Genomic DNA, 57,671 nt, shown 5'->3' with positions numbered 1-57,671 from the left:
AAAAACCCACACAGATGAATAACCATACATTTAAAGGCATTATTGCCTATCCCATTACTCCTTTTAATGCTCAGGAACAGGTAGACCTGCCCCTATTCAAAAAACTTGTTGAACGTTTGGTAACATCAGGCTCCCATGGTATCGCACCTCTTGGCAGCACAGGGGTGATGCCTTACCTCAACGACGAAGAAAAGGAAGCCATCACTGAAGCCACCATTCAACAGGTTGCAGGCCGGCTTCCTGTAGTAACAGGAGTATCTAACCTGACCACAGAAAGGACCATTTACCATGCTAAATTTGCCGAAAAAGCAGGAAGCACCGCAGTGATGATCATTCCGATGAGTTACTGGAAGCTTACAGACCATGAGATTTTCAGTCATTATGAAGCCGTGGCCAAATCCATTTCTATCCCTATCATGGCCTATAACAACCCTGCAACAGGAGGAATCGACATGTCTCCAAGCCTCCTGAAAAAGTTACTCGAGATTCCAAATGTCACGATGATCAAGGAAAGCTCCGGCGACCTTCAGCGGATGCATACCCTTCGCAGAGATTTAGGAGAAGACGTGGCCTTTTTCAATGGTTCGAACCCTCTTGCCCTGGGTGCTTTCGCAGCAGGTGCTTTGGGTTGGTGTACCGCAGCGGCCAACCTGATTCCGGAGTTGAACGTTGGATTGTATGAAGCCATTCAAAAGAACGACTTACATGCTGCTCAGGATATATTTTATAAACAGCTTAATTTGTTGAAGTACATTTTGGCAAAAGGCCTTCCAAGAGCTATAAAATCAGGACTGGAAATACTAGGTGAAGATGGTGGTGAACTCAGAGGTCCGTTAAAACCATTGAACAGTCAGGAAGTAACTGAACTGGCTACACTGTTAAATGCGATAAGCGCATAGGGTCAATTATTCCTAACCCGGGTATTTAATGATTTACCTGGGTTGGGATTTGATATTTTTTTAAAACAAAAAGCCAACGATGATGAAAAGAATAACAAACCCGGGAAACAATCCGGCAACAATATAGGTTAGCATTTCACCTTTTACTGTTGATAGTCTGACCATCGAATTCACATCCTTAGGGTCATAAATAATATCAAACTCATAACCAACTTTCAACATAGAATCCTCTGCAAACCTCGGAATAAAAAACTCAGATTTCATCTGTTTCATGATCCCATAATGGGATTTGAATTCTATGACCGGCACATAGCCTAACTCCTGATCATAAGAACTGGTATGGCTAACGACCTGACACACTCTCGCCCTTGTCCGGAATCCGCTTTTTAAAAAGCGATAGGTTTTCCTGATGTGTTTTACGATAAAATACATTCCAACTATTGAAGCGGTTAAAAAAACAATTAGATACAGGTGATTGACTTTCATTCTACATTGTTGATTTAATGCATTAGTCTGTTACCACTCAAATTTCTTAAGACTTACTGTGCCGCTCATGTTAATGCTCGCCAGCTTTGTATAGGAGCAATCCAATGATCCCAGCTTTCTCAGTCCGGTTACATTCAATGAAACCAGTGGATTTTCCCTCAAAGTGACCTCCTCCATTTTTTTAAACTGTGTTAAATTCAGTACTGATAACAGGTTTTCATCCAATCGCAGCATCCTGAGTTCAGGACATCCTTCCAATTTTAAATCCGACATCATATTTCTTTGAAACTCTAAAGCCACCAGTTTCGGCATATTACTGATCGCCAGCTTCCACAGAGAATTGTCATGCATCTTAATCTCTTCTAAGTTCGTTAAGCCGGTTACATCCAGCATCTTGATTTTATTCTGATGCAGGTACAATAATTTTAAATTCGTTAACCCTTTCACATTAAGGTTTTCAATGAGGTTATTATAGCCAAAAATCTGGGTTAATTTTTTCATGCCCTCTACATCCAGTGCCCTTACTTTATTATTCCAAAAGCTCAGGATCTGTAAATTTGTAAAGCTCTTAATGCCAATCAAAGATCCGATTTCAGCCTGATCTACTTTTAGCTCCGTCACCTTCTGGGCTTCTGAAACCTGGATTTCACCATCACCATTAAGGTCCAGACCAAGCTGGATTAAAGTTTTTTTAAAGTTCGGATCAGGAATTTTAACCGTTTGAGCAAAAACAGGCAGAGATAAGCTCAGGGCCGAAAAAAGTATGGTCAGGTATAAATAGGTTGTTTTCATTTTTATCAGTTTAATTGCTCACCACTACATTTGTGACCGCTCCGGCTTCTTTGACTTCTACAAAGGCTCCCAGTTCATTCTCAACATCCACATTATACAGGTAGTCTTCATAAATTGGCGAGGAGCCCAGGGCATAGCCATAAACATTATAGGAAGTCACCGTTCCAGTTTGTACGGGCTTAGACTTGGTCTTTTGGTAACCAATCCAGGTCAGGATATAATATTTTCCGGGTTTGATGTTGGCGAATTCAAAATGGCCCTGATCGTCTATATACCTTCCCTGTACGCGATAGGTAAAAGCATCATTGCTCATGGTCGCTTCTTTCTTCGAACCACGATGTTTTTTCTTTAGCTCCAGAAACTCTGTAAAATAAGGCGTCACCGGAAACAGAATGATCTGACCACCTCTTCCATTGAAGTTGTCTCTTCCTTTCTTTTTAAGCACCCCAACTCCACGAATCGTGGCCGTACCAGGCTCCATTAATTTTGCCGTTTCTGTTTCATTGAAGGGAGTAGTGGGTAAAATCCACTCTTTCGGTTTTTGAGCCTGAGCGCAAAGGAATGCGGAAGCCATGAAAATGACGCAAACCGATACTTTTAGTATTTTATTGACCATAAAATTCTTTCTAGCTCCAAATAAAGCGAATAAGCTACAGAAATACAATACCGGGAAACTGGTATTCCCATCGAAAATCAAGAATTTTCTGATCGGCTTAGGCGGGATCATCCCTCCTGGTCACATGCTCTGCAAGCTCATAACCACCGGACTCTCCTTTGTCGTCCAGAAACAGCAATACAATCAGGGAAATGATTGGAATCAGAAAAGAGATAAAAAACCAGAAAAAGAAGTTTCTGCCCATGCTTTTAGCAAGAATGCCAGCCACTGTCTGGGGAATCAATAAGACACATATTAAGAGTAACTCAGGCATACTTGAATAAACAAAGAGATGCTTTGGGGCAATCAAAGATAATAAAAAACCAGAAGCCCTGATGAAAAATGCGGGAAACAAAAAATCCCGGCTTGTTGTTGCCGGGATTTTGCTGATCCGGGAATAATTAATTCCTGATTAACATTCTACTATTGATAACCCGGATTTTGCTGATCTTTTAAAATTGGATTCGCATCCGTTTCTACCTGAGGAATCGGAAAAACCAGTCTGTTATCCCCTGGCTGGAAATTCACGATCTTCCAATGACTAACCCCTGATCTTGTAATCGGTGTTTTCGTTCTCAGCAGATCAAAAAACTTATGTCCCTCGCCGTATAGCTCTTTATCTCTTTCTACTAAAATCTCATCAATCAATGCCTGGCCGGTATTTAATGAAAGGACGGTAGCCGTTCCAGCTCTGGATTGAATTGGCAGCAGTGCAGCTTTCGCTGCAGCCTCATGTGACACACCTTGTCTTGCTTCAGCTTCAGCCTCAATAAGGTACATTTCTGAAGAGCGAAGCAGCACCTGATTATTGGCAGGGGTAGTTGTAAAGTCAAACTTATTGATTAGATACCCTTCAGCTCCTCTTCTCCGGTAGATTCCGGTACTTGCAGGTGCACCTGGGCTCGACTTCACTAAAAACTGTTGCTTGCGAACATCCACATTACTAAATGAATTTAAAAATTCGTCCGTTACCCTAAAGCTGGAATAACCAACATCATAGGGATCATAAAAAGAACTTACCGCAATAAAGCCCTGATTATCATCTGTTCTGTAGTTGATGGCATAGATCCATTCTGAAGTTGGTGTATTAAAACCGGTAAGCAAAGATGCTGCAGTTCCCAATGGTCTGCTTGCCCTGGCCAGTTTTGCATATTTACTGGCTTCCGGATAATTTCCCATATTCAGGTATACCTTTGCCAGGATCCCCTGAATGGCTGCGTTATTTATTCTGTAAACATTTGTTCTTGCAGGAAGATTAGCTTCAGCATACTTCAGATCACTTAGAATAAAATCATAAACCTCTTTTACTTTAGACCTTCCCGGAGGCGTCTCATTAGGACCCAAAGGGAGCTTTACAATTGGAACCCCAGGTGCTTCAGGGTCAAGCGTATAAGGTTTACCATACCACCTGACAAGCCAGAAATAGGTTTCTGCCCTGATTGCTCTCGCTTCAGCCAGATAAGCTGATTTTTCTGCATCTGTTAAAGAAGAGGAAGGAATTTTATCATCAAACTGATTTGCATTTGCGATGATGCGATAGCCCAGAGTCCAGTAGTTGGACGGTTCAACTGAAGTAACCGTTTCAATAAACTGATATCCATTCACAAAACGCCCATAGTTACCAGCCCCGCTTACCACCATGACATTACCACCTTTAACATCGGAATTTAAGATCATGTTGTTCTTGAAGCTTCCGTCGGACGACAAATCGTAGAGCCCGTTCATTGCTACAGCAATCTTTTCCGGAGTAGAAAAAGCATCGCCGGCACTAATTTTATCATTTGGTGTTACTTCCAAAAACTCCTTTTTACATCCACCCAGCCCTACCAGACAGATGACCGCACTGTATACCGCGATTCTATATATATTTTTCATATCTTTTGCTCTATAAAATTAAAATCCCACACTTAAACCAACAGAAAATGTCTTAATGTTAGGAATATCATTATTACTCAATCCACCCATATCTACTTCAGGATCCAGGCCTTTATGCGCTGCAAACGTAAATGGATTCTCAGCCATAACATAAATACGAAGTGAAGACAGCTGCAGAGGATTTATTAATTTTTTATTTAAGGAATATCCTAAAGTGATGTTCTTCACCCTCAGATAAGACCCATTAAATAAGAATCTGCTGGATTGAGTGTTGGAATTATCGGAGTTGGCTGTAGGGATAAACCTTGGAACACCGTCCTGATCTCCCGGGTTTTTCCATGCGTTGAGAACATCTCTGCTCATTTGCTGTCCAGGGTTCATTCCATTATGCATCAGGGTCGCATACAGGTTATCATAAATCTTATTACCCAGAGAAAAATAGGTATAGATACTCATGTCAAATTCCTTATACCTTAAGGTATTTGATAAACCTCCCGTAAATTTAGGAAGCGCCGATCCTAAGTTATTATACCTTGTGGCCAGACCCTGGTTTTTGGTAGTTACCCTGTTTCCATTAGGCTTTCCATCTGCTCCGAGCTCATCCATATACCACATCGCTGCCCCATCAGCAGGATCAAGACCTGCATACTCTTTCAAATACCACTCGTACCTGCTGCTACCCACTTTCCACCGTTTGGTCGCATCATTTACATCAGTCACCTCATCCTGAGTCATGTTCTTGATCTTATTCTTGTTAGAAGTAATGTTAAAAGAGACATTCCAGCTAAAATCTTCTTTTTGAATGGGACTTCCATTTAACAGGATCTCTACCCCTGAATTGTCCATAGAAGCCAGATTGGTGATCAGGCTATTGAAACCGGTGAGCCTTGACAATGGCCTGTCAAACAGTAAACCAGTTGATCCTCTTTTGTAATAGGAAACCTCACCACTGATTCTGTTATTCAACACTGCAAATTCCAACCCGATATCGGTAGTTGCATTTTGTTCCCATTTCAGATTCTTATTTTCCAGTTGTGTATATACCATACCAGATTTACCTTCGTAATTCCTTCCCAGCGTATATAAGCCCTGAGCACCATAACGGTCAATACGGTCATTACCGGATGTTCCATAGCTGGCGCGCAATTTCAGCTCATTCACGAAAGAATCATTGCCAAAGAAATCTTCCTTACTGATTCTCCATGCACCACCTATTGAATAGAAATTACCATACTTGTTATCCGGTCCGAAAACGGAAGAACCATCTCTTCTGAAACTCCCTGACAAGAAATACTTTTTATCGTAATCATAAGTTAATCTCGAGAAGTAAGAGGAAAGTCTTTTTTCCGTGAAAGAAGATGTGGCCGTATTCGGAATAGAAGCGGCAACCAGCTCTTCTGCATCAGGGAACGCAAAACCTGTGGCCTGGGCATAAATATTATCCAGTTTGGTTCTATAAGCTTCCTGGCCCAACAATACATTCAGACTGTGTAAACCTAAGGTTTTATCATAGGTCAGTGTATTGACATACGTTACGGTAATATCCTCTCTTGTATAACGGTATCCTCTACCTGTTACGCTCACTCCATTTCCATGAAGAGGGTTATAAAACTGACGTTCCCTGTTGTTGATATAATCAATACCGATAGATGATTTAGCCGTAAAGTCTTTTAAAAATTTAACCTGAATATACGGACTGGTGATGATCCTGGTTGTTTTTGTATTGTACTCATCCAAGGTTGATAAACCTACCGGGTTAAAATCAGGGGAAACCGGGTTTACATAACTATAAACAGGTTTTCCTGTTGCATCCAATATTGGATTTCCAGCCGCATCCCTTACATATAATGAATAAATATTTGAGGCAATGTCAGCAAAACGTACTGGGTTTGCTCCCCCTCCTGCACCCGCTGGAGTATTCTGATCGCTACGGGAAAGTGTATTGGTAACCCCGAATGAGATATATTTATTTACATCATTTGTGATGTTGAATTTACCGGTATATCGTTTAAAATCTGAGCCGATCACAATACCTTTCTGGTCAAAATAACCTCCTGAAACATAGTATTTCAATTTGTCTGTTCCTCCGCTTGCCCCAATATTTACATCTTTGGTAACGCCCCTTTGGAGTACCTCGTCTCTCCAGTCGGTATCATAAAGCAGACTTGCTCCTGGATTCAATACGCCGTTGGCACCAAATGGATCTGGTGTATTAAAAGGGTTTACGGTTAATTTATCACGCGTTAATTTATTAGCCTCTGTAGCAGCAAGGTCAGGTGCTGATCCGGCAGCAAGGCGCCTTGCATAATAGTTGTCGAAGTATACTTTATAATACTCACTCGCATCCAGCACTTCATGCTTCTTAACGGCTTGGGAAGAGTAACCTCCGCTAACGCTTGCTGTAAATTTTGTATTTCCCGACTGCCCCTGTTTAGTGGTAATTAAAACCACTCCATTCGCAGCCCTTGATCCATAAATCGCTGCTGCAGTAGCATCTTTCAAAACCGTTACTGAGGCAATATCATTAGGGTTTAAAGAAGAGAGTACATCAGAAGTTTGAGCTACCTGACTAAGATCTCCATTGGTAATCGCGATTCCATCAACCACATATAAAGGTGTGCTGGAAGCCGTAAATGAACCGACCCCACGGATACGGACCGCTGAAGTTGCTCCCGGTTGTCCGGAAACACTGGTTACCTGTACCCCTGCTGCCGCACCCTGAAGTGCTTTTTCAAATGAAGTAGTTGGTCTGTCAGCGAAATTCTTAGCTCCTATCGTTGCTGCTGATCCGGTAAAGTTTTCCTTTTTAACCGTTCCATATGCAATCACAATCACTTCATTGAGGTTTTTGGAGTCCTCAGTTAAAACCGTATTAATCTGGCTTTCTGCACCAATAACAACAGTTTTGCTGATGTATCCCAAAGAAATGAATTCCAATGCATTGACAGATGCGGGAACCCTAAGGGTATACTTACCGTTTGCGGATGTTTGGGTGGCACTTTGAGTGCCTTTTGCCCTGACTGTGGCGCCTGGGATCGGAAATCCGTCAGCCCCGGTTACAGTTCCAGACACAGTCCTTTCTTGTGCAATTGCTGAGAAAGCAAAGAGCATAAGAATGGCCAAACTTTGTAAAAGTTTTTTCATAATCAATAAAATTTAGGTTAGTTAATTAAGGCGAATATATTGATTTCAGCCCCTGAGCTCAGTTCAGCAGGAGATACGATATGTTAAATGACCTTACAATGACAATTAAAATCAGATATAAAATCTGTTTAAAGAATAAAAAAATAATTTAATTTTGATTAGATGATTTTTTTCAGATAATTATTCTGAAATGCAATAAAAATGGCTTTGTAACGAAAATGTTTAACTTAATTTAACATTTTATATCAAACAAAATCACTATATAAAAACAGCTTATTTAAAACACAATTGTCATAAAGAAACAACAGTATGGAGGGAAGATCTCATAAAAAATGCCTGATCGCACTAAGGCAACCAGGCATTTTTTATGGATACTCTCCAGTCTTTTTCGCTAAGGAATTCCCTTAAGAATCCGTCACATCTTTTTTGCGATGATCTGAGTTTATAAAAAGAGTCAGACCAGGATAAAAATCAGGGAAATGAGCAGAACCCCAGCCACTGCCCGAGGAGCAGTAAACGACATGCATCAGGAACAATTAGCCGATGAAAGATAAAACCTAATGATCATAACTGATCACTCTTGTCATTTTCCAGGATCCATCTTTAAGTTCCCAAACCTGAACGAACTTAAAGATCCCCACCTCTTCTTTTCCATTTTCCACATGAGTAAACTGATGTACCCCTACTTCTATCGCACCAAAATCTTTAAGTGGATAAACTTCCGGCTTTCCAATCAATGTCCTTTTCAAGGGGGAAGCGGCATTACTGGCAAACATGTTTTTAAAACTTTCCATCGTTTGCTGGTAATTGGTCACCCTGTTGCCATCGTTGTAAAATTCTACGTTTTCTGCGAAAACAGTTCCCAGAGTTTTCAAATCCTGCGAGTTAAATGCATCAAAGCAAACACTGTCCATATGTACAATTGTCTGATACAGTTTATGATCTTTAATCACATAGGGTTTCCCTTGCGCTTTTAGTGATGAACTGAAAAGCAAAGTACCGAAAAACAAGGTTGTCGATACGATGAAATGAAGAGGTGTTATTTTCATATACGTTATTTATGGTCGTTTTTTCATTTCTATGTCTATAATTTCCTGTCCTTTTTCCTTCAGGTATTCCCTGATGATTCCGGGGTATGATTTTGTACCGTTATCCGAATTTGTAAAAAAGAGCAGGCCATCTTTCGATTTAGGGAAGATAATTGCAAGTGCCCTTGCCCCAGGATCGGATCCTCCATGAGAGACACCATTTATCCCTGTGCTCAATTGGTCGTATACCACCCAGCCCAGGCTCATCTGACACCCGTTTTTCACTTTCACCTGAGGCGTAACCATCTGGTCGAACACTTTAGCCGGCAACAATTCCCCCTTCATTAAGGAAGTTAAGAAAATCGCATAATCTTTTATAGTTACCGTCATCAGATCAGCTGCATTTGCCTCTTTATTCTTATTGATGCTCAACTCTTTCCCATTTTCATCGTGTGGTACAGCAAATCTGGACTCATCAATGTCTCCATTCCAGGAAAGATGGCTGTCCGTCATCCCCAGGGGCTTAAAGATCAGCGAATCCACCAGTTTTTCAAAGGGCAATTTAAGCTTACTTTCCAATGCCCGCCTCAGGTATTCCATCCCCTCTCCTGAGTATTGATATTTCGTACCCGGTTCAAATTCAAAAGCGAGTTTTCCTGATTTATTGTTGAAACGCCAATTGGGAAATCCGGTCTGATGACTTAGAATATGCCTTGTCGTGAGGCGTTTACTTTTAGGGTCATCTTTTACATCCGGATCTGTCCAATACTTGTAAAGCGGTTCATCAAGATCCCATTTGCCCTGATCTACCAGTTTTAAAGTCAGCACTGCCGTCACTGTCTTTGTAATAGAAGCTACATTATAGATGGCATTGTAAGGTGCCGGAACTCCTTTTTTTAGTTCACCATAGACATTGATCTCTTTCAAGACCCCATCTCTGATCACACCGATCGCTACACCGGGGATTTTATTCGCTTTCAGCCAGGAGGTAACCGCAGCCCTATTCTCCTGAACAGGAATGTCTGCAGCATCTTTTTCGGTTTGACCCTGACCAAAGCCCATGGCCGGACACAGTAAGCTCATCAGCAAACCGCAGCACATCAATTTAAGTAAGTTCATTTTATTCTGTTTTAAGGCATTTGATTGGATCTACATTTGCGGCTTTTATGGATTGTATGGCTACAGTAAGCCAGGAGATCAGTAATGCCAGCAGGCCGGCAGCAACAAAATACCAGATTTGTAATTCTATTCTGTAGGCAAAAGTATTGAGCCAGTATTTGGTCATGATATAACTCAGGGGAAGCGCAATAACAATTGCTGCAATCACCGGCCGGGTAAAATCCTTTGATAAAATCATAACGATATTCAACTCTGAAGCACCCAGCACCTTTCTGATTCCGATTTCTTTAATCCTTCTTTCGGCAGTAAAAGCAGCCAGTCCGAATAAACCCAGACAGGAAATGATCACTGCCAACGCTGAGAAATACCTGGATAAGACGGCTACCCTATTCTCAGATACATACTGTGCCTGAAAATCCTGATCCAGAAATTTATAATCCATAACGAAGCCCGGGTTGAAACTCTTGTAGAATTTCTGAAGGTCTGCTACTGTTTGTTTTTCTGTTCCCGCTTTGATCTTGATCATGATCCGGGTTAAGTTATCAGGCTCAAACCTAAAAAACATAGGTTTCACTTCCGTATGAAGAGATTCAAAATTAAAGTCTTTCAGCACCCCGATAATCTGGTAATCTTTGCCCCATAAACCAAAAACTTTACCTACCGGATTTTTTAGTCCGGTTATCTTTATCCCTGCCTCATTGATCAGAATTTTAGAACTATCTGATCCATATTGATCTGAAAAGCTACGACCGGCGGCCATGGTCATCCCCAGTGTTTCCACCAAACCGCATCCAATGCTTCCCTTTTGAAATTTCACCAATTCTTTGGGGTTGCGGCCCTCCCAGTTGAAATCACCGGTGGTTGAACTCAGGTCGCCCAGCAGGTTCCTGTCCATTCCTGCAGCATTCAACACACCAGGAACCTTTTTAACCTCTGATAAAAAAGCATTTACATTTCCTTTTAACCGGCCTTCAGTCTCAAAATACAACACATTGTCCTTTTTAAAGCCCGGACTTTTGGTCTGTACATATTCTATTTGTTTATAGATCACAAAAACGGATACCATTAAAATGACAGAAAGGGTAAACTGAAACACAACCAGACCTCTTCTCGTCCATAGTTCGCTCATAGTCGAGGCCAGTTTTCCTTTTAACGCTGCTGCCGGATTAAAACCCGAAAGATACAACGCAGGGTAACTACCTGAAAGCAAACCTGTAAACAAAATTATTCCCAAAAGCGTCAGTACCATATTCCCATTAAAATTCAGTGATAAATGTTTATCTGTGATCAGGTTAAACTGAGGAAGAAACAATTCGACACCTAACAATGCAAGGAACAGGGCTAAAAATGTCAGCATCAGGGATTCCGACAGGTATTGCAGGATCAATGACTTCCTGCTGGCACCCATTACTTTTTTTATCCCCACTTCCTTCATTCTTCTGGAGGCTTTGGCAGTAGATAAATTCATAAAATTGATACAGGCAATCACCAGGATAAAGACGGCGATCAGTGAAAACAAGCGCACATAATCGATTCGGCCTCCGGTCATCACTCCGTTTTCATATTTACCATACAGATAGCCATCCGCATAAGGCCTGATAAACAATTCCCGGTAAGGATGGCCTTTTCCAGCCATATAACCTTTGATTTTTGCACCAAACTGCTCAGGATCCGCCCCATCTTTTAAAACAACAAAAGTATTCGGGCCACGATTTCCCCATTTCAGGTAATAGGAAGCTTTAAACAAAATTTCCGTGGTTACAAGAAAGTCAAAATGATCTGAGGAATTATCCGGAGCATTTTTAAAAACACCGGAGATCAGCACATGATTTTCGCCTTTCAGCTCTGAGTTTATCCAGGCCATTTCCTTTCCAACCACATCGGTTGTGTGGAATAATTTCTTTGCCAGTTCTTCTGAAATCACAATATTATTGTTCCCCTTCAGGGCCTGATCTATATTTCCAGAGATCAGTGGATAAGAAAACACCTTAAAAAAGTCTTTTCCTGCGAATTTTCCCGCGGCTTTTATCGGCCTGCCATTTCTTGTATATACTTTACTCTCTTCCAGCCAATAGGTCGGTGAAGTGGTCACCGCCACTGCTACCTCCGGCATTTCTTTTACAAATGACTCAGCAAGCAAGCCTGCGGTGCCATCACCGGTACTGATTCCTATACTGGTCTTTTCATTTTCCATCACCTGAAAAAGCCTGCTGTTATAGGCATGGAACTTATCCATTTTCAGTTCATCTGTTACCCAGAGGTAAATCATCAGGGCACAGCAAAGACCCGCAGAAAGGCCAAACAGATTGATTAAAAACGAACTCTTATATCTTTTGAAATTCCGGTAAATCAGTAACAGGTGATGTTGAAACATAATAGTGGTTCTTTTTATCCTTCAATGCCAATCTACATGCCACAGCTAAAAACCGCTATGCAAGTATGGAAAAGCAGCATTTAAAATCATTATGTTCATATTCGGACAGTACTGCTGTACAAATTCGGACATGATCTATCCTACTCCTCAGTCGTGATGATCTTCCCTGCTCTCAGGTCCTTATCTTGTTTTACTTTGATTTTCCTTGAGCTGGTTAAAAGCAGCTGAGCCTCCTCTCGGGATGGACAGGGAAGTCCAGTTTTCCGAGCAAAGCATTTTACCTATAAATACAATTTGTCCGATATGATAAGGGTAATGCGCCAATTGTCTGTTGACTGCTTCCGTTACCGAATGTTTCTCATGACGGATCAAAATTTCCCTGGCAAGGTCTGTTTCTTTTAAATCATAAATCACGTTTAGAAAACATTCCCATCCTGCCTCCCAGCTGCGCAACAGTTCTGCTCTTGATTGCAGATCGTTATCAAATTCCGATTCCCTGTTCCGGTTTTCCTTCTCCCCGTCTGTGGTAAAGAAATCGGTCCATCTGGAGATCATATTTCCCGACAGGTGTTTCACAATCGTCGCAATGCTATTGCTTTGCTCATCATATTTCCAGAACAATTGTTCATCAGAAAGCTGGGCAAAAGTCTTCTCACCTAATCCTTTATAATACTCCAGCTGCTGTTTTACACTTTCAAGATAGTCCTTAGCCATCTGATAAAATTATAGAATTATTTAGCCAAAACCATCTTTTTATTTCTGCTGATCAGCATCCATGCAAAAAGTGCACCCGTTAAGGCCATTACTGTTCCTACCCATACCGGGGAGGTATAATCATACCCCGCAGCAAGTGGCAGCCCTCCCAGAAAGGCACCCAGTGCATTTCCGATATTGAAACTCGCCTGACTGACCGAAGCGGCAATCATTTCAGAGCCTTTAGCTGTATTGATCATCAGCATTTGTATCGGTGCAGCCAATGCAAAGGCAACTGCGCCGGTAATAAAGGTCATCACCAAAGAAAGGATCTGATTTTCAGAAATATAATGGACGATAAACAGGGTGATGGCCATGGCGATCAACAGGGAAACAGAAGCTTTTGCCGGAGAAAAACGGTCTGCAAGTTTCCCACCGATAAAGTTTCCTACCAACATACCCAAACCTGCAAGCACGAGTATATAGGTGATAGAATCCGGAGCAAAGCCAGAAACATCAGTGAGCAATGGGGCAATATAACTATACCAGGAGAATAAACCTCCGGTACCGATAGCGATCATCAGAATGATGATCCAGGCTTCAGGAAGCTTGAAAAAAGCAAGTTCTTTCTTTAAATCCCGGTCTTTGGTAGCCGGAAGATTAGGCATCCATAGCTTAAGACTTAAAAGCGTGATTAAGCCAACGATCACAATGATCACAAAGGTATATCTCCAGGAGTAATGATGTCCGATATAGGTTCCCAGAGGGACACCGATTACATTGGCAATCGTTAATCCGGCAAACATCAGCGATACTGCCTGCGCTTCTTTTCCTTTTCCTGCAATGCGGCTGGCCACAACAGAGCCTACCCCAAAAAAGGCACCATGCGGAAGTCCGGCCAGAAAACGGGCGGCGAGCATGATCGTATAATCCGGAGAAAAAGCAGAAAGGGCATTAAATGCCGTAAACATCACCATTAAGGCCAGAAGAATCTTTTTCGGAGGATAGCTTCCGGCAATGGCAACCAGGACCGGAGCGCCTACCACTACGCCCAAAGCATATGAGGAGATCAGGTGTCCGGCCTGAGGGATAGTGATGCGCAGGTCTTTGGCAATATCCGGTAACAGGCCCATCATTACAAATTCTGTAATGCCAATTCCCAATCCGCCAAGGGTTAAGGTGAGTAAACTTTTCTTCATAATCCGCTAATAGTTAGTGTAAAAAATACACCGCGCAAATTTAGCAAAATTAAACAGGTAAGTTCGTCGTACTTAGGTCATATCGAAACCTCGTACCCGCTGGTTTCTTTTTCTTTTTTCTTTTCTTCCACCAGATAACAGCTCCGGTTACCGGAAGGCTTGCAGAGATCAGACTGGCAAAACAAGCGATGATTTTGCCAAACCAGCCAAAGAGCTGCCCGGTATGCAGGTCGTAGTTTGTGGCTTCATATAAATCCGCCTTATTAAAATCTTTATACAACTTCGAGCGAAGCAGTTGTCCCGTTGCTTCATCAAAAAAGAAAGTGTTCTGATTTCTTGCCCAGCGATACGGAGAAAGTGTTCTTAAGCGCAGCTCCCCATTTTTTCTGATAGATATGGAGGTTGAAGCAGCCTCCGGGTACTGTTGCAGGATGGATTTGTAGATCGTGTTATAGCGAACGGCCAATGGCTCATGATTTGCTTTTCCTGCAATCACAGTCACCTTCTTTCCCTCTCCAAGCTTGCTGCCTGTAAAAAAGCTGACTCCGGTTTTCACCTCCTTAAAGGCGAAATACAATCCGGTTAAAGAAACCACGATTAAAATCCCTGAAGCATAAAAGCCAAGCACATTGTGAAGGTCGTAGTTTACCCTTTTAAAAGAAGCGTTCCATTTTATACTGAGCGACTGCCTCAGCAAACGCATCTGGTTGGGAAACCAAAGCACCAGGCCTGTCGCCAGCATCAACACAAAGATCACTACAGACCAACGTTGAATGAATTTTCCTGTTTCTCCCATCAGCAAGGTCATGTGAATGTCCAGAACGACACTTAGCCAGTCGGCACCTCCTTTATTCACCAATTGCCCGTCGTAAGGGTTAAAATAATAGTTTTTTTTCTTTTTGCTGGTGATCGATACGGTTGCATTGGGCTCAGATTCCCTGATCCTGATCAGGCCAATTTTATCTTTAGGCGAAAGCGTTTCGAAGTTCCTGATGATCTGATCAAGTCCCACAAATGACTTTTCCTGAACCGGAACATACAGGTATTCCTTTTGAGTCAGGTCCCGTATTTCTTCTTCAAACACATACAGGCATCCGGTCACACTAACCACAAACACCACCAGCCCGGTACCTAAACCGAGCCAGAGGTGTATTTGCCTTATTGCGTTTTTAAATCGTTTCATATCTTAAAAAGGATCATCTGAGCGCAGTTAAAACGCATATCCTACAGCAAGGTTAAACCTTCTTCCGTTTCCTCTTACATAGTTGATCCCACTTCCATAAAACTGAGATATCGCCGGATAATAGTTTTTGTTCAATAGGTTTTCTATGCCAAGGTTGAAGTTCAAGGCCTGATTCACTTTGTAAGCAGCGGCGAAATTAAACAGGTCATATGCTTTTACCGGACCTTCTCCGATTAAATACGTTCCGTCCCCCTTGCCTTTAAAATGATCTCTGCTACCAACGCGCATCCAGTTCAGGTCTAAATTCAGGTTTTTAATTCCGGAATACTTTAGGTAAACTGTGGTTTTTGAAGGAGGAATCCTGGTGGTGTTCAGGTAAACATCTGTTGGGCCATCAAATTTACCATCATCATCCACATCACCTTTACCTTCCACCTGTGCGTAGTTACCACCAATCAATAAACCATCGATAACCGGATAATCTGCCTGAATTTCAAATCCATATACCCTTTCCGGAATGCGTTGAGAAATATACCTTCCATCTATCTCCAGCAGGTTTGCTCCTAATTTTGAGGTACTTAAATAATATGCAGCACTTAAGTTTAATTTCCCCAGGGTGCTACTGAAACCAGCCTCATAATTATTAACAATGATCGGTTTGGTTTCCAGTTGTGCTAAAGTATTAGCCTGAGCCACCCTAAGCACTCTTCCTACTTCAAACACAGAGAAAGACTGGGCATAACTGATAAAAGGATTGAATACTTTCCAGGCAGAATACCTTGCTCCGGCATTAAATACAAAATCATTGTAATTTAAGGTTCCACCTTTTACAGCAATATTTCCTTTTCCTTTTGAGTCAAGCAGGGTGGTAAAATCATCCACCTTGATGTTCATATTTTCCGACCTTAAGCCGGCTTTAATCGTCAGGTCCCTAAGGATATTGGCACTTGCCTGAACATAAGGAGCAACATTCCACATGTTCATTGTTGGAACCCAGACCCTGCCATCTACCAGGTTCTGTGCGGTTTTATCATTCAAAAGGTCCAGTCCATAATTTACCTGCATCAATACATCCTCATTAAGGGAAAATGGCGTATTTAAATTCAGGCGTGCTCCTTTTTTAGTGGATAAAAGTGCGGATTGTCCGCCTCCTGCAAAGGAAGCACTATTGGAATAAATGGTATAAAAGTCCTGGTAATACACATTCGCTGTAAGATCTGTATTCCCTATAATTTTCTGATTGGTATACTGAAGGTTTGCATTATGGTTGAAACGTGTTCCTTCATCCACCCCTGGCCTTTCTCCCCTGACACCAATTGCCGGTGAAACGTTATAAACTCCTGCTTTAGTCACATAACGGGAATCCTGTCTGGAACTGAAATAGTTGTACATCAGGTCCAGTCGTTGTTTTTCAGTAATATCGTATCCCAATTTTACATATCCATTGTAAGATTTGGTTTCTCCAAGGCCGTATTCAGGAGAGATGACCACTCCTTTGGCATCACGGTATACACCTGTCTTTTCGTACATTCCACTCAGCAGGTAATCGAACTTTTTCAGTTTACCATAAAACTGTTGTGTTGCACGGTAGCCAATGGTGCTGTCGCCTTTTGTATTACCGCTAAGGCCGATTTGTGAATATCCACCAAATGTTTTTCCGGAATTTCCCTTTTTAGTGATGTAATTGATCAGTCCACCTTCAGCGCCATTGCCATAAATAGCTGTTGCACCTTTGATCACTTCTACACGCTCAATCACAGAAGGGTCAATACTGCGGATATCCCTTCCTCCTGCCCTTAACGGAGTAGATTGCGGGATTCCATCAATCAGAACGAGCACATTTCTGCCACGCAGGGTTTGTCCGGAGTTTCCGGTTTGGTTGGTGGCCATCCCCAGTCCGGGTACACTATACGATAAAATATTCGCCAGGTTAGGACTGATAATGGATTGTGTACTGATGTCTTTTGCGGTCAGGATGGTCACTGATGAAGGGGTTTGTGAGAGTGATTCAGCCCTTCTGCTTGCAGAAACCACCACTTCAGAAAGATCTGCCTGTTGTTCTTTTAAAACGACATTAACTTCTGTGGTTCCTCCGGCAGCAATTGACACTTCCTTTTGTTGTTTCTCATACCCCGTCATAGAGATACTCAGGGTATAATTTCCTGCCGGAATTCCGGCTAATGTGAACTTACCGTTTTTATCTGAACTGGTTTTGAGGTTCAGCTTTTTGATGCTGATGTTGGAGAAAGGTATATTTTGATTTAATGAATCTGTAACTATTCCGGAAATTGTTCCTTTGCCGGTTTGGGCAAACAGGTTCCAGGGTAAAACGCACGCAAAAAATGCGACAAATAAAAGTAAAGGTTTAAGCTTCATGTATGGAGGTTTTGAGCGGCAAATATAGATTAATTTAGATTAATTACAAACAAGACAACCAGAGTTAGAGACCAGGCGCATGCTGAAATCTCATTTTTTTTCAAACACTTTGAAAAGTCAGGTGTTGCTATACCATAGGGGTAACCACCCAAATGCATGACATCTACAAAAACATAATCCTATGAAATACAATAATTTTCGAAAAGCAGTCTCTAGTTTAACCTCTCAAAGATCAGATTCCAGTCTGCCTGTAGTAGCCCTTTTAACCGGACTTGCAGTGGGTGCCGTGATTGGCGTTTTGTTTGCCCCGGAAAGAGGTGCCGACATCAGGACGAAGATTTCGGATAAGGCGAAAGACCTCAGCGATGCTGCCAAAGACAAGTTGCAAGCCGTAAAGAACAAGTTTCATTCGGAAGGTCATGAATTGGCTGACCTGAAAGATGAGGTTGTAGATAAGGTGAAGTCAAAAGCCAGAGCAGCAGAAGAGCTGAAAGATGAAGTGATTGAGGATGCCAAATCAAAAGCTAAAGACCTTGCAGACGACGTTAAGGCCGCTGCAAATGAAGTAAAAAACAGCTAGTATCAGTTATACTCAAATTTATCAGGTACCGTTTTGGATTTGATGTCGCAAAAACGACGCATCAAATCCAAAACGGTATTTTAGTGTTGTATAGCAGTTAACACCCCATTGTCAAAATACAAATATCTGCCACTGCCATACACCCATTGTTCATGAGTCGACCTCCTGACAATAGTCTTATTGATGTTTTCCGGACTTCCCCATGATTCGATACACATCTGTTTGGTCATTCCAACTACCACCTCGCCCTCAGAAATATACTTGCCAATTTTCGCACCATATTTTTTAGCGGCCGCATTTCTGATCTTCAATTTTTCGGCCTGATATTTCCGTACGCTCTCCTGGTCTTCCTTCTCTTTCTTCAAAAACTCCTTTTCCGGAATAAACTTATCATAATCGAATCCGAGAAATTTCATTTTAATCTCCTTAGTACCATTTTTAAAATAATAATAAGGCTCCAAAAATGGATACCCACCCGTATCTGAAAAACTAAGATCAGTACATATCCATTTCTCGTTCCACTTAATTTCGATTAGTTCCCCGGTATTCAGATCGGAAAACTTTTCGTAGATTCCATTTGCAACGAATTTTTTATTCACATGCATATTTTTATGCTTTACAAAATAAGCAACCAAAGAAAATCGCGGATCCTGCTTACGATAACTATCAGAAGAATCAAACCAGTAAACGACATCCTTATTCAGGTCATTCTGAAGTGTGTATCTGACCTTAGCAGTTGGTAGATCCACAGATGAAGTAGTACTTTCTAAACTCATAAATTCATACCCAAATCTCGTCGCAATTTGAATGTCTAAAATCGTAAAATACTTCCCTTCTACTGAATCAGGTGAGGTGTCAATTCTTCCAGAAATCTTACCATCAAGTTCGCTTGATTTTTCAAAATAAAACTTAGGACAATAAACATCTGTTTCCTCTACTTCTATTTCATTGTATTCCTTTTTTAATCGTTCCAGGTTTTCCGAAGTATAATTACTCGTGTTACGGTATGATATCAAGCTGTCAAAGGGGATTTTTTTTCCTTCTTTTTTTATCACTCCTGGTTTTAACGCATATAAACGATAATACACAGGCGTCGTTGGATAATCTTTTTTGTATTTCCGCGAACCCGGAATAAAAAACACTTTCTGACCAATAAATTGTTTATAATCCATCGCTTTTTTCTGCAAGCCGAAATTCGTGAGGCTGTCGAACGCAGGCGTTTCCAGTTCATCTGTGTGGTCTATAGCCGAAGTTCTAATGGTGATCTGACTAAAGGCCCCTAAACTTGTTAAAAGAATGGTTAAAAGCGGTAATGTAATTTTTTTCATATTTATCTACGGTATTTGAAACTGATCATATCCCGACCTGTTTTACGGTATTCGCTATTAATTCCCTTCTCGGAAAATTAATTATCCAAAAAAACAACAGCAATAAGATTGATTATTAATTGAGCTTTTAAAGCTACAATAAATAAGTATCGGTTATTGCAACTCAGGTTATCATTTCACAAAAGTACAGGCATGTTTCTCAAATAACAGGTTTGTACTTCACAATTGGAACACCTGAAGCCTGCTCTTCATTACAATTCACAATCTTAAAAAGAGTTTTGTATACTTGCTCAATTTCTATGGCAATAGAAAATTATGAAGCAAGCCATGTTAGATTCCAATAAAATCAGCTATTACCTTCAACTGTTTAAAGAACTTGACCTGGAAGACCTCTTCCGTCTTTTCAGTGTTGCCAGGGAGAAGAAACTGAGCATTGGCGAAGTCTATATCCCGGTAAATGCCAATACGCGGAAGTTAACTTACATCAAAGAAGGCCTCATCCGGGCTTTTCATTTGAAAGAAAATGGAGAAGAAGTTACCGTTCTGTTGAGATGGGAGGATCAGTTCTTTGCCAGTTATGATACCATTCTGTTCGACAAGCCCTCCCGTTTCAGTTACCATGCCATGGAAGATACCATTCTTCTGGAAGCCGATTATGATGTGTTCATGGAGGTCCTGAACAAAGACCCTAAATTCTCAAAAGCAAAAGACTTTTTCCTGTTGAACATGCTGGGTGATTCCATGATGAGCCTGGAATCCTTTATTTTGCTGAACCCGGAAGAGCGTTATTTAAAATTACTGCAGGAAAAACCGAACATCATCCAGCGGGTTCCTAATAAATACCTTGCAACTTTACTTGGGATCACTCCTGTTTCTCTGAGCAGAATCCGCAAAAGAATTTCTTCCGGACCAAAGCGTTAATTATCTTTTGTTAATCTGTACAGCCCTGGCCCCTGCCTAATTTTGATGTTCATTAAAACACAAAATTATGGAACAGGCAATTTCAATCGGCTCACAAATTTTCAGCATTTCTATCCTGCGCTATTTCCTCATTGCAGGAATCCCTTTCCTTTTATTTTACCGGTTCTTCAGCACAAAACTTAAAAACTTAAAAATCCAGCACAAATCAGCCAGTTCAAAGGATTTCATCCGGGAGATCCTGCATTCTGTACAGTCTACTGCGATTATGGCTGTTATCGCTTATCTGGTGATCTACACTCCCTTCCGGAACTATACCCTGATTTACACCAATATCGGGGAATACAGCTGGTGGTGGATCCCTTTAAGTGCAGTGATAGGTCTGGTCATTCATGACACCTATTTTTACTGGATGCACCGCTTATTACACCATCCGAAATTATTCCGCCATACCCACTTACTCCACCATAAATCAACGAATCCCTCCCCCTGGACCTCTTATTCTTTTCATTTTACAGAAGGAGTTGCGGAAACAGGCATCCTGGTATTATTAGTATTTATATTACCGCTACATCCTTTGGCCATCGCTTTATTCACGATCTCCGGTTTTATCATCAATGTATACGGGCATCTGGGATATGAAGTTGCACCGAAATGGTTCAGACACTCTCCGCTTTTCGAATTGCTGAACACCTCAGTACACCATAACATCCACCATAGTAAATTTAAAGGAAATTATGGTTTGTACTTCCGTTTTTGGGACAGACTAATGAACACAGAGCACCCTGATTATGTAAAATCTTATGATGAAATTCAGGAACGAAGGTTTGGAACAGAAAGTCGCCAGACAAGGGAGGAGCTCAGTCCCTAGCCGGACAATCATCCAGAGGAGGTTTACTATTCTTCCCCGAAAACTCTTATCAGTTTTTTATAACCTTTTCCAGGTAGTGGTTATGGTCTCTGTCCAGCCAGATAATGGGTCTTCCAAAAGAAAGTCTGGTTACCGGGCTGTTAAAACCTCCTTTTCCATATTCATCATGATAGGAAAGTTCCAGCCTGGTCCCGGCCCCTGTATAGAAAATTTTATAAGTTCCCTTTCCCCAGAATCTACTGGTAAATTGATTGTTGTCAAATAACCTCAGGGTGTCCTGTTCGTACGGAATTTCGGGAACGACTGGTTTATAATCGTAATTTCTATTTACATACTCCCCTACAATCATGCTCTTTAAAAAGAAATTGTTATAAAGAAAGGAGGCAAACCATAAAGAACATACTACAATAATTATGACCTTGATATCTTTCATGTCGTTAATCGTTAACCTGACCGATCATCTTTTGGTGGTTAAAAAACAACCTCGTGATCGGGATCAACAATAAGCCACATAGTGCAAAAATGATGAAGGAAACCCTCAGGTTAAACGCATGCGCGAGGTAACCAATCAGCGGTGGCCCCAGAAGCATCCCGGTAATGGAATAAGTGGCGATGATAGAAATCGCCATTCCCGGGGAGTATTTTTTTGAGGCACCAGCCAAAGCATAAGACATAGGAACGATTGATGCGGTCCCGAATCCTACCAGTGAAAACCCGGCCATCGCTGTCCAGAAGGTAGGAAAGATAATGGCCAGACTGATTCCACCAATGATAAAAACAGCGCTCATGATATAGGTTTTAGGCATCCCAAACCTCGAAATGATAAGGTCTGACAGAAATCTGGAAGCTGCCATAAAGGTCATAAAGATCAGGTATCCATAAGTAAAGATCTCTACTTTGACGATTTCCTGGAAATAGATCCCGCTCCAGTCGAACATCCCCCCTTCGCAGATTGCACATAGGAAAACTACGATCCCGAGGTAAAAGATATAAGGGTCAGGCTTGCTAAGGATCAGTTTATTTCCTGTTTTTGAACGGTCGCCACCCAGTAGAAACTGATAAGAGTATGCCGTAACCATCAGCATAATACCCGCAACAATGGAGAAATGGAGCTGAATAGATACGTTTAAGCTCAGCAAAAGCGTAGAAAGCAAGATCCCGGCAATCCCGCCAATACTCCAGTAACCATGAAAAGATCCGATAATCTTCTTGTCAAATTGCTTCTGAAGGGTCAGTGCCTGGGTATTTACAGAGATATTAAATATCCTTGTGGTAAATGCAAACAGGATCACCGCCACCACCAGGCTGAATACGCTATGTGAAAAACCAATCAAAGCAAGGGCAAGGGCATTTAAAGCATAACCACCAGCCAATGGCACTTTACTATTGAAACGGGAAATTAACCATCCTGAAATGGGAAGACCGATTAATGATCCGATAGGCAGAGCCAGTAAGATGCTGCCCAACTCCGCTTCATTAAAGCCGAATGTCGTTTTGATTGTCGGAATCCGCGATGCCCAGGTGGCAAAGCTGAAACCAGAAATGAAAAAGAACAGACTTAAAAAGAAACGGTGTTTTTGTTTGGATATCATTGTTATTCAATTATCCGGACAAATTTAGCAATTCATTTTGTTCCATGCCCCCCTATTCCTGATAATGAACAATATTTTACAGCGAGCTGAGTTTTATAAAGAGAGTGTTACATAGAATTATTCTAAATAACTTGGATAGCTAGTGTAAAATTTACACTTTTGCAGCGGGGATTAGAATCAGTCTAAATTGAAATTACTATACATTACACTTCTAATGGTGGCTACAACAGCCACCTATGCGCAAAATAGCGCCATCATAACGGGGAAAGTTTATGATGAACAGCAGAAAGCAATCGAGCTGGTGAATATTAAACTGGTAGAAACCAATCAATATTCCATCACAAAAAGTGATGGCCGTTTTTCGATAGTTACTTCCGGAAATCAGGAGCAGGAAATTACCCTGGAGTTTTCCTATATCGGATTTAAGAGACTAACAAGAGTGGTTAAAGTAAGTACTTCAAAAATCGACCTTGGTATCATTACTTTAAAAATTCTGGACCTTAGTCTTAAAGAAATCTCGATCAGCGCCAAAAGGGATTATCAGGGAACCAGCAATTCATCGTTTATCATTGACCGCGACATGATCGAGCAGATCCCGGCTTTGAGTGTAAATGACTTGCTGAACCAAATTCCAAACCGCACCATTAGCCCCCCATCACTGCAAAATGTGCAGAATCTGACCTTAAGGTCTACCTTCCCTTCAACAATTAAAAGTGATCCTTTTGAACTTAATAATTCCTTTGGTATAGCGATCATCATGGATGGACAGGCGATCAGTAACAATGCAAATATGCAGAGTTACAACCCTGGCATCTCCGGATTGTCTGGCTCCCATATCTACAGTCCTTCCAGTTATGGCCTGGTTGGAGGCAGAAACAGATCGTATTCCGGAGATTATACCTTTGGGGGAACAGATCTCAGACAAATCCCGGCAGATAATATTGAAAGTATAGAAGTAATTGCCGGAGTTCCTTCAGCAAAATACGGAGATCTATCCGATGGTGCAATTATCATCGAAAGACAAGCAGGGAAGTCAGCAGGTTATCTCCGTATGCAGGTCAGGGACAATGCCACCTCCTACGGCCTGTCCAAAGGCTTTAAACTGGGGGAGAAATCAGGTGCGCTGAATATTGGTGTAAATTATGTGAACTCCTATGCAGATAACAGAGAAAAACTTAAAGCTTACCGGAGAATCAATACCAATGCCATGTGGACGAATTCATTTGGACTTGAAAACCAGTTTAAGAACACTTTCAGCATAGATTACGGACAAAACCTTGACGGAATAAAATTTGACCCTGACAATCCTAAAAGCACAAAAACACGATTCGACAGCTGGAACTTTGGAATTGGAAACAGGTTCAACTATCGGTTAAAAGGTAATTTCCTGAAAAATATCAGCCTGAATGTAAAATATAATGAGGGCCATCAGCAGACTTACAGAGAAGAAAATGTCAATAAATCTTATGTGGCTTATTCCGATGCCACCACGACCGGAATCACAGAAGGGATTTTCGATACGGGTATTTATAACTCCGTTTATCAGGTAGACGGAAGACCTGTCAGCCTTTCCACGAGGCTTGATTTCAATTCAGAATTCAATACCGGAAAGCTGATTCATTATTTATCTTTTGGCGCGAATTACAACTACAGCATAAATAAAGGAGAAGGACAACTATCGGATCCCAACAAACCAAGATCAGTACTTGGGTCAGGCTCCCCCTCAAGTATCAGCACAGGAAGATTTGGATCAGACAGGTACTATGATTTCAATCTTGCAGTAGCTCAGCAGGATGTAGGTGCTTACCTGGAAGACCTGTTTAAATTAAAAGTTCTAAACAGAGAACTCAATGTCCGTGCAGGTGTTCGCTTAGATGTTCAGAATGGGTATACGTCTGTGGCTCCGAGGGCAAATATCAATTACAAAATCAATGACAAGCTAAAAGTGGGCTTTGCCTATGGCATCGGGTTTAAGTCACCGGGCCTTGCACAGCGCTATCCAGGACCCACCTTTATGGAAATCCCCATGGTACTCAGTTACAATGGAAATGTTAAGGAAAGCATGTACCTACTCTATGTGGAACGATACGACCCAACCAACAAAAACCTTAAATCCTCACAAAGTCAGACTTTTGAACTGACTACTCAGGTTAAAATCAGCGATTTCAACTTATCGGTTACAGCTTTCCATAAAGATTCTAAAAACGGGATCAGCACTATAAACAATTTAAAAAACATCACTCTGCCGGTATATACGGCCACATTCAATCCCGGAGAAAAACCAACACTTACTGCTGATGGATTCAGAAAATACCAACTGAACTATTATACCTTCAGTAACAGCCTGAGCTCTACAAATACCGGACTGGAGCTGATGCTCAGCACTCCGGCGATTGAAGCAATTGCGACCTCCTTTAACATCAGCGGAGGGATTTTCAGAACAAATTCCAGTACCACCGAAGCTGCCCTAAGACCTATAGCTGCAGGGAACAACACGGGTCCAGATTACCCGAAAACCGGTATTTATGAGCCCAATAACCGGACCTCTTACCTGAGTAACGGCCGGATTACCGCTACCACCCACATCCCAAAAATCAGTCTTATTGCACAGTTTACAGCTGATTTCAGGCTGATGCAAAAAACAAAAAACAGGGCCAGTGCAGGGATCCCATTAGGTTATTACACCAATGATCTGGAATATGTGAGCATTCCAAATTTCGATGTCAATCATCCTTATTACAACGAGCTTTTTGTTCCCAAATCGGCTTTTCAGGAGGATGATCTTCCGCGAATACTTCCCAACTATCACCTAAGTCTGAGTAAGGAGATCAAAAAACGTTTCAAATTCTCTTTTAATGTCTATAACGTATTCAACTATCAACCCAGCTATACAAATGCAGGGGGCACCTTTATTTCACCAAATCCCAGCCCAACTTTTGGTGCTGAATTATCATTAAAACTTTAATATATTTTTATGAAAAAACTACTATTTACCCTTTGCCTATCCAGCATTCTGCTGGCTTGTAAAAAAGATAAAACCCCGGGTATTAAACCAATCGACCTTGGAATCAGCGTTTCATACGATATCAGCTCGGGCTATACCCTGCCCTTAACCAATGTTAAAGTAAAGATCACCAACATTCAGACCAAAGCCACGCAGGAACGTCAGGTTACAACGGATGGAAAAGTAACCTTTAGCGAAATCGCACTTGGCTCCTATGATATTGATGCAACAGTCAGCATTCCGGCAGATGAATATTCGAGAATCACCGGAATCCCAACCGAAGATGCCGTAACATTCAACGCATCTGAAAAGGGAAGGGTGATCAGTTCGGATTTCAACGGAAGTCTGGAGCTAAAGCTAATTGCAGGAAAATCCGGCGACTGGATCATCAAACAGATCTATTATACCGGCTCCAATACTACTGATGGCGCAGGATTCAGAGATCAGTTCATTGAATTCTACAACAATACCGATGCAGTGCTTTATGCAGACAGTTTATATTTTGGACAGGTCTTTGGCAGAGTGAGTAACACCGTCAATTCCATTCATTATCTACCAGGTGGACAACTGGACTGGTCTAAATCACCAGGCATGCCAGCTAACGTTAATGCAAACAAGGATTACGTCTATGTAAAAACCTTATTAATGATTCCCGGTTCCGGCAAACAATATCCGGTGCAACCAGGGGAAAGTATTGTCCTGGCTCAAACAGCATTAAACCATAAATCTCCTTTTACCGGAAATAACGGAAAGGTTTATTCAGTTAAAAAGCCTGAATTAACCATAGACCTGAGCAAAGCTGATTTTGAAACCTACTATGGAAATTTACCCGGCGAAACTCCTTATCCTTCCGATATAGATAATCCTCTGGTACCCAACGTGGAAGTCCTTTCCTATGTAGGAGGCGACCTGATCCTGGACAATAAAGGCCGCGACAGTTATGTTATTTTTAAAGTTGACGGAACTCAGAAGGTAAAAGACTGGCCATCATACAATGAGCCAACGATAGCAGCCCCCAAACCAACGGCTAGAAAATACTATCAGATTCCCTTAAAATACGTGATAGATGGGGTAGAAATTCAATCTAACATTTCAGCTGACCGCTTTCCTAAAAAGCTACCTGCCCATATTGATGCAGGGTTAACTTTTCCACCAAACGGAGAATACTCTTCTCAATCGGTCATCAGAAAAACACAAAAAACAGTCAATGGCAGAAGAATACTGAAAGACACCAATAACTCTTCAGAAGACTTCGATTATCTTGATAGAGCCCTGCCTAAAGGCTTCAAATAAGCAATGAAAAAGATACAGCTCCTAATTTTAATCTTACAGGTATCTGTCTTTTGTGTTCAGGCACAAAAGACAGATACCACTGGTATAATCAGTCTGAAGAACAGAATATTTGCAGCAGACTCCGCATCCTTTGCCCAATATCAGTTTAAGAGAGGAAAAGCATTCTTCAGTGCTTCGATGCCTGATGGATTTAACACGATCAGCATTGGTCACCAATTTTCGAAAGGGGGCTACATCCCTCTTCAATCCGGCAGTAAAATCAAAGATACTTACCTGGCCACAGAGGGAAAATCAACACTGGCTGACATCGCCTTATGGGGTGCTTTCTCTTATCACAAAATAGTAGAAGACAGCACCAGATGGGCCCATCAGACCAGAAACAATCCGAGTAGTCCTTATTATTATGGATCCGCAGCCAACGTAAACTACCAGCGGGTGATCTATCAGTTAAGCGCAACTGCAGAAAGAAATATGCTGGCGAAAAACCTACCCCTTGCCATTGGGGTTGATTATAGAATCGGCGACCATTATTCGACAAATGACCCAAGAGGCACTCTGAAGGATTACCAGCTAAATTTGCAGGGTAGCATCGGATATCAGCTTTCTGAAAATCTGAAAGCCGGACTTGGAATCAGGTATGGATATGGAGAGGAAAATACAAATGTCTCTTATAAAAACCCCGACAAGATTTCCAACCTGGATTACATTGACTTCATCACCCATGTCATCAATGGATACAACACAGAATCAGAAAAGGCTACAGGCAAAGATTTCCGAAATGACATGTCAAGATATGGCTTTGATGCTTACCTTAGTTATGGAAGTGAAAAATTCGGAAACCTGGCATTCAATGCCTCATATCTGGAAGAAAAACAAAAATTCATAAATAGACTCGTCGACTCCAATAATGGAGGGAAGATTAACGATTATACACTTACTACTTATAATTTCGACCTGATCTGGCAAAAGAAAATACAAAACAACAATCTGGTGATCAGCCTGAACTACCTGAATATGGACGGAACTGATTTTAAATATCCGGCTAAGGCGAATAATTACCTCTATAATCAGAACCAATGGAGTGCAAAGGCTTTTCTGAGTACTTCAGGAAGTACCAGCTACAATTATGTCCTTGGGCTGGCCAAAGATGGAGAAGAACGTCAGGACGGATCAACCGGAAGCATCCTTGGCTATAACCGCCTGAAAGTAAATGCGGGAATTGGTTTCAGCAAACAACTTAAAGGAAACCAAAGCTGGGGAATACATGCCAACGGTATTTATTCCATGAACTTAAATGATCAGTTTGTGGTTCCAAAGGCAAATGAAACCGTATTCACCAGAATGGTGGTGTATAACGACTACCTGTACCATACCTCTTCCTTTTTTGGCGGTTCATTAGCTGCAGATTACAATTTCCCAACCTACAAAAAGATCCAGACCGGCATCAGACTTGGATTCAGTTATATGGATGCCCTTAAATTTAAAACCCTGGACCGAGTGGTTATTTCAAGTCCCGGCAACAACAGATTTTCTACCAGTCTATCTTTAAATCTTTACTTTTAGTCCATGAAAAAGGTGTTTTCTATCCTTAGCGGATCGCTGTTTATCTTGTTATTTCTGTCCTTCAGGTCGTATGAATTTCTTCCTGATGACGAAATTCCAATAGACTCTTTACGTAAGGTCTATTCTAAATCTCCGGATCAATGGCCAAAACCCAATATCGATTCGGGGGTTAACTTCCTGGAATTAGGAGTCCTTCCCCCATCCCCTCTTGAAGGACAAAAAGGAAAGCTGAAAGGCATCATCTCATTGGGCAAAACCTTGTTCTTTGATCCCCGTCTTTCCGGTTCCAATCAGATTTCCTGCTCCAGCTGCCACGCATCAGACTTAAACTGGGCGGATGGCCGTGAGGTTGCCATTGGTCATGATCACGCCGCAGGAAAGAGAAATACCCCTACCCTGGAGAACGTATGGTCCTTTAAGAAGCTTTTCTGGGACGGCCGGGCAGAGGGATTGGAAGACCAGGCTGCAAATCCGATTACCAATCCAATAGAAATGCATCAGGATTTAAAAAAACTGCCTTCCAAACTGCAAAAGATCAAAGGTTATCAACCCCTGTTCAGTGCAGCTTTCGGGGATAAAAAAGTGACAGAGGAAAGAATACTTTCTGCCCTTGCCACCTATCAGCGAACAATTGTAAGCAGAAAATCAGATTTCGACTACTTCCTGGAAGGGAATAAAAAAAGAATGACCGATCAGCAGATCCTGGGTTTACATTTGTTCCGCACAAAGGCACGCTGTGTCAATTGTCATAATGGTCCTTTATTTACAGATGGTGACTTTCACAATCTGGGCCTCACCTACTACGGCCGTAAATATGAAGACCTCGGGTTGTATAACATTACCAAAAAACCGGAGGATGTAGGAAAGTTCAGAACCCCGGGACTACGCAATGTGATGCGGACAGGCCCATGGTTTCACAATGGCTTGTTCGATAACATGGATGGTGTCATGAACATGTACAACGCCGGCATGCCTCATCAAAAACGCAGACCCGGACAGGAAAATGATCCGCTATATCCTAAGAATGACAAACTCCTCCGTGGTTTAATGCTAAGCAAAATGGAAAGAGATGCAATCATTTCCTTTATGGAAGCAATCTCCGGAGCATCATGGAAAGAACGTTCGCCTGAATTGCCAAAGTAATATAGAATTGCTCCCGCAGAAAAAAACCGATCACTCACGAAAAACAATCCAAACGAGGCAATTGTCAAATGAATTGCTCAATTATAGCAGGAGATGTTAAGTTTGCAACAGATCAAAACCACATCAAATGAAATACCTCTTCATCTGCCTGCTATTTTTTTGTGTAAAAGGCCATGCACAGGAACTTAAAGATTTTCATCCTCCTGCAGGTTTTAAGGAAGTGCTGAAAACTGAAGGAGACCTGGATAAGGATGGCATCAATGAAATCGTCTACATCTATAACACCACCCGAAAAAGTGGTGAAGATGGTTTCTACAGGGTCCTTTACATCTGCAAAAGAGAAAATGGAAAGATCAGACTCTGGAAAGAGAATCATTCTGTGGTCTGGGAATACGAGCGCTATGGCCGGATTTTCGAAGAAATACCAGACCTGAACATGAACATCAAAAATAATACCCTGATCATCGAACAGGTTTTCAATTCCAACTCCAGACATTCTCATAAATATAAAAGCATTTTGCGTTACCAAAAAGGAGACTGGTACCTGATCGGCTCCACTTACAATGATTATGACACCTGCGCTTTTGATTTTGAGTATGACATCAATTTCTCCACCAGCAAAGTAAGTGTTGCTTATACCTATGGGGATTGTGATGATGGCAGCCCCGCTCCTCCTAAAGATGAGTACCTGAGTTTCAGCTATCCTTTTAAAAAACTCCTCAAAATGGACGAATATAATCCGGGAAGAAATGAACATAAAATCCCGGGGAAGACCAGGTCTTTTTATTACTGACCCTGTCCTCTTATAAATTGAAGGCTATAAAGATTGATATTAAAGAAACTATGGAGCCTATGATCAGCAAGACTAAAGCCATAGTAGCATGATTTGGATGCTGTTTCCTGATGAACTTATCCCGCTCCCAGTAAACGAAAGCACAATAACTCAGACAAAAAATTGTGGTCAATTGAATAAACAGGTCTAATTCAGCTACAAAGGAAAACTGATCTTCTCTGATGCTTTTTGGCAATAGATATACCGCGCACATATAAAAAGCCAGGATGGCAAAAAACAAAACAAGTATTCTGGTCAGAAAATATAGCGTAGCAGTTTTCATATTTATTTTTCTAAAATAGCCCTTCTTTATTAAAGCCCAGCGACTTTTCTATATTTTAGCAAATACTTTAACTTTTTTTAACATAAACCGGCATAATTAACCAAAACTGGTCCGGTTTTTTCTCTTTTTAAACCATGAAAAAATATCTACTTCTATTTCTTTTGTTGTCTGTGTTCACAAACCTGGCTATCGCACAAAAAAAGACTGCTAAAAAAAGTGTACCGTCAAAAGTTCAGCCGCCAAAAATCAAACGCTTTACTCCTCCAAAAATCGTAAGGCCTGAGCCAGAACCTCAATCAGAACCTCTTATTTCTGAGGAGATGGGTAATCATGCAGTACCCACTGTCATGGAAAGCTCCGAAGCGACCAAATTCAGGAAAGAACGGATTTGTACCACCTGCGACACCCTGAAATTGGAAAGCAACAAAGCACACATTATCATTTACGATGTGAAATGGATGGCAGACACAGAAAGTAGAATATATAGAAAACAGCCCACAAAGAACGATTTAAACAATAGTTACTATGCCCTCTCGGGCCACAATAAAAGAGAATGGGACGAATTGCAACGAAACTTTCCCGAAGATAAATTCAGTTATCACCATGTATTTCGGAACACCTACATAGAGATACCAAACAAAAAACATCAAATATTAAATTTACTGGACAGACAGCAGAGACATGAAGGGTTTGTCTACTGGAGTGGAAAAGAAAATGACAGTACAGTTAACCGTAAAAAAATGGTTTTGCTGACAGAAGCTGTCGCCAAAGAAACAGTTGAAAACAAAACATCAGCTTATTATAAAGATTTTTTAAGGGACAGTCTGGCCATTGCAAATTTTCAAAAGACAATACATCCAGCCACCCAATTAATAGCCAATATGAATGTATTATTGCAAAACGAAATATTTGGTGAAACGGTTATACCTTTTCAATTTTTAGATGTAAACAAGCTGAGCAGAATCACGGTTCAGTCTGAAGCAGATCAGGAGAAACAAATTGTACTTAAATTGAACAACAAAGGTCAGCTTACACAGACCATTGAGGAAAAGCGGGATAGTACGAGCATCAGCTACCAAAATAACCTCCCCTTAGTTGTTAAAAAACGTGATCAGGTGATCAATTTCTATTACCATGGGGACACCGTGATCATCAAAGACCGTAATTACCTGAAAGTAAACAAGCTGGTCGGCAAAATATTTTTTGAGGTTCAGAAATATCGTATAACAGAAGACGATTATGCAGATATGACCCTGGATAAAGGCTACGAAACAAAGCTCAGCATAAATAACACCAACACCTGTATTAAAGAAGCAGCAAAAGATGGCGACAGATCTAACCAGGTGTGTTACGGCAATACAAATTGGGATCTTCCACTAACTGTTAAAACGGATAGCAGGGATCAGATTGAAACTACAACTTATACAAAAAATGCGCAGAACAACCTGGTTATAGAGAACTTAAACGGATATAAATCAACGATGCACGAATATGTATTAAGTGATGGAAAAATGACGACGCTAAAAAGTTCCTTTAAGCGGAACGAAGGTCCGTATAGCAATCCCTACTTGCTAAGTATCAGCTACGAATATTTCAAATAAGGATACCATCATCATGAAGTCCTCAATGTTAGCAGCAATATTCAAAGACTGAGCAAAACAGACAGGCGATTTTTCATAAAAATCCGGTTATTATGGGACATAGAACTTATTTAATAAAGACTTCAAAAGACAAATCCAAAGAACTTTTTGAAGCCAATAACAGTATTCCATTTTTTTGGCTGACACTTATTGACCTGGACACGGTTGAAAAAACTGAACCGGAAATGATTAAAGTTGACAACCTGAACGAAGAACAATACGAAGCATATGCAGAACAAGACAGCTCATCAACAACGTTAAAAATTTCAAAGACTGATTTTTTGAAAAATGCAGCTGAGGGAGCAAAATTCATAAACAAACATTTTTCAAAGGAAACAGCGCTTTACCATGATTTCATCAGCTATTTGGATCTGACATTCGATAACAATGATGTTCTGGAATTAGCATTGATGGAAATGGCTGATTTTAGTGATATTCATTTGCTCATCAAAAGTTTAAAAGAGGAGATCAATGCCATAAAAAACGACAATGCGAATGAAGTAGCTTATCATATTGACGGAAACATCTTCTCCAATTTAACAGGATACGACAGGTTTTTATCGGATAAATTTAAAAATCATTCCACTGACTATCGAATTGCCTGTGACAATGAAGACCTTGCACGGGATATTGCGAGAAGAAAAAATATCGACACTCAACAGCAGACCATTCAAAAAGAAAAACGATCAAATAATTACACAGGTTTTCTAATGTTATTTATTGGTCTTATTTTTATGTGTGCCTGTGTTTTCATGATCACAAAAGAAGGAATAACGCTACAGACAATTTCTACGCTTATTTTCTGCTTAGCAATTCTAGCAGGCGGCTACTTCAAACTTAGACATTAAGTCACACTGAAGCTGGTATTGAATGCATAGGGCAAGCTTTTGAGACCATTTAACAAGAAAATTTGCTACGAAAGGCTCCGATTTGAAATAATTATAATATTTGTGATAAATAAAGGGCTGGAGAAAATGTTCAGCCCTGCATTAGTAAAAGAAAAACATGAGAAAACTAATTTTCAGCATCATCGGCCTTATTCTGGCCATTCCTTCTTACAGCCAGACCGGCAAACAATCCTTTGTATCAACAGACATTGACAACTTCTGGATGGCTTACGAAAAAATCACGGCTACAAAAGATAGTGTTGAACAATATAAATTTCTAAAAGAACTTTACATCGACAAAGGGACACCGGGGTTAAAAAGTCTGATTGAAGTCCGCAATTATACCAGTAAAGACTTTATTGATGCCATCAACAAATATCCGAAATTCTGGAACTCCTTAAAAGCAAATACCCTAAATTCCAAAGAACTATACCCGGAAATTGAGACAGACCTCAACAAATTGAAACTCGCTTATCCGGACTTAAAACCTTCCACCGTTTATTTCTCTGTTGGCGCGCTCAGAACCAATGGAACCATACAGGAGAACAGCGTTTTAATTGGCAGCGAAATGTCTCTGGCTGATCATTCCACCGTTATTGATGAACTTCCTGAATGGCAACAACCATTTTTTAAAGAATACTTCCCCAGAAAAAACATTGCTTTATTATGCACGCATGAATATATCCATACCCAACAAAAAGAATTGGTCGAAAATCTAATCTCCATGTGCCTGTACGAAGGGGTCGCAGAATTTATCTCCTGCAAAGTAACGGGTAAAGCATCGAGCAGTCCGGCCATAGAATTTGGAAAAGCCCATCAGAAAGAAGTCGTCAAACAGTTTGTATCCGATTTATTCAATGGCAGCAACGACTACAACTGGCTATGGGGCCAAAACAGAAATCAATTGAAAATAAGAGACCTGGGCTATTATGTGGGTTACGAAATTTGTGAAAGATATTATGATTTATCGAAAGATAAAACAAAAGCAATCAAAGAACTCATTGAACTTGACTACAAAAATGAAAAAGAAGTGGAACGCATTGTAAATGCAACTAAACTCCTTCCCAAGACCTTAAAAACGCTGCGTCAGGACTATGAAAAACAAAGACCTGAGGTGGTAGCTGTAGAACCTTTCAAAAATGGCAGTCAAAAAGTGAAATCGGGGCTCACAAAAATAACGGTTACCTTTTCTGAGCCTTTAAATGGAAAAAGTACCGGGATCGACTTTGGACCACTTGGAAAGGAATTTACACCCAAAATCAAGCTGGAAAAGACCTGGTCCTCCGACCGGAAATCCCTGACACTTGAAGCTGATTTAAAACCAAATCAACATTATCAGATCTTGATTTCAGATGTTTTCAGAAAACAGGACGGAACAAGATTGAAACCTTACCTGATTGACTTTAAGACCGCTGACTAAGAAAGAGTTAAACCTGCATAAAGTCATAATTATGTCAACAATTTTACCTTTCCCGTAAATTATATACAAAAATACGCATATTGATTTAACGTAAAAATCTCCGCTCATTGCTAAAAATTTCTGTTTAGCCCCCATTAAAGTTAATTTGACATGCCCCTTCGTTTCGCCCGTATTGTGGTCGATATTGACTCGTACTGAGTCCACGGAAAGTGCACAGTGAGTCCACGGTGAGTCCACGTTTTTCCGGAAAAAACGTGGACTCAATATTTACCTGTCCTGAAACATCTATGGACATAGATCGAACTGAGCTTGGATCCAACTCAAACATTGATTAACTTGAACTTAAATTTAAATTATTCAAAAATGGCAAGATTAAAAGGGAAATTTCTAATCGGAACGATTGGAAACCTCACATTCAAAACAGACAAAAAGGGTCAGATCCTTCAGAGAAAAATAGGAAAAGGCCATATAAAACAAACAAAAGCGACCAAAACAACCGCCCGGGTATTTGGGAAAGCCAGCAGCTTCTCTCTTTGTGTCCGAAAAAACTTTGGCTACGTGATGGGCGACCATTATGATGGAGAAATGGTAAACCGGTTCAACAAAGAAAATTTCGCGATCTTCAGGCAATGTTATCAACCTGAAACTGAAAGGTACGAATTTAAAACTGATTATTTCCAAAGACTGAATGGTTTTGATTTCAATGTCGCTTCTCCTCTGAAGAACAGTTTATGGCTGGTGCCATCAGTGCAGTTATCAGGACGGGAGCTGCTGATTCGCCTTCCTGATTGCGAGATTCAGACCGACTTCAAATTCCCCACCAAAAGCAATATCTGTACCCTGGAACTGATGATCTATCTGATATCCATCAGAACAGGCTTTGAGAAACAAATCAACCTGGAACCTCTGCAAATATCGAATGACCAAAAAATCATCCCTGCCCGGGAATGGAAAGTGGAAATCCCTGATGGATGTATCTGTATCACTGGCATGTTGCTTTATTATTATGACTATCACAGCCAGCAGCAAGTAAAGATCCCGATAAACCATAAAGAATTCAATCCTGCGGCGATCTTAGACGCGTCGGTTAGTGATGGGGAATTTAACTTACCCTGGGACTCCAGCTGGCAATCTTCGGGATTACAATTCCAACCGAAGATCAGAGAATAAAACCCGGAACCAATCTTTCATGTCCGGGAATCATATCATGGTTGCTTTTTCATCACCAGAAAACGAAAAACACCAGCAAACACAGGCCAAAAGACCTGTGTTTCTTTTTTTCAAAAAAATAATCTAGTTTTACAAAAAACTTTAGGGGTGCCTTGCGCTGAGAAATACCCTTTGAACCTGATGCAGTTAGTACTGCCGAAGGGAAAAGTAGAAGCAACTTGTGTTGCCGTCTTTTCATGCCTGTAAAAAGGTCATGCCTATAGTTTTTCCAATTTTTCAAAATATGGAAATAACTGTAAATCAAAAAAACTACCAGCTTAACGACACTTGTTCCGTAGAACAAATGCTTGCAGAGGTCCTTAAAATCCCTGTTCAGGGAATTGCTGTGGCCATCAATCAAACCATTATCCCCAAAACCGACTGGCCCGGGCGGCAACTTCAACCCGGCGACCGCATCACGGTCATCAAGGCCACCCAGGGCGGTTAAACCCCTCAAAACATACCAATCCAGCAAATAAAACTTCTCAATTAAGAAATTATGAAACACGAAAAGACGCCAGACGAACAAGTCATCAGCCGAACTCCTTTTCCGGCATCCAAAAAGATTTTTGTACAAGGTCAGCTCCATGATATCCAGGTGGCCATGCGTGAAATTACCTTGAGTGACACCAAAATCCACAACGGATTTGGCGCCACAGAACCTAACCCACCAGTCACGATTTACGACACGAGTGGTCCCTACACCGACCCGAATGCAGACATCGATGTGAAACGTGGTTTGCCAAAATTAAGGGAGAAATGGATCACCGACCGCCAGGATGTGGAACAACTGGACCAGATTTCATCGGATTATGGTCAGGAGCGACTGGCAGATGCCAGACTGAACGACCTGCGTTTCGCCTATATCACCAAACCTTACAAGGCCACTCCGGGCAGCAATGTGTCCCAGATGCATTATGCTAAAAAAGGAATCATCACTGCGGAGATGGAGTATATCGCCATCAGGGAAAACCAAAGGATCGATCTTTTGAATGAACAGTTGGGTGCACAATATGGCGTCATGGCTCATCAGCATCAAGGTCATAGCTTCGGTGCAAACACCCCAAAGGGGTACATCACCCCTGAGTTTGTCAGACAGGAAGTGGCTTCCGGAAGGGCAGTCATCCCCTGCAACATCAATCACCCGGAACTGGAGCCGATGATCATCGGTCGGAATTTTCTGGTAAAAATCAATGCCAACATCGGAAATTCTGCAGTAACCTCTTCGATCGAAGAAGAAGTAGAAAAAGCAGTATGGGCCTGCAGATGGGGTGCAGATACGATCATGGATTTATCCACGGGTAAAAACATTCATGAAACCAGAGAGTGGATCATCCGCAACTCGCCTGTTCCGATCGGGACTGTTCCGATTTACCAGGCTTTGGAAAAAGTAAACGGCAAGGCCGAAGACTTAACCTGGGAACTGTTCAGGGATACCCTGATCGAACAGGCCGAACAAGGAGTGGATTATTTCACGATCCATGCCGGCGTACTGTTGCGCTACATTCCTATGACAGCAAAAAGGGTCACCGGAATTGTATCACGCGGCGGATCAATCATGGCAAAATGGTGCCTTGCACATCATAAAGAAAGTTTCCTTTACACTCACTTCGAGGAAATCTGTGAGATCATGAAGGCTTATGATGTTGCTTTCTCACTTGGCGACGGCTTAAGACCAGGTTGTATTGCCGATGCAAATGACGAAGCGCAGTTCGCTGAACTGGAAACCCTTGGTGAGCTGACCAAGATCGCCTGGAAACATGACATACAAACGATCATTGAAGGCCCGGGACACGTTCCGATGCACCTGATCAAGGAAAACATGGAGAAACAACTGGAACATTGCTCTGAGGCGCCGTTTTACACTTTAGGCCCCCTGACCACGGATATCGCTCCGGGTTATGACCACATCACTTCTGCCATTGGGGCTGCAATGATCGGATGGTTCGGTACTGCGATGTTGTGCTATGTAACACCAAAAGAACACCTTGGCCTTCCCAACAAGAAAGATGTGAAGGATGGGGTGATCACCTACAAAATCGCGGCACATGCGGCCGATCTTGCAAAAGGACATCCGGGTGCACAGTACCGCGACAATGCCCTGAGCAAGGCGAGGTTCGAATTCCGCTGGGAAGATCAGTTTAACCTTTCCCTGGATCCGGATACGGCAAAAGAGTTCCATGATGAGACCCTCCCCGCAGATGGCGCCAAGATCGCCCACTTCTGTTCGATGTGCGGCCCTAACTTCTGCTCGATGAAAATCACACAGGACGTGAGAGACTATGCTGCCAAACAAGGAGTAGACGAAGCGGATGCCCTGAGCAAAGGCATGGCAGAAAAATCTAAGGAGTTCGCAGAAAAAGGAAGCGAAATTTATTTGTAAATGGAATTGATCGTGATTTCCAGTCCCGGCTTTTTTGAAGGAGAAGCCAGCCTCATCAACCAGCTTTTTGAGTCGGGAATGGAGCGCTTTCACCTTCGCAAAGAGGGGATGGAAAAGCACAGGTATGAAGCACTGCTTGGCAACATTCTTCCGGAGTACCGGGAGCGTGTTGCCCTGCATCAGTTCCATGAACTGGCCGCAGATTTTGGAATCCGGAGACTCCACTTTCCGGAGCTTCAAAGGAAGAGCGGGAAACACCTCCTCCTCCCGCCTTCGGAAGACATTATCTTAAGTACTTCTATACATCAAATAGATCAATTAACTGATTTGAAATATTTTAATTACACATTTTACGGCCCGGTATTTCAAAGTATCTCCAAAAAAGACTATCCTTCTACCCTGCCCGAAGGCTTCCTGCTGAAGAATCCGACAGGACTGAAAGTGGTTGCCCTTGGCGGAATAGATGCAGAAAAAATCCCATTGCTCAGGCAGATGAATTTTGAAGGTGCAGCGCTGCTTGGCTGTCTTTGGAACGAACCTGAACTGGCCGTCATGAATTTTAAAAAGAGCCTGGAAAAATGTCAGCACAACGACCCTATGTAATCAGCATTGCCGGCTTCGACCCCAGCGCCGGAGCAGGAGTACTCTCCGATCTGAAGTGTTTCGAAGCACACCGGGTTTACGGATTTGGAATCTGTTCGGCCCTGACCATCCAGACGGATGCAGACTTCCTGCAGAACGACTGGATGAGTGCAGAACAAATCATCGCACAGTTCCGGCCACTGCTGAAAAAGTTCCCGGTACCAGTGGCAAAGATCGGACTGATCAAAGACCTGGATACCCTGGAAGAAGTCTGCATTGATCTGAGCTTACATAACCCGGAGATTAAAATTATCGTAGACCCGATTTTAAAGGCCAGTGCCGGCTATAAATTCCACGAGTGGAATGTGTACCCGGAAAAACTAAAAAACGTCTTAAAACGGCTCTATTTGATTACGCCTAATTTTCTTGAAATGGAAAGCCTCGGTTCAGGACAGGAAGTCCATGCGGTATGTAAAGACTGGTCGCAAGACCTTGCCGTACTTTTGAAGGGCGGGCATAACAGCACGGCCCCCGGCACAGATTTTCTATACCAGGCAACACAACGCCTGGAACTGAAACCTGCGTCCTCAGAAATCTTTCAGAAACATGGTTCCGGATGTGTCCTCTCTGCCGCCATCTCGGCGGAGCTGGCCTTAGGAAAAAGCCTCAGCGAATCCTGCCTTCTGGCAAAGCAATACACCTATAATTTTCTCCATAGTAACCCCAGCCTTTTGGGCTACCATTCCTCATGATAGACAGACTACATTACATCTCCCAATCCAGCGAAAAAATCAGCCACCTGGAGGCCATAGAACAGGTCCTGAATGCAGGCGGAAAATGGATTCAGCTCCGGGTAAAAGACCTGCCGGAAAGCGAAGTTTTAACCCTGGCTAAAGCTGCAAACGAGCTCTGCAAAAAATTTGCAGCCCACTTGATTATTAACGATTTTCCAGCTGTTTCAAAGGCCGTTTCTGCCTATGGTTTACATTTAGGATTAAATGACATGAGCATCACAAAGGCCAGATTAATAACAGGTAAAGAAATAAAAATAGGTGGAACGGCAAACACGTTGCAAGACATCAAAAAAAGAGTCGCAGAAGGGGCAGATTATATCGGTTTAGGCCCCTACCGTTTCACCAATACGAAGAAAAATTTAAGCCCGGTTCTTGGCCTGGAAGGTTATCAGAAAATCATGGAACAGGTGAAAAAAGAAGGCATCATTACCCCCATTATTGCCATTGGCGGAATCGCTCCTGAAGACCTGCCGGAAATCCTGAAAACGGGCCTCCACGGAGTCGCTGTTTCGGGTGCTTTAACCGGAAAAACAGATGCCCGGGAACGCATAAAAAACATGTATGCTGAACTGGAAAAACACCCTGCTTCCCACACCTCAAAACTCTAAAAGAAAATGTTAAAAATAGCAGACAAAACATTCAATTCCCGCCTGTTTACCGGCACCGGAAAATTCAGTTCTCCGGAAGCAATGGAAGCCGCTTTATTGGCCTCCGGCTCGGAACTGGTAACAGTTGCCCTGAAACGGGTAGACCTGAACGATGAGGCAGACGACCTCTTAAAACACCTGAATCATCCGCAAATCAACCTTTTACCCAATACCTCCGGGGTAAGAAACGCCAAAGAAGCGGTATTTGCCGCACAAATGGCAAGGGAAGCCCTGGAAACAAACTGGATAAAGCTGGAAATTCATCCGGACCCAAAATACCTCATGCCAGACCCCATAGAAACACTGAAAGCAACAGAAGAGCTGGCAAAATTAGGCTTCATCATCCTCCCTTATATCCATGCAGACCCTGTCCTTTGTAAAAGACTGGAAGATGCAGGAACAGCCGCTGTAATGCCCCTGGGTTCCCCTATAGGTAGCAACAAAGGGCTAAAAACCATAGATTTCCTCGAAATCATCATCAGCCAGAGCAATGTACCCGTAATCATCGATGCCGGGATCGGCTCCCCTTCGGATGCAGCCAAAGCGATGGAAATCGGCGCAGATGCCGTATTGGTGAACACTGCTATAGCCGTATCCGGAAACCCGGCAAAAATGGCTGAAGCCTTTAAAATAGCTGTTCAGGCAGGCAGAATGGCTTATGAGGCGAGATTAGGTCAGGTTTACTCACAGGCTGTTGCCAGCAGCCCCTTAACCGCATTCTTAGACGATGAGTTTTAACGATATTTTTGAACGCCACAACTGGGACGAAACCAGCAGGAGCATTTACGCCAAGACCAGTGTAGATGTAGAACAGGCATTAAATGCGCCCAAAAGAACTTTGGAAGACTTTAAAGCCCTGATCTCCCCTGCGGCGGCACCTTACCTGGAAAGAATGGCGCAGTTGAGCCAGCAGCTTACTTTAAAGCGCTTCGGAAATACCATCCAGATGTATGTCCCCCTCTATCTGTCCAATGAGTGCAACAACATCTGCACCTATTGTGGCTTTAGTTACGACAACAAGGTGAAACGCAAGACCCTCTCGCCAATGGAAATCATGGAAGAAGTGGTAGTGATCAAAGAAATGGGCTACGACCATGTACTTTTAGTAACAGGCGAAGCCAATCAAAGCGTCCACACCGACTATTTCAAAAAAGTACTGGAGCTGATCAGACCGCATTTTGCCCATATCTCCATGGAAGTGCAACCCCTCGACCTTTCCGATTATCAGGAACTGACCCCTTATGGATTGAATACGGTGCTTGTTTATCAGGAAACCTATCACGAGGAAGATTACAAAAAGCACCACCCAAAGGGAAAAAAATCCAATTTTCAATACCGCCTGGACACCCCGGACCGATTAGGAAAGGCAGGAATCCACAAAATGGGCTTAGGGGTGCTGATTGGCCTGGAAGACTGGCGAACGGATTCTTTTTTTACCGCACTCCACCTGAACTACCTGGAAAAGCAATACTGGCAAAGCAAATACAGCATCTCTTTTCCCAGACTCCGTCCCTTTAGTGGCGGCCTGGAACCAAAGGTGGCTATGAACGACAGGGAGCTGGTGCAGCTCATCTGTGCTTATCGCCTGTTCAATGAAGAAGTGGAATTGTCGATCTCTACCAGGGAGTCTGTCGCCTTCCGGGACAACATTATTAAACTGGGCATCACCTCCATCAGCGCGGGTTCGAAGACCAATCCGGGAGGCTATGCAGTGGAACCCCAATCCCTGGAACAGTTCGAAATTTCGGATGAAAGAACAGCTGAAGAAATCGCAGAAATGATTCACAAACAAGGATATGAAGCCATTTGGAAAGACTGGGACATTAGCTTAACGAAGTAAATCATGAACAATCAGGAACTTAAAAGGTACGACCGTCAGATTCTATTGGAAGAATTAGGCCTTGAAGGGCAGGAAAAGCTACGGAACACCGCAGTGCTGGTCATTGGCGCCGGAGGCCTGGGCTGCCCGCTCCTACTCTACCTTGCCGGAGCAGGAGTAGGAAAAATAGGCATTATTGATGGAGATGTAGTGGAAGAAAGCAACCTGCACAGGCAGGTGCTTTACCAGATGAACGACCTCGGAAAAAACAAGGCCCAAACGGCTGCCGACAAGCTCAGACAGCTCAATCCCCTGATCGAAGTACAGGCTTATCCTTACCATCTGAGCGCAGAAAATGCAACAGCTACCCTCTCTGATTACGACCTGGTGATGGATGGATCGGATAATTTTCCGACCCGTTACCTGGTAAACGACAGCTGTGTTACCCTGAATAAACCACTCATATTCGGCTCCATTTTTAAATTCGAAGGGCAGGTTTCCGTATTTAATTACCAGGGTGGCCCGGACTACAGAAGCTGCTATCCTGAAGCACCGGCAGCAGCAGAACAAAACAATTGTGGCGAAAGCGGGGTCATCGGCCCATTGCCCGGCATCATCGGAAGCATAATGGCCAATGAATGTATTAAGGTTATTTGTGGCTTTGGGGATCAGCTTTCCGGAAAACTACTTATCTTCAATGCTTTAAATTATGACATGCAGATTTTTAACATTCAGCCCGAAGGCGCTAAAAAAGACGCTTTACACGAAGCCGGAACAAAAGCAGCAACCTACCAGGAAATCGGACAGGAGGAATTGCAGGAATGGAAAGACAAGGAAGAGCCTTTCCTGTTGATCGATGTGCGTGAAGCCTATGAATTTGAAGAGTACAATATCGGTGGAACACACATTTCCCTGTACGACCTCAAAGACAAAATAACGGATATCCCTTTCCAGAATAAACTGGTTTTATGCTGCACTTCAGGAGCAAAAAGCAGAATGGCAGCCAAATTAATCAGCAAAACAAGGAAGGAAAGTCTTTTTATAATCAGCCTGTTAAACACAAATACCTAAACCCTAACTTAACGAACAAACATTACATCTCCTTCAAATCTTTCTGATGGTAAAAGAAGAAGAAATACCCAATATAGCCAAGAAAAATCAGCAGGCTATAAACCAGGTAATAATGTGCCAGTACCACAAACATGCTGACAAAAAAGAAGCCCAACAACCATTTCAGGTATTGGTCCTGATCCAGATTTATCCAGTACAAGACTATTTGTAAGCCCATCAATCCAGACAAACCAAAGCACAAACCATAAACCATGTGCAGTAGCTGTCCATCTGTTTTGAGTACATAAAAGAGCAGCTCGGGAACAAAAAGTAATAGCAATACCAACAGGTTTTGTCCTAACCTGGAAGCTAAAGTAATGGGAAGGCTTCGGGTAAAGGAAAGACGGTCGACCTCATTTTTCATTAACGCATGCAACAACATACTATGCGACAATACGGCTGCCAGAATCCCAATCATAGATACACGAACATCACCTGAAACATCCGCAAAAACCCACATTGTAGCATTGAAAAGCGCAAAGGACAGCACCTTACTTGCAAAGAGCATCAATGTCTGCTCCTTCAATAAATAATAAAAAGGCCATGTCCAGTAAGGCTTACTCCATTGGGGGAGGGAGATTTTTAAATAAACCTTAGCTGGAACATGGCTATAATTGATGATCCTGAACATAAAGCCTGAAAGGACAAGCAAAAGGCCAGGAACATAGAGAAAAACGGCAAAAACACTTACATAACTGCCATTGGTAAGCCCTACATAGACAAAAGGAACGAGGTATAACAATATGGGAAGAAACAGCAGGGCATAGAGCTTTAGCCATAGCCTGAACTGAACTTTCCTTGCTGATGCCCCCAGCAGGAATACAAACTGATAAGCGGCTGTTTTCAGCTGTTTCTTCACAAAAAACAAGCATTTCAAGGCATATAGCGCCCAACAAACAAAGACAAGGGCAAGAATAAGTGGTGATGAATAGATGAGCAGCATCAGGGTTTTATGATAACTGAGCAGCTGCGAAGACTCCACAATCCCAAACAGCAGGTAAAAGCCAAACAGAAACAGGCCTGCATGTGCTGCAAAGAATTCTTTACTCAAAGTCTTCAAAAACAGCATCAGCATGCTTCTATTTGTTTGTCTTTAATTTGAAATACGCCTTTAAGCGGCAACTGCCCTGGTTCCAGCTCCTGATGTGAAGACAAAAGGAAACTACTCCCCTTCTCATGATAGCTCCGGATCAAAGCATAAAGTACCTGTGCAGCATGGGTATCTATGGTAATGAGTGGCTCATCCAGGATATACAGTTGAATATTACCGGTAAAGGCACAGATCAAAGAGAGCTTTTTGAGCATTCCACTGGAATAACTTCCGATCTTATGGTCCATAAAGGCGGTCATCCCGAACTGTTCAACGATGTCCTGAGCCTCAGAATGTTCCGCTTTCCTGACTGCGATATGATAGTTCAACAACTCATTTCCGGTAATAAATGAAGGGTATTGAGGTTCAGCCTCCGCATAACTGATCATGGATCGGTAGGCAACAGGTGCTTTTTTTAGGCTGACCCCGTTCAAACTCAATTCTCCTCCGAATGGCGTTTGTCCGGAAATCACTTTGAAAAGTGTCGTTTTTCCAGTTCCATTTCCTCCTTTAACCCAGTAAATACCATGATCAAGACTCCATTTCTCAAAAGAAAAGATCACATGATCTCCGTATTTCTTATCTATATGTTCTAAACTTAAGCCGTTCAATCCGTATATTTTTGTATTTAGATAGCCCGCACACCGATATGTTACTGCTGTTATCGTTACCTTTGCAAAAATGCCCGCAAGAACATGATAGAAATAGGAAGATATAACGATCTGAGAATTATAAATAAAACCGAAAACGGCCTCATCCTCACTGAAGGCGAAAACGAAGTGCTGCTCCCTTATGTAGATGTCCCTAAAAACATCGAAATCGGAGAGAACATCAACGTTTTCGTATATATGCACAAAGACGGCAGACTAATGGGAACCAGCAAAAGACCACATGCCTGTGTTGGTGATTTCGCCTATTTGACCGTTGTAGCTGATGGTGAAGATGGTGTATTTATGGATCTTGGCATCGACAAAGACATCTATGTTCCTCAGCGTGAGCAGAAACGCCCGATGTTTAAAGGCGACAGCCACGTGGTTTACGTTTACCTGGACGAAAGCAATGACCGTATGGTAGCTTCTTCACGCCTGACCAATTACGTGGAAGATCAGGACATTGACCTTGAAGAAGGAGATGAAGTGAGCTTATTGATCGTAGACCGTTCAGACCTGGGTTATAATGCCATCGTCGACAATAAATACATCGGCCTTCTGTATACAAATGAACTATTCGATCAGCTAACGCCCGGAGAAATCAGAAAAGGATGGATCAAAAAGATACGTGTAGAAGGTAAAATCGACCTTAGCCTTCAACCCATGGGCTATGGGCATATCCTGGAAAATAAAGATGCGATCCTTGACGAATTAAAAGAAAACGGAGGGGTAATTGCCCTTGGTGATAAAAGTGCTCCTGATGAGATCTACGACCGCTTTAAAATCAGCAAAAGCGCGTTTAAAAAGGTAATTGGTGGATTATATAAAGACCGCTTAATCACAATCTCTGATTATGAAATCAAACTTTTCGTAGATAACGAAGCGGATTAAAAAGATCATCAGACCTGAATTAAGGTCTTTATCATAAGAAAGCCGGAAAACGTTAAAGTTTCCGGCTTTTTTTTATGATAGTGCATCAACTTGCTTTTAGCCTACCCGCTCCGTTTAGCACAACAGCTCCTGCTCACTAGTACACCAGCTCTTTCGCTGCTGGTTTAACTTTCGGTACAACAGGAACTGCTTTTTTCGTTGATTCCGGTACTTTTCCGGTCTTTTTCTTCTTTTTAAACTTTTTGCCATACCAAATGATAAATCCGGTAACCGGCAAACTTGCTGAGATCAAACTGGCAAGAAAAGCAAGAATCTTGGTGGGAATACCCCATATCGCACCAATATGCAGGTCGTAATTCATCCTCCTGAGCTTATCCGCCGCAGTGGCATCCTCATACTTTCCTGAAAAAGGAGAACCGTCTGTGATGGGCTTAAGACTCAGCTGATCAAAGTTATAGCGATTGGTTTTATACAGTGTGCCTGCCTTCAGGTAGACGACAAATCCAATGGCATCGGCAGGCTTTTCGGGCAGGGATACCAGTATATTCTCTGTTTTATCAGTGGCAACAATGCTGCTGTAAAGCCGGTCTATGTCTGTTGGTTTAAACGTTCCTGTGGCTGTGGTATCCGAGGTAGCCCGCTTAAATTCCTTCATAGACTTCCCTCCTGAGCTCAACCAATAGAGCGACTTACTATACCATTTATAGCTGTAAACGAGGCCTGTAAGAGAAATGATCAGTAAAACGAGAAAAGTATAGAAGCCCAGAACATTGTGCAGGTCGTAATTTTTCCGTTTAAAACTGGCATTCCACTTAATTTTAAAGCTCTTGTCACGGATGGACCTGATCCATTTCTTTGGCCACCATAAGATGATCCCGGAGAGGAGTAAGAGCACAAAAATCAACACCGCAGCGCCTACGATAGGCCTTCCGATAGGATAAGGAAGCCATAGGGCACGGTGCCCATTGAGGATAAAACGGAAAAAATCTGAATTGCTCTTTCTGTTTTTCTTTTCGGTATGGATTACTTTTCCGGTATATGGATCCATAAAAACCACTATACTCAGGCCCTTTTTACGGTTAAAATTACTGACGGTAACGGCTTCATCCTTTTGACCATACCTGATGGAATTGGGCTTTACCCCTCCCATCTGAGCCTGAGCGAGCGAAGACAATTGCGTAGGAAGCAGGAACGCCTGTTGCTGAGGTTTTACATATTGCCAGGGCTCATACAAGCTCCTGATTTCTTTTTCAAACACATAAATACAACCCGTAATGCTAACTATAAACACAATCAGGCCCGAACCGAGTCCGAGCCATAAGTGTAAAAAGGCATTGATCTTTTTAAAATTCATTACTTAAATTTATAGGTAGCCGTGATTCTTGCATTTCTTGGCATATCGTAAATCCATGTATAATACCCTGCCGGAGTTGCAGGTGCAGTTCCCTGGGTAAATAACTTACGGTCAAGCAGGTTATTGACAACAGCAGAAATGTTAAACTTTCCTTTTGAATAAGAAAGACCGGCATCAAAACGGATATAATCTGGAAGATTCGGCTCGGTAAATCCGGTTCCTGCAACACGCTTACCCTGATACTGATAACCACCAGACAATCCGAAACCATTCAACAATGCCCCCTGCTTTTTAAAGCTGTAAGACAACCATCCATTAGAAATGTGCTTCGCCGCATTGGCCACAAAAGTCCCTTTAAGGTTCTTGTTCGCCGACTCGCCTTTAGTCACCTTAGGATCTGTATAGGCATAATTTAAAGTCACATTCAAACCTTCAACAATCTCTCCCACCAGGTCAAACTCCAGACCTTTTGACTGGATTTCTCCCAATTGTACTCTCCAGTTTTGCGGATCGTTCGGATATCTTGGATCCTGCGTCAACACATTCTCCTTAACGATTCTGAAAGCGGTAAGGGAAGTATTCCATTTTCCATCAAACCAATCTTTTTTAACACCGATCTCCATATTGTTCCCCCTGACCGGCTTAAATACATTTCCTTCTTTATCAGCCCCGGATTGAGGTAGAAAACTTTGATCGTAAAGGGTATAAACGGACAGGTCTTTAGTGATAGAATAACTCAGACCAACCCTCGGAGAAAACACATTATCAGAGACCTGTAAAGCATTTGTTTTTCCCACGGTAACAGCATGGGTAAACCTCCCTGCAAGGGTCAGACGCAACTTTTCTTCTAAAAAGCGAAGTTCATCCTGAAGATAAACTCCGGTATAGGTCTGATTGGTCGCATATACATTGGCCCCGGAACGCACCTGTATGCTCCTTGACCTGTCAAGCACAGGAATATTTGCTGCAGGTATTCCATAAACAGGGTTGTAAATATTAAATGGGGCATTCCCAGCCAATTGAAGATCAGGCGTTCCTGAGCTGGAGAAATCACCCCAGGTCTTCAGGTTACCCATATCCAATCCTGCTAAGATCCGGTGTACAACCTGTCCGGTTTTCAATTCTCCCAGCAAACTTAGCTGTGCATTCTTATTGATGGCCAGTTCATCACCGATATTGTAGTATCTTCTCATGTTTCCGGCATCATCCAATGAAGAAAGCCAGACAGATCCACCTTTCAATGAGTAATTCAGATAACCGAGCTGTGCATTAAAAGTCCAGTCTTTGTTTAATTTATGATTCAGGTAAAGGGTAATGTTATGGTCATTTAGTTTTTGGGGATCCAATGCAGGATCACCCAGGAAAAAGCTTGGCGGAATATCTCCAAATCCCTTTTTAGAAAAACCATAATTCCCCAATGCCTGTGCTTCTACGTGCTGATGTGTGTATTCGGCCGTAAATTTAGTGTTGCTGTCGATCTGGTAACTGATCACTGGTGCAATCACATATTTATCATTGTAATTGTATTTGTTAAAACTCCCTTTTGTCTGTGCCGCTACATTGAGACGGAACAACAATTTGCCATCTGAACTGAGCTTGGTATCCAGATCTACCGCAGCACGGGCAAGGTCATAACCGCCTGCACCAATACTCACGGCACTATTATTCTGTCCGGTAGGCTTCTTGGTTACGATATTGTATATACCTCCGGGTTCGCCCATGGCCATCATAAAACTAGCCGGGCCTTTCACAAACTCAATGCGGTCTATTGTGGCAATATCATCAGCCAATGGACCCCATGGAGTCTTCATATTCATGCCGTTACGAAAAGCAGGAATGCTGGTCCCACGCATAAAAATGTTCGCATATTGTGCATCCCAATGGCCTACCCTTAGCGCCCCACTGACATTCCTGGTCACGCCATCCACGATGTCAAAAGCCACCTGATCCGCCATCAGCTGGTTGGTAACGACCCGGATATTTTGTGGCAATTCCAGCAATGGGGTTTGTAAACGCAGTGAAGAAGATACTTTATCTACTTTAAACTTCTTTTTATGGCCTGAGATCTGAACATCATCCAACTGAGAATGGTTCTCTCTCAGTGAGAAATCTGCGATCACACTTGATTTTCCGGTCACCATCACCTGCTTTTCTTTCGTAAAAAGCCCCACTCCGGAAACCACAATGGTATACTCCCCTACAGGAACTTTCCGTATGTGATATTCACCATCTTCATCACTAATTCCTCCCAGTGAGGTCCCCTTCAATTGCACAGAGATGTTGCTGGCTACGCGTCCATCTGCTGTGGTGATCCGTCCTTTAATACTGCTGGTCTGCTGAGCAAACGCGCTATAACTTAGTAAAACAAAAAATAAAAGATTGAGTAAGAGTCTTCGCATGTATTATACTTATTAAGATTAATTATAAACAAAGCGCAAAGAAAGCTAAATGTGCTTTACCATCCTAATAATATTTTAAAAACCTTTTAGCTCTTTAACCAAATACTCATCAACTAAAAAAGCTGAGCAATGCTCAGCCTTTTTAGTTTTTTCTTCAATTGCCCCCCTCTCAGGTTTGGCGCGAGAAAAAATATGCGTTCTGTGAGCAGACCTCGAAATATTTGCCCTTCTTCAGGGCAAGGATTTCAGTCTGCGAACAGACATGCTTATTTTTTCGCTTCAATAAACCTTCTCTCTACCCCTCCTTTTATTCTGCGAAAAGCTTATCCGCTGAACAAGTACCAGGCATATTAAAGCTTAACTAAAGCCGTAGCACCACTTTTAAGCAGGTATTGCCTGATTTTCCTCCCTTTCTTTATTTTAATTTTCAACTGGTTACTGCCCGATCTGGAAACCTCCATATCAAAAGTATTTCCAAAAGAGTGGATGTTACGCAGAGCCATTTCATTCCATCCTTCAGGAAGTCTTGGGGTACAGCTAAAGCGGTCAAAACCTATAGGACGCATCCCAAAAAGACCTTCCGTAAACACCCGGCAATACAATCCACTTTCTGCTGACAAGTGCCGCTGTCCTCCTTCCGGAAAAGCCTCTACGGGATAAGGAACATGCTCTCCCAACAACCTTCTTTTAGAATAGTATCTAAGATAAAGCATGGCATTTTCCGTATCTCCTGCCTCCAGGATACCTTTTAAAGCATATAGTGTAGACCGATCCCAGAACGTTTTATCTCCTGCCTGGGTCAATAAACCATCTGCGGTAAATAACTTTGGAGAAAATAAGGCTTGTATGGTCCCTGCCTTCCTTTCCTCAATGCCAACGGTTAATGGCATACAGATCCAGGACCGCAATACTTCATTGCCATCATAATACCGATAGGTCTCAAAACCGTCAATAGTAGCGGAAAAATAATGGTCTATAGCCGCTCTTAGTAATTTTGCCTGCTGGGTATACTCCTCAGCAGCAGCTGCAGGTTCCCCCAAAAGCCGGCTTAGTTTTTCGGCGGAAATCAAGGCATCATAATACAAACAACTGGTAGACAAGTTGGCTTTACCTGCCGGAAAACGTCCCTCCAGCTCATCACTCTGCGAGGCAACCACTCCTTCAGGGTTTAACTTTCTTCCGGAATACTCCAGACACCATTTAATCAGAGGCCATAATTTGCGTGCAGAATCAATATTTCCATTGGCAAGTGCATAGCGGGATGCCCCATAGGCAATCATGGCCTGATCACCACGGTCGCCGGCACCGTTCCAAAAGCCATCACCTTCGGCAATAATTGAACTGGGAATGGGCTTATATTCAGGATTCATATAGGTTGCAAACATCCGATAAGCATTCATGGCGGATTGATTTCCCAGCTCATCACCTAAAAAGGCAAAAAATGGGTTTACATACTCTGCCTGGTCATTTGCCCAGATGGCTGCGTAATAGGAAAGCCCACCAGGACCATGCATCGGCCCTCTTTTGGTCTTAAAGATGCTTTCAGTTGCCCGGATCTTTGCAAAGGCAAAAGCAGCATTCAAGACCGGATCAGGTGTCATCAATTGCAGTTTTCCGGAGATCTCCCCAATACGCTTGCGACGGGCGGCAGTCTCCCCAATGACATCTGCATCCATCACATCGGCAGCGTTAAATACGGCCTGATAAGTGATGGAAAAAGTAAGAGAATCGCCGGGCTTCACCATAGAATGACCTCCCCCTGCAGATTTTAAAATCAGGTGTTGCGGCCTCAAATGGCTTCTTGGGGTATCGATCAAAATGTCCCTGAACTGATGGTCCATTGAAATTTTAACTGGCTTATCACTCTGATTTACAAAGACCATTTTCTCTACCGCCATGGCCTTATCAACTGATGGAAACAGTGTCCTTTTCAGGCTCACCTGCCCTTTCGCTCCTATTTTACTCTCGAATTCCATCATTCCATTGAACCGGATCATGCTCATCGTTTCAGAAAATCCCTTGAGCTGCCGCCCGTTAAAGACCTCATCCTTCATCGGTTTTCCATCCACAAAAACCTGGGGAAGTTCTTCTGTTCTGATCGTCTGCATCAGGCTGGAATGGGTATCATTGGGTTTCATCCTGAAGCCAGGAAAAACCACTGTCCGTTTTAAACGGATTCTTTTTTCTGCATCCACGCCGTATTGGAGCCAGAGCGACACCTGTTGTCCACTCATCTCAATATGGTCGTCATGGGGCAAACGATCCTTAATTTCCCAAAAAATGCTTCCATCTTTTGCCATCTGCCAACGGTCTGTCTGCACCGGGAGGTTCAGCTGCTGGCCAAAGACCAAATTCTGTAAGGGGAACAATAGGGATATGATTAAACCTATCTTCAACACCTTTAGTTTAGCTTTCATAATTTCAATATTAATGGTTGATAAACCAGCCATAAAAATGGCATAACTGTAGCTGTGCAATAGTGTTAACCATCGCTTTTAACTAAGAATGAAATGGTTAAAGAGAGCTGCGTCTTTTCAAAACCGTAGGAATCACTTCCTGAATTTTCTCCTGACCAAGTACAAATTGTGCTGCTTTTTGCGCCATGAGCTGGAAATCTGTAGAATAGGTCGTGATGCCATCACAAATGAATTCCTTTATCGGATCATCATCCTGTGAAAGAATCCCTACTTCTTCACCGGGCTTAATGCCTTGTGTAGTACAGTCTTTCAGCATCGTCCACAGCTGCCTGTCATTACAAATGAAATAGACTTTCCCCTTTTCTACGGAACCGGGGAGATATTCTTTTTTCACCTGATATTTGATGTCATGGTCTTTTACAAACCTTTTGAAGGCCTTCATAATTTCAACAGGCAGGTCTGAATTGGGCCTGGAAAAGAAAATCATCTCTTCAAAGCTTCTGATTCTATCCAGCAGTTCTACAAATACCTGGTAACTAGAGGCTTCAAATTCCTGTGTGACATAAGAAAAATCACCTGCAACAGGCTCAAAACGGTCAATCATTAGAAATTTATGAACAGGAAGGACTTTCAGAATCCCGGCAGTTCTGGGATGAGGCATTGGGGTAACGACATACATGCCATACTTCCCGCTGATGTTATTGATGATGCTTTCAAAGGTGTCGATGTTCTGATGGTGAAAGAACACATCTACCTGAACATCTGGCACTAAAAGATCTCTAAAGGCATTATAAAAGGTTTCCTGAATGGAGTCAAAGGCGTATAAAATCAGGGCCACCTTTACGGGCTGTCCGGTGTCTATATTGGAAATATAATAGCCCATTCCCCTTTTAGACTCAATAATCCCTCGTTCAATCAGCTCTTTGTACCCTTTTACAATGGTTTCTCTTGCAAATCCAGTTTCTCTGATCATGACATTTACCGAAGGAAGCTGATCTCCCTTTACGAGAATTTTTGCATCAATTGAGTTAATAAAGCCCTGAACCAGTTGTTCATGTTTAGAATAACCCGGAATTACTTCCAGTTCTTGTATTTTCTCAAAAACATTCCTCATATTTCTTATCTAATGGCTGGTCTTTTCTTAAAAATTACCTGTTTTATCTTCAGTAACAGCCCGTCCTTTCTTACCTGACGGCCCATTTTTTCTTATCTAACAGATACCTTGAAGATCAGCAAAACAAATTTAACATTCCAATTCTTAAAAACCGTACAGCATTCGCACACTGTACGGTTTTTCTTTTGATCATTGTACGGGTTCCTATCGGATGGAGCACAACTTTCTTTTGATTAATATCCCGGATTCTGGGTCAATAGTTTATTCTTTTGCATTTCATAGTTAGGAATGGGGAATAAGTAATGGGCTTCCAGGAACTTCCTTGGCTGTAAACTGAAATAATCATAGCTAAAAGAACCATTCTGATTTTTAGTGATATTTACACCACGAAGTGGCTTATTTTCAGTCTGCATTGCGATTTTCCACCTGCGTACATCATAAAAACGATGACTTTCGAAACACAGTTCAATTTTCCGCTCATGCCTGATGGCTTCTGAAAGGGCTGTGGAACCGGCAGTTACCGGAGGCATATTTACCGAAGGCCTGCTGCGCACAAGGTTCAGATATGTTCTTGCTTCCGGTTCGTTTCCCAGCTCATACTGTGCTTCTGCATAATTCAGATAGATTTCTGCCAGGCGGAAGATCACCCAGTTCTGGTTACTTCCCGAAGCATCCATATCATGTGATTCATCGGCATATTTACGCCAGTTATAGCCCGTCAGACTGGCATTCCAGTTTTCTACCGGACTTTGAGGACTGTCCAATCCGCCTTTAAAGTACTCCGCATTCCTGCCTTTAAAAGGTGTTCCATTATAAATAATGGTCGCATTAAAACGGGGATCACGGTTTAAATAAGGATTAGAAGGGTCATATCCGGATGCCGGATCACTGATCATCTTTCCGTTTTTCATTTCAAAATCATCTACCAGATTCTGTGAAGGGGCATAAACCGACCAGCCATGGTATCCATTTGGTGCAATCATGACATCCAGTGAGGATTCCCAATCCGTTCCATTCATACCATAAGACAGGATGATCTCGCGGTTAAACTTTTCCAGAAACAACTGTTTGTAGTCTGCACCCTGGTAGAGCATAAATCCGGGAGCATTCAGCATGGCTTTAGCTGCATCTGCTGCTGCCTGCCACTTTCCCCGGTTGTTTGAAGGATTATTCAATGGACTTGCCGCATATAATAAAGCTCTGGATTTCAATGCCAGAACGGCTCCTTTGGTGATCCTGCCCAGATCTGTTCCGCTATAGCTCTCCGGTAACAGGGGTATGGCATCATCCAATTCCTTTATCACGAAAGCCAGACATTCTTCATATGAATTTCTCGCCGACAAAAAATCAGGATCTGAAAGGGTATACACTTTCGTGATGAGTGGTACCCCTCCATAGCGGGAGATGAGGTTAAAATAACACCAGGCCCGGATAAACTTCATCTCACCTGTCATTCTTTTTTTGATGCCCTCCTCTCCTTTTACGGATGTTATCTTTTGAAAAAAGTAATTGCAGTCCCTGATAAAGCCATAATCGGCCGTCCAGCTGTCCATAGAAAGGTTATCCGCAGTTACCTCCCCCTTATTCCATAAAAAGACACCTTCATAGTTAAATTTAGAATAGCCTTCGTCGGATGCTGCGGATAAACCTGGTCCGTTTACTGCTGCATCCCAGTTATAAAAGTGTGGTAAAGCGCGGTATTTGGAGTTGATAAAGGTCTGTATGAGGCTCATATCGGTCCAGACATCCTCTTCTGAATAGGAATCCAAGGGCTTTCTTTCCAGAAAATCCTTTTTGCAGGAGCTGATGCTCAGCAAAAGCAATAGTGCTAAAAAGTATATAGATATAGGTTTCATTAGTATATAATTTGAATATTTTCGTTTTTTTCTATTGATTCCCAATGGTTCTCAAGAGCTCATAAACCAGGTTTATCGGTTATGAAGCTACCATCAGCATAGGATTAATTGATTTGTAAGCGGTATGCTTATCGGGTCTCATTTTCTTTATTTTTTCATTTAAGATTAAAGAGAAATATTGACTCCGGCATTCATGATCCGGACCTGAGGGTAATAACTTCCGGTTACGGCATTCAACTTAGGATCATAATACTTCGTTCCGGTGACCGCACTCAGCTCAGGATCATAATCCTTAATCTTACTGAATACCAGTAAATTACTGCCATTCACAAAAACACGCAGGTGTTGCAGTTTTAATCTGGAGAGCGTGCTCTTAGGGAAAGTGTAAGAGAGTTCGACGTTTTTAAGCCTTAAAAATGCCGCACTGCGCAACCAGAAATCGGAATACCTGTTATTAATGGCATCATTCCGATCAAATGAGGATGGATATTTCCCTTCAGGATTATTGACTGTCCACCGGTCTTCAAACAGCCATACCGGAGGGGTAATCGCATTTCCCTGTTGTGGTAAAATCAGTTGTCTGGCTTTTCCCTGCCCTTGTAAAAGGATATCCAATCCAAAACCTTTATACTGAAAACCGGCAGTCAGCGCAAATACACTGCCGGGTGTTGGGCTTTCAAATATGCGAACGCGGTCATCTGAAGTAATTTTCTGATCTCCGTTGATGTCCTGATAACGAATATCACCGGGTTTAGTGCCCGCCAAATGCACAGAATTATCAATTTCCGCCTGTGTTTTGTAAATGCCCGCCGATTGATACACGAGCCAGGAATCCATAGCATGACCCTGAATTTTCTGCCATTCCGGAACATTGGCAGCCTCATCCATAAACACAACTTTGTTCTTCGTAAAAGTATAATTTCCCCCAAGCTGATAAGAAAAATCTTTATTGATGGCATGTCTGTACATCAGTTCCAGTTCAAAACCCTTGTTGTCTACTTTGCCAATATTTTCTGCCGGCAATTTACCGGTGAGCCCTGTACTGGATGGTACGGAAGCGTTACGGGCAATGAGAATATGGTTTCTTTTGGAAATAAAGTAGTCTGCATTAAAGCTCAGATCGCCATTCAGAAAGGTAGATTCTATCCCAATATTGGCATTATTGGCTACCTCCCAGGTGATTCCCGGATTTGGGGCCACTCCTGCCCTCAGGCCTTGCTGTTTCTCCCCATCCGGGCCAAAGTAAAAGCCTCCATCCAGAATATACTGCTGCAAGTTCTGATAAGGGTCGATTTTATCATTTCCAAGTTTGCCCCATGAAGCCTTAAGTTTCAATTGATTCATAAAAGGAACCTTCTGCTTAAAGAAATCCTCTTCAGATATCCTCCATCCCAGAGAAAGCCCCGGAAAAGTACCCCATTGTTTGCCCTTAGGAAAGTTAAAGGAACCATCATGCCTCAGAATGACCTCAGCCAGATAACGCTCTTTATAGCTGTAAGTTACACGGCCAAAAAAGTTTCTTCTTGCAGATTGCGAGGCCACACTTCCGTTATCTTTATCCTTATTTCCTCCGATAAATATCTGGTCAATCTTGCTGCTCAGGAAGCCTGTGCGGTAAGCATTGATTCCCTCATCATAGTTTTCGCTTTGCTCAAATGCGACAAAAGCCGTCAGCTGATGCGCCCCAAAAGTCCTTTCATAGCCCAATTTAAGGTTATACGTTTGCAGCTGATAATTTCTGAATTCTTCATTCAGGTTAATCGGCCCTTCAGTATTCTTCAGGTTGATATATTCCCCACTGGCTTTGTCATACCGATAAGCATCCCAATTGTCGTACAGCTTTTTGCCAGTACGGAAGCGGAAGTCAAAAGCTGCAAGTCCGGAAAGGTATAATCCCTTAGTAATATAGGGCAGTTTAAGGTTAAATGAAGCATCCGAAAGCAGGGAATAGTCCTTAACCTTATTGTACCCTGTAGCTCCTGAAGCCATCAATACAGGGTTTCGTCCACCGGCAAGCCCCGGACCGGGAAGTCCATTTGGATAATAAGCGGGTAAAGTCGGATATGCAGAAAGCACTTCCGCAAAAATAGACCCACTGCTGTAGTTTGAATAACGCCTGTCCTCGATCCTGCCAGAAACATTCAAAGACAGCTTCAGGTTATCGCTCACCTGAGAACTG

47 protein-coding genes and 1 riboswitch (1 of these 48 cut by a window edge) are annotated in these 57,671 nt (G+C 42.3%); of the genes, 22 read left to right on the top strand and 25 right to left on the bottom strand.

Annotated features, from left to right (window positions below; translation table 11 throughout):
* The first annotated feature begins 14 nt into the window (after positions 1–14).
* On the top strand, positions 15–899 hold the full coding sequence (locus tag BUC20_RS25605) for a dihydrodipicolinate synthase family protein (RefSeq protein WP_073234872.1): 885 nt from the start codon (positions 15–17) through the stop codon (positions 897–899).
* 60 nt (positions 900–959) lie between these two features.
* On the opposite strand, the gene BUC20_RS25600 is transcribed toward BUC20_RS25605, so the two are convergent.
* The 13 genes from BUC20_RS25600 to BUC20_RS25540 form a co-directional block, all read right to left on the bottom strand.
* Positions 960–1,385 (bottom strand): DUF3592 domain-containing protein, encoded by a 426-nt coding sequence (locus BUC20_RS25600; RefSeq protein ID WP_143166919.1) that lies wholly within the window; start codon positions 1,383–1,385, stop codon positions 960–962.
* Between the two features lie 30 nt (positions 1,386–1,415).
* Complete coding sequence (locus tag BUC20_RS25595; RefSeq protein ID WP_073234866.1) at positions 1,416–2,177, bottom strand: leucine-rich repeat domain-containing protein; 762 nt, start codon at positions 2,175–2,177, stop codon at positions 1,416–1,418.
* A gap of 10 nt (positions 2,178–2,187) precedes the next feature.
* Positions 2,188–2,793 (bottom strand): hypothetical protein, encoded by a 606-nt coding sequence (locus BUC20_RS25590; protein WP_143166918.1) that lies wholly within the window; start codon positions 2,791–2,793, stop codon positions 2,188–2,190.
* Positions 2,794–2,890: 97 nt separating this feature from the next.
* Positions 2,891–3,106 carry a hypothetical protein gene (locus BUC20_RS25585; protein WP_073234860.1) on the bottom strand — a complete coding sequence of 72 codons (216 nt, stop codon included), beginning with the start codon at positions 3,104–3,106 and terminating at the stop codon, positions 2,891–2,893.
* A 149-nt stretch (positions 3,107–3,255) separates the two neighbouring features.
* On the bottom strand, positions 3,256–4,707 hold the full coding sequence (locus BUC20_RS25580) for a RagB/SusD family nutrient uptake outer membrane protein (RefSeq protein ID WP_073234857.1): 1,452 nt from the start codon (positions 4,705–4,707) through the stop codon (positions 3,256–3,258).
* An 18-nt stretch (positions 4,708–4,725) separates the two neighbouring features.
* Entirely contained in the window at positions 4,726–7,851 is a 3,126-nt protein-coding gene (locus BUC20_RS25575; protein WP_084529280.1) for a SusC/RagA family TonB-linked outer membrane protein, read from the bottom strand.
* A 557-nt stretch (positions 7,852–8,408) separates the two neighbouring features.
* Entirely contained in the window at positions 8,409–8,900 is a 492-nt protein-coding gene (locus tag BUC20_RS25570; protein WP_084529278.1) for a nuclear transport factor 2 family protein, read from the bottom strand.
* A 9-nt stretch (positions 8,901–8,909) separates the two neighbouring features.
* The gene (locus BUC20_RS25565) at positions 8,910–9,998 is read right to left on the bottom strand and encodes a serine hydrolase domain-containing protein (protein ID WP_084529276.1); all 1,089 of its coding nucleotides are present in this window, start codon (positions 9,996–9,998) and stop codon (positions 8,910–8,912) included.
* 1 nt (position 9,999) lies between these two features.
* Positions 10,000–12,372 (bottom strand): ABC transporter permease, encoded by a 2,373-nt coding sequence (locus BUC20_RS25560; RefSeq protein ID WP_073234851.1) that lies wholly within the window; start codon positions 12,370–12,372, stop codon positions 10,000–10,002.
* 180 nt (positions 12,373–12,552) lie between these two features.
* A complete protein-coding gene (locus BUC20_RS25555) occupies positions 12,553–13,086 on the bottom strand; it encodes a DUF1572 family protein (protein WP_073234848.1) in 534 nt (177 codons plus the stop codon).
* A 17-nt stretch (positions 13,087–13,103) separates the two neighbouring features.
* Positions 13,104–14,264 carry an MFS transporter gene (locus tag BUC20_RS25550; protein WP_073234845.1) on the bottom strand — a complete coding sequence of 387 codons (1,161 nt, stop codon included), beginning with the start codon at positions 14,262–14,264 and terminating at the stop codon, positions 13,104–13,106.
* Between the two features lie 49 nt (positions 14,265–14,313).
* Positions 14,314–15,447 carry a PepSY-associated TM helix domain-containing protein gene (locus BUC20_RS25545; protein ID WP_073234842.1) on the bottom strand — a complete coding sequence of 378 codons (1,134 nt, stop codon included), beginning with the start codon at positions 15,445–15,447 and terminating at the stop codon, positions 14,314–14,316.
* Positions 15,448–15,474: 27 nt separating this feature from the next.
* A complete protein-coding gene (locus BUC20_RS25540; protein ID WP_073234839.1) occupies positions 15,475–17,823 on the bottom strand; it encodes a TonB-dependent receptor in 2,349 nt (782 codons plus the stop codon).
* 181 nt (positions 17,824–18,004) lie between these two features.
* On the opposite strand from BUC20_RS25540, the gene BUC20_RS25535 reads away from it, so the two are divergent.
* Positions 18,005–18,403 (top strand): YtxH domain-containing protein, encoded by a 399-nt coding sequence (locus tag BUC20_RS25535; RefSeq protein WP_073234836.1) that lies wholly within the window; start codon positions 18,005–18,007, stop codon positions 18,401–18,403.
* 80 nt (positions 18,404–18,483) lie between these two features.
* Here BUC20_RS25535 and BUC20_RS25530 read toward each other — a convergent pair whose 3' ends face one another.
* On the bottom strand, positions 18,484–19,731 hold the full coding sequence (locus BUC20_RS25530) for a hypothetical protein (RefSeq protein ID WP_073234833.1): 1,248 nt from the start codon (positions 19,729–19,731) through the stop codon (positions 18,484–18,486).
* A 315-nt stretch (positions 19,732–20,046) separates the two neighbouring features.
* Here BUC20_RS25530 and BUC20_RS25525 point away from each other — a divergent pair, with 315 nt between their 5' ends.
* Together BUC20_RS25525 and BUC20_RS25520 are read left to right on the top strand one after the other, a co-directional pair.
* A complete protein-coding gene (locus tag BUC20_RS25525) occupies positions 20,047–20,652 on the top strand; it encodes a Crp/Fnr family transcriptional regulator (RefSeq protein ID WP_073234830.1) in 606 nt (201 codons plus the stop codon).
* Between the two features lie 67 nt (positions 20,653–20,719).
* A complete protein-coding gene (locus BUC20_RS25520) occupies positions 20,720–21,520 on the top strand; it encodes a sterol desaturase family protein (RefSeq protein ID WP_073234827.1) in 801 nt (266 codons plus the stop codon).
* Between the two features lie 49 nt (positions 21,521–21,569).
* Here the strand turns inward: BUC20_RS25520 and BUC20_RS25515 are convergent, their stop codons facing one another.
* A complete protein-coding gene (locus tag BUC20_RS25515) occupies positions 21,570–21,953 on the bottom strand; it encodes a hypothetical protein (protein ID WP_073234824.1) in 384 nt (127 codons plus the stop codon).
* 4 nt (positions 21,954–21,957) lie between these two features.
* Complete coding sequence (locus BUC20_RS25510) at positions 21,958–23,112, bottom strand: MFS transporter (RefSeq protein ID WP_073234821.1); 1,155 nt, start codon at positions 23,110–23,112, stop codon at positions 21,958–21,960.
* Positions 23,113–23,299: 187 nt separating this feature from the next.
* On the opposite strand from BUC20_RS25510, the gene BUC20_RS25505 reads away from it, so the two are divergent.
* The 5 genes from BUC20_RS25505 to BUC20_RS25485 all read left to right on the top strand — a co-directional run bounded on the left by BUC20_RS25505 (position 23,300) and on the right by BUC20_RS25485 (position 30,908).
* Positions 23,300–26,077: a TonB-dependent receptor gene (locus BUC20_RS25505; RefSeq protein WP_143166917.1), complete on the top strand. Its 2,778-nt coding sequence runs from the start codon at positions 23,300–23,302 to the stop codon at positions 26,075–26,077.
* Between the two features lie 9 nt (positions 26,078–26,086).
* Positions 26,087–27,409 (top strand): DUF4876 domain-containing protein, encoded by a 1,323-nt coding sequence (locus tag BUC20_RS25500; RefSeq protein WP_073234815.1) that lies wholly within the window; start codon positions 26,087–26,089, stop codon positions 27,407–27,409.
* 3 nt (positions 27,410–27,412) lie between these two features.
* On the top strand, positions 27,413–28,972 hold the full coding sequence (locus BUC20_RS25495) for a DUF6850 family outer membrane beta-barrel protein (RefSeq protein WP_073234812.1): 1,560 nt from the start codon (positions 27,413–27,415) through the stop codon (positions 28,970–28,972).
* 3 nt (positions 28,973–28,975) lie between these two features.
* Positions 28,976–30,115, top strand: coding sequence for a cytochrome-c peroxidase (locus BUC20_RS25490; RefSeq protein ID WP_073234809.1), 1,140 nt, complete (start codon positions 28,976–28,978; stop codon positions 30,113–30,115).
* Between the two features lie 127 nt (positions 30,116–30,242).
* On the top strand, positions 30,243–30,908 hold the full coding sequence (locus tag BUC20_RS25485; RefSeq protein WP_073234806.1) for a hypothetical protein: 666 nt from the start codon (positions 30,243–30,245) through the stop codon (positions 30,906–30,908).
* Positions 30,909–30,918: 10 nt separating this feature from the next.
* Here the strand turns inward: BUC20_RS25485 and BUC20_RS25480 are convergent, their stop codons facing one another.
* Complete coding sequence (locus tag BUC20_RS25480) at positions 30,919–31,230, bottom strand: hypothetical protein (protein WP_073234803.1); 312 nt, start codon at positions 31,228–31,230, stop codon at positions 30,919–30,921.
* 134 nt (positions 31,231–31,364) lie between these two features.
* On the opposite strand from BUC20_RS25480, the gene BUC20_RS25475 reads away from it, so the two are divergent.
* The 12 genes from BUC20_RS25475 to moeB all read left to right on the top strand — a co-directional run bounded on the left by BUC20_RS25475 (position 31,365) and on the right by moeB (position 43,682).
* Positions 31,365–32,831 (top strand): hypothetical protein, encoded by a 1,467-nt coding sequence (locus BUC20_RS25475; protein ID WP_073234800.1) that lies wholly within the window; start codon positions 31,365–31,367, stop codon positions 32,829–32,831.
* A gap of 92 nt (positions 32,832–32,923) precedes the next feature.
* Complete coding sequence (locus tag BUC20_RS25470; protein ID WP_073234797.1) at positions 32,924–33,718, top strand: hypothetical protein; 795 nt, start codon at positions 32,924–32,926, stop codon at positions 33,716–33,718.
* Positions 33,719–33,875: 157 nt separating this feature from the next.
* The gene (locus tag BUC20_RS25465) at positions 33,876–35,177 is read left to right on the top strand and encodes a gliding motility protein GldB-related protein (RefSeq protein WP_073234794.1); all 1,302 of its coding nucleotides are present in this window, start codon (positions 33,876–33,878) and stop codon (positions 35,175–35,177) included.
* A 363-nt stretch (positions 35,178–35,540) separates the two neighbouring features.
* Positions 35,541–36,347, top strand: a complete 807-nt coding sequence (locus BUC20_RS25460; protein ID WP_073234792.1) for a hypothetical protein — start codon at positions 35,541–35,543, stop codon at positions 36,345–36,347.
* 133 nt (positions 36,348–36,480) lie between these two features.
* A riboswitch (TPP riboswitch) is annotated at positions 36,481–36,568 on the top strand.
* A gap of 62 nt (positions 36,569–36,630) precedes the next feature.
* On the top strand, positions 36,631–36,834 hold the full coding sequence (gene thiS, locus BUC20_RS25455; RefSeq protein WP_073234789.1) for a sulfur carrier protein ThiS: 204 nt from the start codon (positions 36,631–36,633) through the stop codon (positions 36,832–36,834).
* Positions 36,835–36,885: 51 nt separating this feature from the next.
* Positions 36,886–38,769: a phosphomethylpyrimidine synthase ThiC gene (gene thiC / locus BUC20_RS25450; protein ID WP_073234786.1), complete on the top strand. Its 1,884-nt coding sequence runs from the start codon at positions 36,886–36,888 to the stop codon at positions 38,767–38,769.
* Positions 38,770–39,372, top strand: coding sequence for a thiamine phosphate synthase (locus tag BUC20_RS25445; protein ID WP_073234783.1), 603 nt, complete (start codon positions 38,770–38,772; stop codon positions 39,370–39,372).
* The gene (locus BUC20_RS25440) at positions 39,348–40,103 is read left to right on the top strand and encodes a hydroxymethylpyrimidine/phosphomethylpyrimidine kinase (protein ID WP_073234781.1); all 756 of its coding nucleotides are present in this window, start codon (positions 39,348–39,350) and stop codon (positions 40,101–40,103) included. The genes BUC20_RS25445 and BUC20_RS25440 overlap by 25 nt, the downstream gene beginning before the upstream one ends.
* Entirely contained in the window at positions 40,100–40,753 is a 654-nt protein-coding gene (locus tag BUC20_RS25435) for a thiamine phosphate synthase (protein WP_073234778.1), read from the top strand. Before BUC20_RS25440 ends, BUC20_RS25435 begins: the two co-directional genes overlap by 4 nt.
* A gap of 6 nt (positions 40,754–40,759) precedes the next feature.
* Positions 40,760–41,530, top strand: a complete 771-nt coding sequence (locus BUC20_RS25430) for a thiazole synthase (RefSeq protein WP_073234777.1) — start codon at positions 40,760–40,762, stop codon at positions 41,528–41,530.
* The gene (thiH, locus tag BUC20_RS25425; protein ID WP_073234774.1) at positions 41,520–42,632 is read left to right on the top strand and encodes a 2-iminoacetate synthase ThiH; all 1,113 of its coding nucleotides are present in this window, start codon (positions 41,520–41,522) and stop codon (positions 42,630–42,632) included. The genes BUC20_RS25430 and thiH overlap by 11 nt, the downstream gene beginning before the upstream one ends.
* Positions 42,633–42,635: 3 nt before the next feature.
* On the top strand, positions 42,636–43,682 hold the full coding sequence (gene moeB, locus BUC20_RS25420; protein ID WP_073234772.1) for a HesA/MoeB/ThiF family protein: 1,047 nt from the start codon (positions 42,636–42,638) through the stop codon (positions 43,680–43,682).
* A gap of 22 nt (positions 43,683–43,704) precedes the next feature.
* On the opposite strand, the gene BUC20_RS25415 is transcribed toward moeB, so the two are convergent.
* Together BUC20_RS25415 and BUC20_RS25410 are read right to left on the bottom strand one after the other, a co-directional pair.
* On the bottom strand, positions 43,705–44,796 hold the full coding sequence (locus BUC20_RS25415; RefSeq protein WP_073234769.1) for a hypothetical protein: 1,092 nt from the start codon (positions 44,794–44,796) through the stop codon (positions 43,705–43,707).
* Positions 44,790–45,422 carry an ABC transporter ATP-binding protein gene (locus tag BUC20_RS25410; RefSeq protein WP_073234766.1) on the bottom strand — a complete coding sequence of 211 codons (633 nt, stop codon included), beginning with the start codon at positions 45,420–45,422 and terminating at the stop codon, positions 44,790–44,792. The genes BUC20_RS25415 and BUC20_RS25410 overlap by 7 nt, the downstream gene beginning before the upstream one ends.
* An 84-nt stretch (positions 45,423–45,506) precedes the next feature.
* Here BUC20_RS25410 and BUC20_RS25405 point away from each other — a divergent pair, with 84 nt between their 5' ends.
* Positions 45,507–46,352: a CvfB family protein gene (locus tag BUC20_RS25405; protein WP_073234763.1), complete on the top strand. Its 846-nt coding sequence runs from the start codon at positions 45,507–45,509 to the stop codon at positions 46,350–46,352.
* A 136-nt stretch (positions 46,353–46,488) separates the two neighbouring features.
* On the opposite strand, the gene BUC20_RS25400 is transcribed toward BUC20_RS25405, so the two are convergent.
* The 6 genes from BUC20_RS25400 to BUC20_RS25375 form a co-directional block, all read right to left on the bottom strand.
* Entirely contained in the window at positions 46,489–47,706 is a 1,218-nt protein-coding gene (locus tag BUC20_RS25400) for a PepSY-associated TM helix domain-containing protein (protein ID WP_073234760.1), read from the bottom strand.
* Positions 47,706–50,105, bottom strand: a complete 2,400-nt coding sequence (locus BUC20_RS25395; protein ID WP_073234757.1) for a TonB-dependent receptor — start codon at positions 50,103–50,105, stop codon at positions 47,706–47,708. Before BUC20_RS25395 ends, BUC20_RS25400 begins: the two co-directional genes overlap by 1 nt.
* Before the next feature lie 350 nt (positions 50,106–50,455).
* A complete protein-coding gene (locus BUC20_RS25390; protein ID WP_234994600.1) occupies positions 50,456–52,522 on the bottom strand; it encodes a glucosidase family protein in 2,067 nt (688 codons plus the stop codon).
* Positions 52,523–52,619: 97 nt separating this feature from the next.
* On the bottom strand, positions 52,620–53,636 hold the full coding sequence (locus BUC20_RS25385) for a substrate-binding domain-containing protein (RefSeq protein ID WP_073234754.1): 1,017 nt from the start codon (positions 53,634–53,636) through the stop codon (positions 52,620–52,622).
* Positions 53,637–53,869: 233 nt separating this feature from the next.
* The gene (locus BUC20_RS25380; protein ID WP_073234752.1) at positions 53,870–55,492 is read right to left on the bottom strand and encodes a RagB/SusD family nutrient uptake outer membrane protein; all 1,623 of its coding nucleotides are present in this window, start codon (positions 55,490–55,492) and stop codon (positions 53,870–53,872) included.
* Between the two features lie 165 nt (positions 55,493–55,657).
* Positions 55,658–57,671, bottom strand: the 3' portion of a protein-coding gene (locus BUC20_RS25375) for a SusC/RagA family TonB-linked outer membrane protein (RefSeq protein WP_073235670.1). The gene runs 1,094 nt beyond the window's last position; only the last 2,014 of its 3,108 coding nucleotides appear in the window; its start codon lies beyond the right edge, outside the window — the gene reads right to left on this strand; it ends in the stop codon at positions 55,658–55,660.

The organism is Pedobacter caeni (assembly GCF_900129215.1).
In the GTDB taxonomy this organism is placed as follows: Bacteria; Bacteroidota; Bacteroidia; order Sphingobacteriales; family Sphingobacteriaceae; genus Pedobacter; species Pedobacter caeni.
The sequence above is the reverse complement of the archived record's forward strand: the minus strand, read 5'-3'. Positions and strand labels throughout refer to the sequence as shown.

Excerpts from the sequence above, each read along its gene's own strand:
- BUC20_RS25430 (WP_073234777.1), top strand. The coding sequence starts at position 40,760 with ATGTTAAAAATAGCAGACAAAACATTCAATTCCCGCCTGTTTACCGGC.
- BUC20_RS25530 (WP_073234833.1), bottom strand. The coding sequence starts at position 19,731 with ATGAAAAAAATTACATTACCGCTTTTAACCATTCTTTTAACAAGTTTA.
- BUC20_RS25520 (WP_073234827.1), top strand. The coding sequence starts at position 20,720 with ATGGAACAGGCAATTTCAATCGGCTCACAAATTTTCAGCATTTCTATC.
- BUC20_RS25480 (WP_073234803.1), bottom strand. The coding sequence starts at position 31,230 with ATGAAAACTGCTACGCTATATTTTCTGACCAGAATACTTGTTTTGTTT.
- BUC20_RS25380 (WP_073234752.1), bottom strand. The coding sequence starts at position 55,492 with ATGAAACCTATATCTATATACTTTTTAGCACTATTGCTTTTGCTGAGC.
- BUC20_RS25570 (WP_084529278.1), bottom strand. The coding sequence starts at position 8,900 with ATGAAAATAACACCTCTTCATTTCATCGTATCGACAACCTTGTTTTTC.
- BUC20_RS25565 (WP_084529276.1), bottom strand. The coding sequence starts at position 9,998 with ATGAACTTACTTAAATTGATGTGCTGCGGTTTGCTGATGAGCTTACTG.
- BUC20_RS25545 (WP_073234842.1), bottom strand. The coding sequence starts at position 15,447 with ATGAAACGATTTAAAAACGCAATAAGGCAAATACACCTCTGGCTCGGT.
- BUC20_RS25515 (WP_073234824.1), bottom strand. The coding sequence starts at position 21,953 with ATGAAAGATATCAAGGTCATAATTATTGTAGTATGTTCTTTATGGTTT.
- BUC20_RS25525 (WP_073234830.1), top strand. The coding sequence starts at position 20,047 with ATGAAGCAAGCCATGTTAGATTCCAATAAAATCAGCTATTACCTTCAA.
- BUC20_RS25440 (WP_073234781.1), top strand. The coding sequence starts at position 39,348 with ATGTCAGCACAACGACCCTATGTAATCAGCATTGCCGGCTTCGACCCC.
- BUC20_RS25595 (WP_073234866.1), bottom strand. The coding sequence starts at position 2,177 with ATGAAAACAACCTATTTATACCTGACCATACTTTTTTCGGCCCTGAGC.
- BUC20_RS25510 (WP_073234821.1), bottom strand. The coding sequence starts at position 23,112 with ATGATATCCAAACAAAAACACCGTTTCTTTTTAAGTCTGTTCTTTTTC.
- thiH (WP_073234774.1), top strand. The coding sequence starts at position 41,520 with ATGAGTTTTAACGATATTTTTGAACGCCACAACTGGGACGAAACCAGC.
- BUC20_RS25405 (WP_073234763.1), top strand. The coding sequence starts at position 45,507 with ATGATAGAAATAGGAAGATATAACGATCTGAGAATTATAAATAAAACC.
- BUC20_RS25485 (WP_073234806.1), top strand. The coding sequence starts at position 30,243 with ATGAAATACCTCTTCATCTGCCTGCTATTTTTTTGTGTAAAAGGCCAT.
- BUC20_RS25500 (WP_073234815.1), top strand. The coding sequence starts at position 26,087 with ATGAAAAAACTACTATTTACCCTTTGCCTATCCAGCATTCTGCTGGCT.
- BUC20_RS25605 (WP_073234872.1), top strand. The coding sequence starts at position 15 with ATGAATAACCATACATTTAAAGGCATTATTGCCTATCCCATTACTCCT.
- BUC20_RS25465 (WP_073234794.1), top strand. The coding sequence starts at position 33,876 with ATGAGAAAACTAATTTTCAGCATCATCGGCCTTATTCTGGCCATTCCT.
- BUC20_RS25395 (WP_073234757.1), bottom strand. The coding sequence starts at position 50,105 with ATGCGAAGACTCTTACTCAATCTTTTATTTTTTGTTTTACTAAGTTAT.
- BUC20_RS25470 (WP_073234797.1), top strand. The coding sequence starts at position 32,924 with ATGGGACATAGAACTTATTTAATAAAGACTTCAAAAGACAAATCCAAA.
- BUC20_RS25555 (WP_073234848.1), bottom strand. The coding sequence starts at position 13,086 with ATGGCTAAGGACTATCTTGAAAGTGTAAAACAGCAGCTGGAGTATTAT.
- BUC20_RS25385 (WP_073234754.1), bottom strand. The coding sequence starts at position 53,636 with ATGAGGAATGTTTTTGAGAAAATACAAGAACTGGAAGTAATTCCGGGT.
- BUC20_RS25540 (WP_073234839.1), bottom strand. The coding sequence starts at position 17,823 with ATGAAGCTTAAACCTTTACTTTTATTTGTCGCATTTTTTGCGTGCGTT.
- BUC20_RS25495 (WP_073234812.1), top strand. The coding sequence starts at position 27,413 with ATGAAAAAGATACAGCTCCTAATTTTAATCTTACAGGTATCTGTCTTT.
- BUC20_RS25580 (WP_073234857.1), bottom strand. The coding sequence starts at position 4,707 with ATGAAAAATATATATAGAATCGCGGTATACAGTGCGGTCATCTGTCTG.
- BUC20_RS25585 (WP_073234860.1), bottom strand. The coding sequence starts at position 3,106 with ATGCCTGAGTTACTCTTAATATGTGTCTTATTGATTCCCCAGACAGTG.
- BUC20_RS25475 (WP_073234800.1), top strand. The coding sequence starts at position 31,365 with ATGAAAAAATATCTACTTCTATTTCTTTTGTTGTCTGTGTTCACAAAC.
- BUC20_RS25575 (WP_084529280.1), bottom strand. The coding sequence starts at position 7,851 with ATGAAAAAACTTTTACAAAGTTTGGCCATTCTTATGCTCTTTGCTTTC.
- BUC20_RS25490 (WP_073234809.1), top strand. The coding sequence starts at position 28,976 with ATGAAAAAGGTGTTTTCTATCCTTAGCGGATCGCTGTTTATCTTGTTA.
- BUC20_RS25535 (WP_073234836.1), top strand. The coding sequence starts at position 18,005 with ATGAAATACAATAATTTTCGAAAAGCAGTCTCTAGTTTAACCTCTCAA.
- thiS (WP_073234789.1), top strand. The coding sequence starts at position 36,631 with ATGGAAATAACTGTAAATCAAAAAAACTACCAGCTTAACGACACTTGT.
- BUC20_RS25550 (WP_073234845.1), bottom strand. The coding sequence starts at position 14,264 with ATGAAGAAAAGTTTACTCACCTTAACCCTTGGCGGATTGGGAATTGGC.
- BUC20_RS25415 (WP_073234769.1), bottom strand. The coding sequence starts at position 44,796 with ATGCTGATGCTGTTTTTGAAGACTTTGAGTAAAGAATTCTTTGCAGCA.
- BUC20_RS25600 (WP_143166919.1), bottom strand. The coding sequence starts at position 1,385 with ATGAAAGTCAATCACCTGTATCTAATTGTTTTTTTAACCGCTTCAATA.
- BUC20_RS25590 (WP_143166918.1), bottom strand. The coding sequence starts at position 2,793 with ATGGTCAATAAAATACTAAAAGTATCGGTTTGCGTCATTTTCATGGCT.
- thiC (WP_073234786.1), top strand. The coding sequence starts at position 36,886 with ATGAAACACGAAAAGACGCCAGACGAACAAGTCATCAGCCGAACTCCT.
- BUC20_RS25435 (WP_073234778.1), top strand. The coding sequence starts at position 40,100 with ATGATAGACAGACTACATTACATCTCCCAATCCAGCGAAAAAATCAGC.
- moeB (WP_073234772.1), top strand. The coding sequence starts at position 42,636 with ATGAACAATCAGGAACTTAAAAGGTACGACCGTCAGATTCTATTGGAA.
- BUC20_RS25460 (WP_073234792.1), top strand. The coding sequence starts at position 35,541 with ATGGCAAGATTAAAAGGGAAATTTCTAATCGGAACGATTGGAAACCTC.
- BUC20_RS25390 (WP_234994600.1), bottom strand. The coding sequence starts at position 52,522 with ATGAAAGCTAAACTAAAGGTGTTGAAGATAGGTTTAATCATATCCCTA.
- BUC20_RS25400 (WP_073234760.1), bottom strand. The coding sequence starts at position 47,706 with ATGAATTTTAAAAAGATCAATGCCTTTTTACACTTATGGCTCGGACTC.
- BUC20_RS25445 (WP_073234783.1), top strand. The coding sequence starts at position 38,770 with ATGGAATTGATCGTGATTTCCAGTCCCGGCTTTTTTGAAGGAGAAGCC.
- BUC20_RS25560 (WP_073234851.1), bottom strand. The coding sequence starts at position 12,372 with ATGTTTCAACATCACCTGTTACTGATTTACCGGAATTTCAAAAGATAT.